Raw genomic sequence first — 52,694 nt, 5'->3', positions numbered from 1 at the left:
GACCAGTCGTCGGCGAACGGCGTGGCCCAGGCCACCAGGTCGTCGCCCCACAGCGCCAGGGCGACGAGTGCCGCGGCGTAGAGCAGGAACGTGATCAGGCCGGGAACCAGCCCGAAGCCGTAGCTCTTGCGGTGCCGGGCCATCCAGCGCTGGCCCTTGAGGAGATAGCGGAAACCCACCCCGAGATCGTGCATGGCCGAACTCTATCGGCCGCCCCGAAAGCGCCCCTCACCCCGCCGCCACCGACACCACCACCCCGGGCTCCGCCGACGGCGACACGGCCGCCGACACCCGTACCGCCGCCGCGCGGGCCACCCGTCCGGCCCGCGCCGCGCCGGACAGCAGCAGCGGCTGGAGCTGTTCCAGTCCCGCCACCACCAGCTCCTCCCCCGCGACCAGCACCGGCCGGGCCGCCCTGGTGGTCGCGGCGGCGGCCTCGGTGAGATCGGCGAGCGGCGGCAGGGCGGCGCGTACGACACCGGCGCCCGCGTGGGCGGCGCGCTCGGCGAGGGACACCTGGAGCGGGACCAGTGGGGCGACGGCGGCGGTCAACGCGTCGGCGATGCGGCGCAGTTCGGGCCCGCCGTCGTCCAGCACCTCCGCCGCCGCGCGCAGTACCGGGGTCAGAGCGAGGACGACGCCCGCGACCAGGCCCGCGCCCGCCGGGATCAGCGGGGAGGCGGCCTCGACCAGTTCGCAGAGGGCGGCGGTGAACTCCTCCACGGCCGGTTCCACCGCGTCCAGCACCGGCAGCAGGCTGTCGCCCAGCACCGCGAGCAGCGCCTGGGCCGGTTCGCTCACCGGGTGCACGGCGAGCGGGGCGCCGGTGGTGCCGAGTCGGGCGAGGGTGTCGACGACGCGCTGGAACGCCTGCTGGGCCTGCGGGGAGGCGCTGGCCTCGGCGAGTTCGGCGGTGGTCCGGCGCAGTACGCGCAGCATCTCCGGACCCGAACCGTCCCTGGGGTCGAAGGTGTTGAGGGCGATCCTGGTGAGGTTGCCGGCCGTGTCCAGGAGCTGGCCGGTCATGTCGGTGGTGTTGCGGGCCATGCGCAGTACGTCGTCCCTGCTGGGCAGTGGCGGGATGGTCGCCATCGGGTCTCCTCGACTCGGCACCGTCGCCCTCAGGATGCCCTCTTCCCCCGTGCCCTGTAGGCCATCCGGGGTATCGGTGACACCAACTCCTCACAGGTGCAGTTGAGTCGAACGGGTACACCTCGCCGTACGGACTTCTACGACGGCGCGGGCGGTCGTCGGACGGCGGCGGGGCAGCCGGTGGGGAACCGGCCCAGTGGGTCAGGGCATGGTTCACCATGGCACACACGCACAGCGGTCAGAGAAGAACGAGGAGAGCGGATGACGCCGGAGGTTCACGGCACCGTCGCGGACGGTTTTGAAGCGGTGCGCGAGGAGTTCGCCGCTTTCGTGGCGGAGGAACGGCCCGACTACGAGGGCCAGTTGTGCGCGTATGTGCACGGGCGCAGGGTCGTCGATCTGTGGGCGGGGGACGGTGCCGACGCCGGGTCGCTGTACGGCGTGTTCTCCTCGACCAAGGGCGCCGCGCATCTGGTGGTCGCCCTCCTCGTGCAGGACGGCACCCTCGAACTGGACCGCAAGGTCACCTACTACTGGCCGGAGTTCGGCGCGGAGGGCAAGGGCGGGCTCACGCTGCGTGACCTGCTGGCGCACCGGGCGGGGCTGGTGGGCCTGGACGCCGGGTTCTCCGCGGAGGAGCTGGCGGACGACCGGGTGATCGCCGAGCGGCTCGCCGACCAGCGGCCGTTCTGGCGCCCCGGCACCGCCTTCGGCTACCACGCGCTGGTCATCGGGGCGCTCACCGGCGAGGTGGTGCGGCGGGCCACCGGCCGCACGCTCCAGGAGGTGTACGAGGACCGGGTGCGCGCGCCCTACGGGCTGGACTTCTACCTCGGCCTGCCCGAGGCGCTCGAACCCCGCTTCCGTTCGGTGCAGCCGATGGCGCCGACGCCGAAGCAGCAGGCGCTGCTGGACGCCGAGGCGACCGGCCCGCACACGCTCTCCTCCATCGCCTTCAACACCCATGTGCCGGATCCGGGCGGGCTGGTGGACCACGCCAACTCCCGTCTGGTGCGCGCGAAGGGGCCCGCCTCGGCGGGCGGGGTGGCCGCGGCGCGCGGGATGGCCGGGATGTACGCGGCGGCGATCAGCGAGGTGGACGACCGGCCGCCGCTGCTGAAGCCGGACACCATCGCGGAGTTCGGGCAGATCCACTCCGTCGGCTACGACCTGGTGGCCCGGGCGCACAAGGCGTTCGGCCTGGGCTTCCAGGCCACGGCGGACAACTGGTACCCGTTCCTCGGCGCGGGCGCCTTCGGGCACAGCGGGGCGGGCGGCGCCCAGGCCTTCGCCGATCCGCGCAGCGGTCTGGCCTACGGGTACACCAGGCGCCGGTGCGCGTTCCCGGGCGGGGCGGCACCGGAGAACGTACGGCTGGTGCGGGCCGTGCACACGGCGGCGCTGGCCGTGTGACCAGCGCGCGCACGAAGGCCGCACCCTACGTCCAAGGGTGGGGCCTTCGCAGCTGTGCAACGAACGGGGTCAGACCAGGGTCACGGTGATGTTCCCGCGGGTCGCCTTCGAGTACGGGCACACCTCGTGGGCCTTCTTCAGCAGGGCGCGGGCCGATTCCCCGTCCACGTTCGGGATGTGCGCGGAGATCTCCACGATCAGGCCGAAGCCGTCGTCGTTGCGCCCGATGCCGACCTTGGCCGTGACCGTCGAGCCGGTGATGTCGGCGCCCTCCTGGCGGGCGACCACGCCGAGGGCGCCCTGGAAGCAGGCGCTGTAACCGGCGGCGAACAGCTGCTCCGGGTTGGTCCCGGCGCCGCTGCCGCCCATCTCCCTCGGCGGGTTCACCACCACGTCGAGCCTGCCGTCGTCGGTGGCGACCCGGCCGTCGCGGCCGTTCTCGGCGGTGGCCACGGCGGTGTACAGGACGTCCGTCTGCTGGATGGACATGCGGTGTCTTCTCCTCCTCGGTCCGCCGCGACTCGCGCCCACGATCGACGACGGTTTCGGAAAGAAGTTACCGCATGCCGAAATCCAGCAGTAGGGGTCAGAGCTTGACGATCATCTTGCCGATGTTGTCGCCGCGCAGGACCCCGAAGAACGCCTCCAGGTTGTTCTCGATGCCCTCGACGACCGTCTCGCGGTACTTCAGCGCACCCGAGGCGACCCAGGGGCCGACCTCCTTGACGAACTGCGGCTGGAGGTCGTAGTGGTCGCCCACCAGGAAGCCCTCGATCCGGCCGCGGGTCTGGATCAGACGGGCGAGGTTGCGCGGGCCGGGGGCGGGCTCGGTGTCGTTGTAGACCGAGATCATCCCGCAGACGGCTATCCGGCCGTCCCGGTTGAGCCGGCCGATGGCGGCCTCCAGGTGGTCGCCGCCGACGTTGTCGAAGTAGACGTCGATGCCGTCCGGGGCGGCCTGCTTCAACTGCTCGGCGACGGGGCCGTTCTTGTAGTTGAAGGCAGCGTCGAAGCCGTACTCCTCGACCAGCAGCTTCACCTTCTCGTCGGAGCCGGCCGAGCCGATGACCCGGGAGGCGCCCTTGAGCCGGGCGATCTGGCCGACCTGGCTGCCCACGGCACCGGCGGCGCCGGAGACGAAGACCGTGTCGCCCTCCTTGAAGGACGCGGTGCGCAGCAGGCCCGCGTAGGCGGTGAGGCCGGTCATGCCGAGCACGCCGAGGTAAGTGGACAGGGGCGCGGCGTTCGCGTCGACCTTGACGGTCTGGGCGGCGCCGACGGTGGCGTACTCGCGCCAGCCGCCGAAGTGCAGGACATGGTCACCGGGGGCGATGCCGTCGATGTTCGAGGCGAGGACCTCGCCGACGGCGCCGCCCTGCATGGGCTTGTTCAGCTCGAAGGGGGCGACGTAGGACTTGGCCGCGCTCATCCTGCCCCGCATGTACGGGTCCACCGAGAGGTACGTGTTCCGCACCAGCACCTCGTCCGGTCCCGGCTGCCGGATCTCCGCCTCCACCAGGGCGAAGTCCTCGGGCTTCGGCCAGCCGACGGGGCGGCTGAGCAGGTGCCACTCGCGGCTGACGGCGGGGAGCGTGGGGGTGTCGGACATGAGGGTGACCCTTCCTGATTACTTCAGAGCCTGAAACTTCAGAACCTGAAACAACCATGCGCCTGAATATTTCAGGATGTCAAGTAACGGGGTACCCTGGTAGCCATGGCCACACCGCAGACGTCCCACCGCCCCGACTCGCTGACCATGGAGGTCGTCGACCTGATCGGGTCCGTGGTGGCGCGGTATCACGAGGAGTACGAGGAAGCCGCCGCCGAGCACGCCCTGACCGGCGCGCAGGCGCGGCTGCTGGGGCTGCTCACGCTGGAGCCGCTGCCCATGCGGAAGCTGGCGCAGCGCCTGAAGTGCGAGCCGTCGAACGTGACCGGGATCGTGGACCGGCTGGAGGCCCGAGGACTGGTGGAGCGACGGCCCGACCCCGCCGACCGGCGGGTGAAGGTGGCCGCCGCCACGGACGAGGGCCGCGAGGTCGCGCGCAGCCTGCGCGAGTCCCTCCGGTTCGCCCGGGAGCCGCTCGCGGGGCTGGGCGAGGAGGAGCGGCTGGCACTGCGGGATCTGCTGCGGCGGATGTTGGAGTCGTAGGCGGGGCGTGCGGGCGTCGTAGGCGGGCGTACGCGTCGTAGGAGGAGCGCACGGGCGGGGCGCGCGGGCGTCGCTGGCGGGGCGTACGCGTCGCAGGAGGAGCGCACGGGCAGGGCGGGTGGGGCGCGCGGGAGCCGCTGGCGGGCTCGCCGGATTCCCGCTAGGTGCACCACCACAGGAAGCGGTCGCAGGTCTCCGTCGGTTCCGGTTCCGGTTCCGGATCGGGGTCCGGGCGGGTCGGCTTCGGCGTCGGGGTGGGGGTCGGGTCCGCCGGGGTCGGGTCGGGTGCCGTCGTCGGGGGCAGGCCGCCGTCCGCCTGGCCGGACTGCGCGTCCTTCGTCGCCTCGTCCTCCGGCTGCTCGGACTCCTTGTCGTCCTTGCCCTTCTTGTCCTTGTCCGACTCCGACGGCGAGGGGGACGCGGACGTGCTCGGGGACGCCTCGTCGGACACTGTGTCCGCCGTGTCGCGGACCGGCTCCGCCGACTCCTCGGCCTCCTCGCCCGCGCCACCGTCGGCCTTGGTGTCGCCCGCTGCGGCCGGGGCGGGGGACGAACCCGGCGCGTCCAGGCCCAGTTCGGCGAGGCTCAGACCACCGGCGGCCAGCAGGAACCCCGCCGTGACGAACAGGGCGCGACGGCGGCGACGGCGGTGGGCCGCCGCCTTGCGGTCACGGCGGCTGACACCGGCCGAATCCGCCTCGTCGTCGCCCTCGCCCTCGAACCCCTCGTCCTCGGGCCCCTCGGGCTCGTACTGCTCCTCGACGCGGCCACGTCGGCCCCGGGCCGCGCGGCGGGTTGCGGCTCTGCCTCCCGGTCGTACGGCCTCCTCGGCCGTCTCCCGCGCGGCCGGCTCCGGCGCGCTCGCGGTTTCCTCGTACCGCTCGTACGAGTCCGTACGCGGCGCCTCGTCGCTCGCGTACACGCGGAGTTCTTCGACCGGCGCGCCGCAGCCCGGGCAGGCGAGGGCGCCATTCAGGTGCCGTCGGCACGGGTGGCAGTAGTCCATGACGCGGGAAGACTAAGTTCCGCGCGGAGTGCGTTCCTAGGCCCACCTGTGAAAGTTGTGTGCGGAACTACCCCTTCCGGTGGGCCGGTTGAGGTATACGCCCGATCCGTCACCGATGCGGTACGGAATGGGCACCGAAAGCCGTGTCGAAAGCGCTGTCGAAACCGTTATCCGTACGACCCATTGACACTCCGACCACCGCGTCCCTACTGTCACGTCAGCATTTCGAACGTATGACGAAATATCGAACATGCGGAATGAAGCCGACGACGCAGCAAGGGACAACTGCCGTGCGCATCACCGGAATCAGCACACACGTGGTCGGAACGCCCTGGCGGAATCTGACCTACGTACAGGTGCACACCGACGAGGGGATCACGGGAGTCGGTGAGACCCGGATGCTGGGCCACACCGACGCGCTCATCGGCTATCTGCGGGAGGCCGAGACCAACCACATCCTCGGCTCGGACCCGTTCGCCCTGGAAGACCTGGTGCGCCGGATGAAGTACGGCGACTTCGGCCGCGCGGGCGAGATCGTGATGTCCGGTATCGCCGTCATCGAGATGGCCTGCTGGGACATCAAGGGCAAGGCGCTCGGCGTCCCGGTCTGGCAGCTGCTCGGCGGCAAGGTCACCGACAAGGTCAAGGCGTACGCCAACGGCTGGTACACCACCGAGCGCACGCCCGAGGCGTACCACAAGGCCGCCCAGGGGGTGATGGAGCGCGGGTACAAGGCGCTCAAGATCGACCCCTTCGGCACCGGCCACTACGAGCTGGACCACGAGCAGACCCTGTACGCCGTCTCCCTGATCGAGGCGGTCCGTGACGCCATCGGCCCGGACGCCGAGCTGATGCTGGAGATGCACGGCCGTTTCTCCCCCGCCACCGCCGTCCGCCTCGCCCGCGAGCTGGCCCCCTTCAAGCCCGCCTGGCTGGAGGAGCCGGTCCCGCCGGAGAACCTCAAGGCGCTGGAGAAGGTCGCCGCCAAGGTGGACATCCCGGTCGCCACCGGTGAGCGCATCCACGACCGGATCGAGTTCCGGGAGCTGTTCGAGAGCCAGGCCGTCGACATCATCCAACCCGACGTCGGCCACATCGGCGGCATCTGGGAGACCCGCAAGCTGGCGGCGACCGCCGAGACGCACTACATGCTGGTCGCCCCGCACAACGTGGGCGGCTCGGTACTGACCGCCGCCTCGCTCCAGGTCGGCTTCACCTCTCCCAACTTCAAGATCCTTGAGCACTTCAACGACTTCGCGGACGCCGAGATCAAGAAGGTCGTCAAGGGCGCCCCGCAGGTCGTGGACGGGTACTTCCAACTCTCCGAGGCCCCCGGACTCGGGGTCGAGTTCGACGCCGACGCCGCCGCGGAGTTCCCGCAGCAGCAGGCGCGGTTCGACCTGTGGGCCGAGGGCTGGGAGCAGCGCAAGCCGAAGGGCGGTGGGCAGTGAGCACCTCTGTCGTCATCGAGGCGCCGGGCGAGTACCGGCTGGTCCCGCACGAGCCGCGCGAGCCGGCGGCCGGGGAGGCGCTGGTGCGTGTCCACGCGGTCGGCATCTGCGGCAGTGACCGCGAGCTGTACCAGGGCAACCGGCCCGAGGGGTACGTCCGTTACCCGCTGGTACCGGGTCATGAGTGGTCCGGGACCGTGCAGTCGGTCGGCGCCGGGGTGCCCGGGTCGCTGGTCGGGCGGAAGGTCGTCGGGGAGGGGTTCCGCAGCTGCCAGGTCTGCGACCGCTGTCACGCGGGCGAGACCACGCTGTGCGGCGCCGGGTACGAGGAGACCGGGTTCACCCAGCCCGGCGCGATGGCGTCGACGCTGACCCTGCCGGCCCGGCTGCTGCACCCGCTGCCGGACGACTGCGACCTGACCGCCGCCGCCCTGCTGGAGCCCGCCGCCTGTATCGCCGCCGCGGCGATCAAGGCGAACGCCCGCCCCGGTGAACGGGTCGCGGTGGTCGGCACCGGGACGCTCGGCATGTTCGCCGTGCAGTTCCTGCGCGCCGGATCGCCGGGCGAGCTGCTGGTGGTCGGCACCCGGCGGGACCGGGAGGCGCTGTCCCGGGAGTTCGGGGCGAGCGACTTCCGTACCCGGGACCAGGAGCTGCCCGCCGGCTTCGACGTGGTGATCGAGACCGCCGGGTCCGCCTCCGCGGCGCGCACCGCCGCCTCGCTGCTCCGGCGCGGCGGACGCCTGGTGCTCACCGGCATCCCGGCGCCGGGCGCCGACGGTCTGGACCCGACGGACCTGGTCGTACGGCAGTTGGAGGTGCACACCGTGTTCGGGGCGCCCCCGGCCGCGTGGGCGCACGCCGTCCGGGTGTTCGCGGCGGGGCTGCTGGACCCGCTGCCGCTGGTCACGCACGAGCTGTCGCTGGAGGAGTTCCCGCAGGCCATCGAGCTTGTCGGGGCCGGCGATCCGAAGGTGGGCAAGGTCCTCCTCCGGCCGTAGGACGTATCCGTCGGGCGGCAGGCGTGACCTTACGGACACGACCTGGCCACCCGGCCCCCGGCCACCCCAGCCGTACGCCGGTACGGGGGCGACCTGACGGTCCCCGTACCGGCGTACACCCCGAGCCGTACCGGTGCTCCCGGCCCTTTGCCTACCCAGAGCCGCGAACTCCGTCCGAAATACCGAACCAGAAGGACAGCTTGTGACCGACGCTTCCGCCACGGCAGCCCGTCGACCCGGTGAGCAGGCGCTCGCCGCCCTCGGCCTGGGTGCGCCCGACCTCTCCCCCGCCGACGCCTCGCCCCACACCTTCCCGGGCGGCGGCCGCTGGCGCACCGAGATCCCCTCCTGTGAGGGCCCCGAAGCGCTGGCGGTCGTCCTGAAGGAGGCCTCGCGGCTCGACGTGCCGATCCACCGGATCAGCCAGGGCAGCGGCGTGTGGATGCTGACCGACTCGGAGATCACCGAGATGGTCGAGGCCACCGCCGAACGCGACATAGAACTCTGCCTGTTCACCGGCCCGCGCGGCACCTGGGACATCGGCGGCTCCACCCGCACCGACTCCCGGGGCGCCGGACTGCGCGCCCGCGGCCACGACGCGGTCGCCGGGTGCGTGGAGGACGCCGTACGCGCCACCGAACTGGGCGTGAAGTGCCTGCTCGTCGCCGACGAGGGGGTGCTGTGGACCCTGCACCGGGGGCGGGCCGCCGGAATCCTCCCGGCCGACACCACGCTCAAGGTCAGCGCCCTGATCGGCCCGGTCAACCCGGCCGCCTACGAGGTCTACGAGCGGCTCGGCGCCGACTCGGTCAATGTGCCCAGCGATCTGACCCTGGACCATCTCACCGAGATCCGCCGGGTCTCCGCCTGCCCCATGGACATGTACATCGAGGCCCCCGACGACCTCGGCGGTTACGTCCGGATGTACGAGGTCGCCGAGCTGATCCGGCGCGGCGCCCCGCTGTACCTCAAGTTCGGCCTGTCCAAGGCCCCCGGCATCTACCCCTACGGCCACCACATGCGGGAGCTGACGCTGGCCACCGCCAAGGAGCGGGTGCGCCGGGGCCGGTTGGCGCTCGATCTGCTCGCCCGGCACGGAGCCGACGGGGAGATGGCGCCGCTCGGTTCACGGCTTCCCGGCGCACTCCGACGTTTCGAAACATATTCATAAAGGTTTCGACGCCCCCTCTTCACAGAAGCCGACGTAGTCAAACAGAATCCCACACACCCCAGCCGTGCTGAGACATCGAGGAAGATGACCATGCGCAACCGCAGAGCCGCACTCGCCGCGATAGCCACCGCCGCCTCCCTGGCCCTGACCCTGACCGCCTGCGGCCAGGACAGCGAGGGCGGCAGCGAGGAGGGGAAGGGCAGCACCGAGGGCGCCACCATCGGCATCGCGATGCCCACCAAGTCCTCCGAGCGTTGGATCGCCGACGGCGACAACGTCGTCGCCCACCTGAAGGAGAAGGGCTACAAGACCAAGCTGGTCTTCGGTGAGGACGACCCCGACCAGCAGGTCTCGCAGATCGAGAACCTCATCACGCAGGGCGTGAAGGCGCTGATCGTGGCCGCCATCGACAACAAGTCGATGAACAACGTCCTGCAGCAGGCCAAGGACGCCGACATCCCGGTCATCTCCTACGACCGCCTGATCCTCGGCACCGAGAACGTCGACTACTACGCCTCCTTCGACAACGAGAAGGTCGGCGAGCTCCAGGCCACCTACATCGTGGAGAAGCTCGGCCTGAAGGACGGCTCCAAGAAGGGCCCGTTCAACATCGAGCTGTTCGCCGGCTCCAACGACGACAACAACACCCGCTACTTCTTCCAGGGCGCGATGAACGTCCTTCAGCCCTACATCGACAAGAAGCAGCTCGTCGTCCGCTCCGGCCAGACCGAGCTGACCCAGGTCACCACCCTGCGCTGGGACGGCGGTACCGCCCAGAAGCGCATGGACGACATCCTCACCTCGTCCTACAAGTCCGAGCGGGTCGACGCGGTGCTCTCGCCGTACGACGGCATCTCCATCGGCATCCTGTCGGCGCTGAAGTCCGACGACTACGGCTCCAAGTCCAAGCCGCTGCCGATCGTCACCGGCCAGGACGCCGAGGTCGCCTCGGTGAAGTCGATCATCGCCGACGAGCAGTCGATGACCGTCTACAAGGACACCCGCGAACTCGCCAAGGTCGCCTCGAACATGGTCGACGCGGTGCTCAACGACAAGAAGCCCGAGGTCAACGACGAGAAGACCTACGACAACGGCTCGAAGGTCGTCCCCGCGTACCTGCTGGAGCCGGTCAGCGTCGACAAGTCGAACTACCAGAAGGTGGTCGTCGACTCCGGCTACATCAAGGAAAGCGACCTCAAGTAAGCGCCGGCACTTACGGATTGGAAGGCACGACCATGGCGGGACCCGTCCTGGAAATGCGCTCGATCGTCAAGACCTTTCCCGGCGTCAAGGCGCTGTCGGACGTCACCCTGACCGTCCAGCAGGGCGAGGTCCACGCCATCTGCGGGGAGAACGGCGCCGGCAAGTCGACCCTGATGAAGGTCCTCTCCGGCGTCCACCCGCACGGCACCTACGAGGGCGAGATCCTCTTCGAGGGGGAGGTCTGCTCCTTCAAGGACATCAGGGCCAGTGAACAGCGTGGCATCGTTATCATCCACCAGGAACTGGCGCTGATCCCCTACCTCTCCATCGCCGAGAACATCTTCCTCGGCAACGAGCACGCCACCCGCGGGATCATCAGCTGGACCGAGACCCTCAGGCACGCCACCGAACTGCTGCGCCGGGTCGGTCTCAGCGACCACCCCGACACCCGCGTCGCCGACATCGGCGTGGGCAAGCAGCAGCTGGTGGAGATCGCCAAGGCGCTGTCGAAGAAGGTGAAGCTGCTCATCCTGGATGAGCCGACCGCCGCCCTCAACGACGAGGACAGCGGCAAACTCCTGGATCTGATCCTGGAGTTGAAGAAGCAGGGCATCACCTCGATCATCATCAGCCACAAGCTCAACGAGATCCGCAAGGTCGCCGACTCGGTGACGATCCTGCGCGACGGCCGGACCATCGAGACCCTCGATGTGAAGGCGGAGGAGACCACCGAGGACCGCATCATCAGCGGGATGGTCGGCCGGGACCTGGAGCACCGCTTCCCCGAACGCACCCCGCACCAGCCCGAGGAGGGCGCGGCCCCGGCCCTGGAGATCCGCGACTGGACCGTGCACCACCCGATCGACCAGCAGCGCAAGGTCGTCGACGAGGTGTCGCTCCAGGTGCGGCGCGGGGAGATCGTCGGCATCGCGGGCCTGATGGGGGCGGGCCGCACCGAACTGGCGATGAGCGTCTTCGGGCGCTCCTACGGCCGGTACGCGGGCGGCACGGTCCTGAAGGACGGCAAGGAGATCCGCACCCGGACGGTCCCCGAGGCGGTCCGCAACGGCATCGCCTACGTCACCGAGGACCGCAAGCACTACGGCCTCAACCTCATCGACACCATCAACCGCAATATCTCGCTCAGCGCGCTGGGCAAGGTCGCCAAACGCGGTGTGGTCGACGAGCACGAGGAGCGGCAGGTCGCCGAGAGCTTCCGCAAGTCCATGAACATCAAGGCGCCCACGGTCTTCGAACCGGTGGGCAAGCTGTCCGGCGGCAACCAGCAGAAGGTCGTCCTCAGCAAGTGGATCTTCGCGGGTCCCGATGTGCTGATCCTGGACGAGCCGACCCGCGGTATCGACGTCGGCGCCAAGTACGAGATCTACACCGTCATCGACCAGTTGGCCGCCGAGGGCAAGGCGGTGGTCTTCATCTCCTCCGAACTGCCCGAGCTGCTCGGCATGTGCGACCGCATCTACACGATGGCCGCCGGCCGGCTGACCGGCGAGTTCTCGCGGGCTGAGGCCTCGCAGGAATCGCTGATGCGACAGATGACCAAGGACAAAGAGGTAACCCGATGAGCACGGATGTGACCGCCAAGACGCCGGCTCCGGCGCCGCCCGGCAAGGGCGGTTCGGCCACGGGCGACGGACTGCTCCAGCTGGTGCTGGACGGCATGCGCCGCAACATGCGGCAGTACGGCATGCTGTTCGCGCTCGGCCTGATCGTGGTGCTGTTCGCCGTGTGGACCGACGGTGACCTGCTGCTGCCGCGCAATGTCTCCAACCTGGTGCTGCAGAACAGCTACATCCTGATCCTCGCGATCGGCATGATGCTGGTCATCATCGCGGGCCATATCGACCTGTCGGTGGGATCACTGACGGCGTTCATCGGCTCGATGGCCGCGGTGTTCATGGTGAAGAACGATCTGCCCTGGCCGGTCGCGGTCGTGCTGTGCCTGGCCATGGGCGCGCTCGCGGGCGCGGTGCAGGGGTTCTTCATCGCCTACGGCGGCATACCGTCGTTCATCGTCACCCTGGCGGGCATGCTGATCTTCCGCGGTCTGACGGAGATCTTCCTGGAGGGCCAGACCCTCGGCCCGTTCCCGGAGGGCCTGCAGAAGGTGTCCAACGGCTTCATGCCGGAGGTCGGCCCGGACACCAACTACCACAACCTCACCTTGCTGCTCGGGCTCGCACTGATCGCGTTCGTGGTCCTCCAGGAGTACCGCGACCGGCGCCGCCAGCAGGAGTTCGCGCTGGAGGTGCTGCCCCGCAACCTCTTCCTGCTCAAGCTGGTCGCGCTCGGCGCCGCCATCCTCACGGTGACCCTGCTGCTCGCCAGCTACAAGGGCGCCCCGTACGTCCTGCTGATCCTCGGGGCCCTGCTGGTCGGGTTCGGCTACGTCATGCGCAACGCGATCATCGGCCGCCACATCTACGCCATCGGCGGCAACCTGCCCGCGGCCAAGCTGTCGGGTGTGAAGGACAAGAAGGTCACCTTCCTGGTCTTCCTGAACATGGGCATGCTCGCGGCCCTGGCGGGTCTGGTCTTCGCCGCCCGCTTCAACGCGGCCTCGCCCAAGGCCGGCCTCAACTTCGAGCTGGAGGCCATCGCCGCCTCGTTCATCGGCGGCGCGTCGATGAGCGGCGGCGTCGGCACCGTGCTCGGCGCCATCATCGGCGGTCTGGTCCTGGGCGTGCTGAACAACGGTATGAACCTCGTCGGCATCGGCACCGACTGGCAGCAGGTCATCAAGGGACTGGTGCTGCTGGCCGCGGTCGGGTTCGACGTGTGGAACAAGCGCAAGGTCGGTTCGTAAAGTCACCGGGCCCCGCTCACCGAGCGGGGCCCCTCCTTTTCACAGGAGCCGCTGCATGGAACTGAACAGACGCACCCTCCTCGCCGGGGCGGCCGCCGCCGGTGTCACCGCAGCACTCAGCTCGACCGCACACGCCACAGGGGGCAACAGGCCGGTGAAGTCGCTCTTCGGCAAGCTCGCGGACGGGACCAAGGTCTACCGCTGGTCGCTGGAGAACGGCGGGACCCGCCTGAAGGTCCTCTCCTACGGCGGCATCGTCCAGTCCCTGGAGATCCCCGACCGGCGCGGCCGGTACACCAACGTCTCCCTGGGCTTCGACAACATCGAGGACTACGTCTCCTCCAGCCCCTACTTCGGCGCCCTCATCGGCCGCTACGGCAACCGCATCGGCAAGGGCCGCTTCACCCTCGACGGCGAGACCTACCAGCTCTCCGTCAACGACGGCGAGAACAGCCTGCACGGCGGGGCCAAGGGCTTCGACAAGGTGGTCTGGGACGTCGAGCCGTTCACCAGGGGCTCCGACGTCGGCCTGCACCTCCACTACACCTCCGTCGACGGCGAGATGGGCTACCCCGGCACGCTGCGCACGAAGGTCACGTACACCCTGACCCGCCACGGCGACTGGCGCATCGACTACGAGGCCACCACCGACAAGGCGACCGTCGTCAACCTCACCAACCACGTCTACTGGAACCTGGCGGGCGAGTCGAGCGGCACCATCTACGACCACGAGCTGTCCATCGCCGGCTCCCGCTACACGCCGGTCGACTCGGGACTGATCCCCACGGGCGAACTGGCGAAGGTGGCCGGCACCCCCTTCGACTTCCGCCGCACCAAGGCCGTCGGCGAGGACATCCGCGTCCCGCACCAGCAACTGCTCTACGGCAAGGGCATCGACCACAACTGGGTCCTCGACAAGGGCGGCACCGACAGGCCGCAGTGGGTGGCGACCCTGCGGGACCCCTCCTCCGGCCGCACCCTGAAGATCGCCACGACCGAGCCCGGGCTCCAGTTCTACTCGGGTAACTTCCTCGACGGCACCCTGGTCGGCACCGGCGGTTCGGTCTACCGCCAGGGCGACGGACTGTGCCTGGAGACACAGCACTTCCCGGACTCGCCGAACCACCCGTCGTTCCCGTCCACAACGCTGCGACCTGGGCAGACGTACCGGACGACGACCGTGCACTCGTTCAGTGCGTGACTGAGGGTCACAGCGCCTTCACAACTTCCCAACATTTTCACAGGGGTTGAACAGCGCCCCAGAGGCATCCGTACGTAAGGGCGGCCCGTGCTCCCCCGCGCGGGCCACCCACAGACGGAGGTTGCCTTGGCTGAGAACGTCACCTCGCTGTTCCGCAGCACGGCGGCGCACAGCCCTTCGATGGCCGCGCTGACCCGCGAAGGCGGTGACGGAGTCGGGCCGATCGACTTCTGCATTCCGTGCAACCCCTACTTCCCCACCCCGGCCATGTTCGACGACATGGCGAGCCGGTTGCGCGACATCATCACGTACTACCCCAGCAGCGCCGACACCATCACGGCCGAGCTGTGCAACCTCCTGCAACTCCCCCCGCAGGCCGTCGCGATGGGCAACGGCTCCACCGAGCTGATCACCTGGATCGACCACCTGCTGGTCCGCGAGTCCCTCGCCGTCCCCGTCCCCACCTTCGGCCGCTGGACCGACCAGCCCATGGAGACCGGCAAGCGGGTCGACATGTTCCCGCTCCAGGAGTCCAGCGGCTTCGCCCTCGACCTCGCGCAGTACGCCGAGTTCATCCGGGCCCGCGGCACCCGCGTCGCGGTCATCTGCAACCCCAACAACCCCGACGGCGGCTTTCTGCACCGGCACGCCATCGTGCAGTTCATGGACGCCATGGCCGACCTGGACCTGGTCGTCATCGACGAGAGCTTCCTCGAATTCGCCGACGCGGAGGCCGAACCGTCGGTCGTCCAGGAGGCGATGCTCCGCCCCAACGTCATCGTGCTGCGCAGCCTCGGCAAGAACTTCGGCCTGCACGGCATCCGCTTCGGCTACCTGGTCGCCAACCCGGCGCTCGCCGGGAAGGTCCGCTCCATGCTCCCCAAGTGGAACCTCAACGCCTTCGCCGAGCACGTGGTGTTCATGCTGAAGAACCACGGCCGGGAGTACGCGGACAGCCTCCAGCAGGTGCGCCGGGACCGGCTCGACATGGCGGGCCAGCTCGCCGCGCTGCCCGGCCTCACCGTCTACCCCTCCCAGGGCAACTTCCTGTTCGTGCGCCTTCCGGTGGGCGCCGAGGGCACGGTCGTCCGCGACCGGCTCCTCACCGAGCACCGGATCCTGGTCCGTGAATGCGGCAACAAGATCGGTTCGTCCAGCCGCTTCCTGAGACTCGTGGTGCGCCCCCAGACGGACGTGCGTCGCCTGGTGTCCGGTCTGGAACAGGTGCTCTACGGGACCAGGAGGGGAGCGGCCGCCGTGCCCGAGCTGGCTACTGGGACCAGCTACAGCTCGGGCACGGCGGCCGTGGACCGGCTCGTCAGCTCGACCAACGGGGCCGGGATGTCTCTCGGGGGCAGTATGTCCATGCCGGCCCAGATCCCGGCGCAGATACCGGCGGCGGCCGCACCGGCGCCGGCGCCCATAGCCGCTGCACCGGCACCGGAGCCGATGCCGGTCGCACCGGCGCCGGAACCGATGATGCCCGTCGCACCGGTACCGGAGCCGATGCCCGCCGCGCCCATGCCCACCCCGGCACCCATGCCGGCACCGGCCCCGGTCCCTGCCCCGGCGCCGGTGCCCACCCCGACCCCGGCCCCTGTTCCGACGCCCGCACCCATGCCCGCGGCCGCCTCGTACGGCCCCACCCCGCCCGGCGTACCGGCCCGAGGGGGGCTCACGGCGGCGCAGGTCCGGGGGACGACGGGGCCTGGGCTCGCACCCGCCCCGGCGACGGGGTGGCCGCAGGCTACGGCTTGGCCTAACGCGGCGGGGATGGGGTAGGGGGCCGCACCGGGACAGTCGCCATTCATAGCGAATCCGACCATGATGTTTCCATCCCGGGTCAATGACTGCGCCCCCGCACACAGTTCAGGAAAAAAGATGTCTCATCGTGGTATTTCGAGACTGCAACAAGTGCTGCCGCCCCCCACCGCAGGCGGGGACTCAGTGAATTGGGATGCGGTAGCACAAGCTACGTCACTCCACCTCCCTGAAGATTACCGGGAATTCGTTGAGGTTTATGGTGGCGGAGAGATGGATGAGTACTGCTCCATCAGCACGCCACCTGTCCCTGGGTCCGCATATGGAGACCTACTGGATGGACTGGACCCGGCGCTACCCTCGCGAGACCTGAACCAACTGGCTGAGCAGCTGGGCTCCAGCACAGTGCCACCACTCCTCCCCTTTGGCACGACGGCGCATGGGGACGTTTCCTTCTGGCTGCGAGAGGGCCCTGCTGACAACTGGCGCGTAGCTACCTTTCGTCGGCAGTCCCCTCCCGGAACCGCCCGATGGACGGTGTTCGACGGCGGTATGGTTGACTTCTGCCTTGCTTTCCTGACCGGAACTGCTGAGCCATTCACGGTCGGCTCCCTCGCGGGGCAGCAACACGAGTACGTCAATTGGCGGGATCTTTAGCAGAGACTGATTCCTTGGAGAGCTTGTTCGGGAAGCAAGCACGCTACCGCCCGGCATCGGCGCCGTCGTGGCAGGTCGTGGAAGAGTGGCTGGGGCAGGGTCTGCCGGAGGAGTACAAGAAGCCTCCCATCGGTGAAGTTGCAGAGGCCGCCGCCATGACGCGGGCCGAGTTGGCGGCGCCGGGAGCTCGTTGAGCCAGACTGTCTCGATGTCCATCCTGCGCATGGGGTGAACGTCCGAGAGAGGTGACCTTGAACTGGTTCGACGAGCTCAGGCGCGCTATGCCTTCCCACCCGGGAGCGGGTGACGTGGTGGACTGGGCTGCCGTGGAGGCTGGCTGGGAGACTTCGTTTCCCAGGGACTTCAAAGAGTTCATGGCCGAGTACGGTGCGGGGGCGATCGACGACTACTTGACTGTGCTGCTCGCCGAACCTCGGGGTGGCTTCGCCGATGGTCCCGCGTATATGGGGATGGCAGACGAGTCCCGGAACGCGGAGGATCTGTGGCCGCCTGGATATGGAAAGCCACGACTTATTGCCTGGGGGCTGGACTCCAGTGCTGACATCCTCTGTTGGCGGGCCGATGGTGATGACCCGGACCGGTGGCCTGTCGTGGTGTGGAGTCGGGGCGGTGGTCGCTGGGCCGAATACCCGGGGGGAATGGCCGAGTTCCTCTGCCGTGTCTTCCGCGCGGAGTTCGACCGCTGCCCCCTGGGTGACTCGGCACTTTGGGGTGCCGCTGCCCCGCGTTTCCTGCACAATGACGAGGAACGAAGGCTGTGGGATTCCGGGATCGACCCGTGGACCGGGGAGGCCGATCCGTTCGCCGGGATGTTCGGAGACTGAGCCTGGGTGCGCCCAGCGGTAACCAGGCGGTCCTGGGCCAGGCTCGGTCAGTACGCGACGGGCCAGCCGGTGCTCCAGTTCAGGAGGTTGATGCCGAGCTTGGGGGTGCCGTTGTCCTGGCCGTCGTAGTAGTGGTAGACGATCAGGTCGCCGTCGACGTCGTTCATGATCGACTGTCCGCCGGGGCCGATGTAGCGGCCGTGCGATTCGAGGACCGGTGTCCCGCCGTTGTTCATCATCGACACACCGTTCCGGTCGTAGTACGGCCCGGTGACGCTGGTGGCACGGCCCACCTTCACCTTGTACGTCGAGCTGGTGCCGGCGCAGCAGGTGTCGTACGAGGCGAACAGGTAGTAGTAGCCGTTGCGCTTGACGATGAACGGCGCCTCCACCGCCTTGGTGCCGGTCGGGCGGGAGGCGAGCGAGTAGCGGGTGGTGTTGGAGGAGAGCTGCTTCCCGGTCGACGGGTTGATCTGGATCATCTTGATCCCGGTCCACCAACTGCCGAAGGACAGCCACCACTTGCCGTCGCTGTCGACGAAGAGGTTGGGGTCGATGGCGTTGTAGTCGCTGGCCGAGTTGGACGTGTAGACGATGCCGTAGTCCGTCCAGCTCCCGGGCTGGCCGGTGGTGGAGCCGGCGAGGCCGATGGCGGAGGTGTTGGAGCCGAACTTGGAAACGGAGTAGTACATCAGGTACTTGCCGCCGTGGTGAGAGATGTCCGGCGCCCAGGCCTCCGGCACGGAGGAGTACGACGACCACCAGCCCGGCCGGGTGCCGAAGGCGTCGGCGCCCGCGCTGAACGCGATGCGGTTGTTGGAGCTCTTGCTGGAGATGCCCCCGCCGGTCGCGTAGAGCAGGTACTGGCCGGAAGAGATGCGGATCATCGTCGGGGCGTGCACGACCGTGGAACCGGTGACCGTACCGGGGTTGGGGTAGGCCGACGCGCTGGACGGCACGAGCGCCAGCAAGAGGGCTGCGGGCAGGGCGAGAAGGGGGGTTCTGATGCGGCTCATGTGAACGCTCCTGTTCTGTATATCGAACGGCGATCGTCACTTCGGACGGGAAGTTAGAATCGAAGCGCTTCCGCGTCAATGACCCGCGCGCCAACTCCCGCATCATGGGCGAGAGTTGGCCCGGAAGTAGGGGTTACGTCGAGGGGACGGTCTCCACCGGGTCGCCGGGCTGCCACTGGCCCGAACTCCACTCCGGGGTGGGGCTGGGACGGGGTGGGGCGGGGGGTGGCGTGGAGCCGCGGTTGGGGTTCTGCGGGACGGTGCCGCCGGAGCCGCCGGAACCACCTGTCCCGCCGCCAGCGGGCGGGGGTGTTGTCGTCGCCTGACGGACGGTCCGCGTCCGCGAAGGCGTCGGCTTGGCCGTCGGCTTCGGTGCCGCCGATGTCTTCTCGGCCGGACTGGGAGAGGCGGTGGCCGTCTCGCTCACCTCGGCCGTCGCCTTGGACGAGGAAGCGGTCGGGGAGACGGTGCTCTCCCGGGGCGCCTCCGCGTCCGGGCCCCCGCCGCCCGAGCAGCCGGTCGCGAACGCGACCACCAGGACCGTCGCCGCGCACAGCGTCACCGCTCGCGCGCCCGGTGACCACAAACGAGCCATCACCCGTCCCCCCGTCGAAAAAATGCCCCCGGAGCATAACCGGGGAACAGACCTCGCCGGTCACGAGGGGTGCCCGTGACCGGCGAGGTTGAGGGGGAGAGACGAAGGGGTGGGCGGGGCTACTTGCCGGGGCACTCCTTCCAGGCCAGGTGGTAGACCGTGCTGATGTCGCCGTCGGTCGAGTCCATGGTCATGAAGCTGACCTTGCGCGGGTCGGAGCTGCCGAGGTTGACCCGGAGTTCGGTGTTGATGTTGAAGTTGCGCTGGACTCCGCAGGGCGCCCAGACGAGTTGGGCCCAGTCCGTCTCGTCCGTGGCCTGCCAGTTGTCGTTGAGCGGCCCGTTGAAGGGATGGTTGCGGTACGCCGTCTGCGGCGAGCCCTGGAAGTAGTACGAGGCTCTCTGCGTGGCGGTCGCGCCGTGCTGGAGCGAGGCGAAGCCCCGGTAGTCGGCGCTTGCGATGGCGTACGTGAAGCCCGACGGGACGTGCACCACCAGGTTGAGCTGGCAGTTCTTACGGAACGCCGTCGGGGAGGAGTTGCCGCCGACCTGGGCGAGGTAGTCGCTGTAGGTCACCGTGAAGGCGGTGTTGTCCTCCGAGACAGCGACGGCGGTGGTGCCCGCGGGACAGCCGGAGCCGTTCACCGTGGCGACCTTGATGATGATCTTGTCCGGCGGCGGGTCGTCGAACGGGTCCGCCGCCTGGGCGGGCAGTGCGGCGGCGACGAGCGCGGTGAGCGCGGCAGCGCTCAGCAGAAGTCCACGCGCCATGGCTTCTCCTTGAATTGGGGGGTGGCTGTCGCCCTCGGCCCTCACTCCTTACTTGGTTGACTCTTGAAGAAACCGTGAGGTTTCTGTGAAGGCCGGAGGCGTACGCATCGTAGGGAGCCTGGCTTGGCATGGACAGGTCGAACTCCAGCCAATCAGAGCGACCCGAGGGACACCCGCCGGGAATCGATCATTTCGTACGCGGTCCGGTCGCCCGCCGCATACAGGCCGTGCACGTTGTCGTCACCGATCTGCACGAGATCCAAGTACTCGGCCTTACGATTGGACAGCGCCAGCGCCTTACCAAAGATCCGCCGCTCCTCATCCGCACTGGTCCACAGGGCCGTGGCGGCCCGGTCGTCGGCCAGGGAGACCCCAATGAACAGTGTCAACTCACTGCGCTTGCGACCTACGTAGTTGCAGCACACTGCCCTCGACCAGCGGGACATTATCGAGCGGGCGCTGCTCCGCAGACCGCCGGTCCAACAGACTGACACCCCGTCGCTGGAATAGACACCGAGCCGATTCCCACGACCGGACCCCTTCTCCATCCAGGCATTGAAATAGAGCCTTCCATAGGGCAGTTGAGCCGCCGTCGCCCTATTCGCATTGCGAACACCATCGTAGGAACATGACCCCTTCCGGGACGCCGGCTGCTTCGCGGCTCTCCTCGTCCGCAGCCCAGTCCCCGGGGAGGCACAGGGCACGGTCGATCACCACCCGCACCGACTCGGTGACCACGGTCAGGTGAACGGCGGCCCGGCACAGCCCGACACCTTTGATCGCGCCGGAGTACTGGCGGCCGGCGCCGACGCAGTCGGTAGAGGACTTCGCGTCCTCGGTCTCGTCCGCGACCAGCACCACGTCCTGACCTGCCAGTTCACGCACGACCAAGCGGGCAGTCTCGGCCCGGGCCCGATCACGGTCGAACCTCGCTCGTGACAGCAGGTGCCGCAGCCGGTACGGGCCTGGATGTTCCAGCACCTCAGCCGTGGCCCCAGGCAGCCTGGGCTATCGTGGCCTCCACGGCCACCTGGTTCTGAAACGTCGTCACAAACGTCCATGATCAAGGTGGCTGTAATTGTGCCCGCACCCGCCCATCCCCCCCAAGCCGCCGACCAGCGCAGGCGCCGGAACTACAGCTGCCGTGGCAGAAGACGTCATGATCCTTCCCGGGGGCAGGCCTTGCGTTCTGAAGAAGACGTGAGGCGGCGTCGTTTACTTCATCAAGAGTGGCCGTACGCCGAACTCGTCCACACTCGTCATTTCACCCCGCGGAATGGAGCAAAATACGATGGCGCATCAATCCACTCACGATCCGCATGCCAATCACACTGCGTGGCAATTACATAACCCGCTCCCGAATTCAAAATGAAGACCGTATGAGGGCTAGACGGTTCAGGGATGCCAGCCCCCTTCAATTCCTCCTTCGAATCCGCTCGATCAATCTCCAGGTGCGGCATGTCCGCCGAAATGTTCATATGCTTCACATTCGAGAAAAGGACCTCGATTCGCTCGTCAGAGTCGAACCTCGGCGCGCTGCGGATGAGCAGCCGGGAGTAACCAACCCCGTAAGCCCAGACCCTGAATTCGCGATCCCACTCAACCAGGCGCATGAGAAACCTACCAATCAGACGATTCTCAGATGTGCCACACTCTGCATGGCACAGGACCCGACACAAAGCGATTCGATACCTCCCCATGTCACAACTGCCCGACAAGCAGAGGAGCCACTGCCCTTGCCAGACCGCACGGCGGGGTCGGCCGGCCCCAGCCGTGCGGTTCAGCTCAGACCTACCTCACCCGCCCGCGCGGAGAGCATTGAAATCCGGCATATCCAGCTCGACTTTCTTATCGCCATGCCAGAAGGTAGTGGAATCCTAGGATCTATTTTCTAGCCGGACGGATTCACCGAGAATATTCATCTCGCACTGAGTCGTAATCCAGGACTTACCCACCATTCCTTCCTTATAGAAGTCCTCAAAAAGCTCCTGTGGCTCTCCGCGCTTGCCGTTGGGCATGATGAAACCGTCGAGGACGACATGAATTCGAATATTAGGCTGTTCGTGCGCCACGTGACGCACGTTTGCCATCGCATCCTCTAGCGAGTTGTCGAGAAAGTGCTTGTACCCGTTAGCCTCGGGCAGCATCGAACGCTTCCGCAAGAATGGGATTGCCCTACTCGGAAAAGAACTCCACTATGCGACGGGCTACTTGGTCGAGGGTGTCGAATTTGTACTCCCGGCGCTCCGGACAGGGCTCCTCCACATGGAACCCGGGGCCGTCCCTGCTAACGCGGAACACCCGATCTTCCTGCCGGGGCGGGGGCATGGTGAAGCGGAGTTCGCCGTAGCTGATCTCTGGGTAAAACCTGCGCAGTTCACCAAACGGAGCGAGACTGACAAGCAGCCGTTGACCACCCGTGTGGTACTCCGAATCCAAGAGGTCCTGCCACTGTGCCTCGGCAAGCCTCCCTGCGACGAATGCGTGCGCCAACCTACCCGGATTCATGAAGGGGAACTCCGACACGTAGTCGTCGAGAGGCAAGCCGTCCTGCCACGCGGTGGCCGCCCGAAGGGCTTTGCCGAGGTCTTCAGTAGCTCCCGAAGTCCATTCGACGCCAGACTCGTAGATGGCGATACCGAAGCCTCTCTCCTGGGCCGCGATACTGATCGAGACTGTACCGCGGTCGGTGACGAGCACTGCGCGGCCGAACCCCTCGACAAGCCCGTCAAGTGCCAGTCCGAGACCGGAAGCCCGGCGCTTGAGCGCCTCAGCCAAGCCATCGGACATGTCGAGGTCGGGGTAGTGCACAGTCGAATCCCAAGGGTCGTTCGGTGATCCTTCACTATTCATCCCAGCGAACCGCCCCTTCGCACGGGCAGAGAGTGAACAGGCTCTTGACCGGATCAAGCTTGCCGAAGGTGGACCAGTCAGGCTCGGGAATCCGGGGAAATTCGGTGATCGCTCCATCCTTGCCCGTGGCGTTGTAGAAGTGCACCGAATCCCAGGAGCGCTGACCGTTGGCCACCGCTCGGGCAATCCAGCTCATTTCGAGGTTTGTCGCTCCATCTCCTAGAAGCCCCCTCCTCACCGCTCCCTCGAAACCTTCCTCAAATCCCTTCATGTTGACGTGGAGAGTGACGTTGGGGTCGCCGATCATGCGCTCCGTGGGGGCCTTCCAGCCGTCATCAGGGTTGGCCATCATGTGGTCGAATTTCATGCCGCTCGCCCACTCCTCGGTTCCCGCGGTGCGCCGCCCAAGCGCGAGATTGCAGTTGTGGACCAGGACCGGCGCAGCCCCCGCCAGCACATAGTACGTGTGCGCGCCGGGCGGGCGGCACCTGCATTTTCGCTGGTCAGCGAATTCCGGCCTGTCCGTGGGTGTGCATGGAAGTGCCGTGCTGTGCGCCTCTGTTGCCGTCGGCGTTGCCGTCAGACGGCTACGCACGTGAGGGCGGTGGAGTGGGCTTTGGCCGGTGTCCTGCCCGCGTCGGGCATGGTCAGGGGGCCGTACGCTGGCCGGCAACTCGGGCAGGCTTTGGACCTGCCCGGAATTTGAACGAGTGGCCCCCTGGCCCTGCCCGACGCGGGCCCGGCCCGGGGAGGTGGGTACAGCCCACGGAGCCGACCGGCCCCACCCCCGGGCCTACGCCCCGGCCAACTCCCCGCCGTCGCTTCGCCGTCGGCCTGGCGTTCGCCCTCGGGGTGGCGTCGCATGTAGACGTTGCAGTCGCTGACGGTGGTCATGTCGCCGACCGTGCGGGCCCGGTCGCGTGCGTTGGCCAGCTCGGCGCAGCCCGCGCAGCCCTCGACGGGTGCCGCCCTCCCGGAGATCACCCGCTCCTACACGCCGGCGGTCACTGTCTCCACAGACGGTTCTTGAGCCGCCCGCTCCGCCCGATGCGCCCGGATCGAGTACGCCACCGCCGCCGTCCACAACGCGCACAGGACGACGTAGACGGGCGTGGTGGGCACGGATGCCCCGCCCACGCGCAGCAGCGTGCGGACGTTGGTGAGGACGATGACGCCGCCGACCGCCGAGCCGAGAACGCGCGGCGGCAGCAGCCGGACCAGCCAGGCCGCGACCGGTGCCGCGACCAGCCCCCCGAGCAGGAAGGCGAGCACCCACACCGCGTCCACCCCCTGCGAGCCCAGCGACACCAGGAACCCCAGGCTGGCGGCCACCGCCACCAGGAACTCACTGGTGTCGATGGAGCCGATCACCTTGCGCGGCTCCATCCGTCCGCTCGCCAGCAGGGCCGGCGTGCCCACCGGGCCCCAGCCGCCTCCGCCCGTCGCGTCCAGGAACCCGGCGACCAGGCCGAGGGGTGAGAGGAATCGCTTGCGCAGGGGCTTGCCGAGTTGGCCCTTGGGCAGTCCGCGGAATGTGAAGCGGGACATGACATACACCCCTAGCCCCAGCAGGATCGCGGACATCAGCGGCTCGGCGAGATCGGTGGACAGGTGGGACAGGGCCGTCGCGCCCAGGAAGGCGCCCACCGCCCCCGGCACCCCGATCCGGGCGACGACCCGCCAGTCGACGTTCCCGAACCGCCAGTGCGCGGCGCCGGACATCAGCGTGGTGCCGATCTCGGCGAGGTGGACGGTGGCCGAGGCGGCGGCCGGATTGGTGCCCATGGCCAGCAGCAGCGTGGTCGAGGTGACGCCGTAGGCCATGCCGAGGCTGCCGTCCACGAGCTGCGCGCCCAGGCCCGCGAGGGCGAGCAGTATCAGCGTGCGCATGGGCCGGGACGCTAGGGGACGGAACTGAGCGTGAGCTGAGAGAGGTTCTCAGGGTTTTCCCAGCTTGAAGGGGATTGCAGGAGGGCTTACGGGTTCTCCCAGGCCGCCGGTTCCGCCGCCAGCGCCTGCACGGTCTCCGGAAGCTTGTCCGCCGCGATGTCCGCGAGGGTGACGCCCTCCAGGATCCGCCGCACGTTCGCGCGCAGCGCGACCCAGAGGGGCAGTAGGGGCTCGGCGGAACCCGCGTAGGACAGGCCCGTCGGACGGACCCCGCGCACCGAGACGATCGGCCCGTCGACGGCCCGGATCACGTCGGCGACCGTGATCTCGGAGGCGTCCCGGGCCAGCCGGTACCCGCCGTTGCCGCCGCGCCGGCTGTCGACCAGTCCGGCGCGGCGGAGGTCGCCGAGGATGCTCTCCAGGAACTTGTGCGGAATGTCCTGCACGGTGGCGATGGCCTCCGCCTTCACCGGGCCGTCCTCATGCCGTACCGCGAGTTCCAGTGCAGCCCGTACCGCGTAGTCCGCCCGTGCCGAGATCCTCATGCGTCCATTGTCGCCGCTGTGGCGCCGCGGCGGGTGCCGGGTGTCACCCGAGCCGGATCATGTTCCAGGACAGCGGCTCCAGTACGGCGGTCAGCCGCCCGTCCGCCAGCCGTGCCCCCTCCCCCGGGTGCGGGGCGACCCGCTCGGGTTCGTCGAGGGTGTTGCGGGCGTCGGGGTCGGCGTCGGCGAGCACGCTGTGCTCGACGATCCGCGTCAGGTCCAGGCCGTTCAGCGCGACGTCGAGCGGGAGTGGCCGCGTGCGGTCGCGGTTCACCGCGAACACCGTGACCGTGCCGTCCTCGGCGCGTACGGCGGTGGCGTGCAGCAGGTCCGTCTCGCCGTACTTGCTCGTCTCGTACGTGGGCGAGTCCACCCGTACGTCGAGGACCCGGCCGCGCCCGTACCGCGAGGCCTGGGCGAACGGGAAGAACGTGGTCTGCCGCCAGGCCGGGCCGCCGGGCTCGGTCATGATCGGCGCGATGACGTTGACGAGCTGGGCGAGGCAGGCCACGGTGACGCGGTCGGCGTGGCGCAGCAGGGCGATCAGCAGCGAGCCGAAGACGACGGCGTCCGTGACGGAGTAGTTGTCCTCCAGCAGGCGCGGCGCCTCGGGCCAGTCGTCCTGCTCGAAGGTCGTCGCCTGCTCCTGCCAGCGGGTCATGTACCAGACGTTCCACTCGTCGAAGGAGAGGTTGATCCGCTTCTTCGACTTCAGCCGGGCGCCGATGTGGTCGCAGGTGGCGACCACGTTCTCGATGAAGGACTCCATGTCGACGGCGGAGGCGAGGAAGGAGTCGAGGTCCCCGTCGACGGGCTCGTAGTAGGCGTGCAGGGAGATGTAGTCGACGAGGTCGTACGTCTCTTTCAGGACCGTCGCCTCCCACTCGGCGAAGGTCTCCATCGACTGGCCGGAACTGCCGCACGCCACGAGTTCGACGGAAGGGTCCTGCTGGCGCATGGCACGTGCCGTCTCGGCGGCGATCCGGCCGTACTCCTCGGCCGTCTTGTGGCCGGTCTGCCAGGGGCCGTCCATCTCGTTGCCCAGGCACCACAGGCGGATGCCGTAGGGGTCCTTGTCGCCGTGGGCGCGGCGGCGGTCGGAGAGTTCGGTGCCGGAGGGGTGGTTGGCGTACTCCTGCAGTTCCAGTGCCTCGGCGACGCCGCGCGTGCCCAGGTTCACCGCCATCATCGGTTCCGCCTGTGGGCCGATCCTGCGCAGGAAGGCGATGTACTCGGAGAGGCCGAAGCGGTTGGTCTCCGTGGAGTGCCAGGCGAGGTCCAGGCGGCGGGGGCGGTCCTCGGCGGGGCCGACGGAGTCCTCCCACTTGTAGCCGGAGACGAAGTTGCCGCCGGGGTAGCGGATGGCGGTGACGCCGAGTTCGCGGACGAGGTCGAGGACGTCCTGGCGGATGCCGTCGGCGTCCGCGGCGGGGTGGCCGGGTTCGAAGATGCCGGTGTAGACGCAGCGGCCGAGGTGTTCCACGAAGCTGCCGAACAGACGGGGGTTGACTTCGCCGACGGTGAAGGCGGGGTCGAGGGTGAAACGGGCGGTGCGCATGGTCGCCTTTCGAAGGGGGTGGGTCGGGTGTGTGGGGGTCGGGCGCGCGGTGCCCCGCGCCCCTAACGGACTTCGGGCCAGCCGTCCTTGGACCAGTGCAGCTTGTTGATCCCCAGCTTCGGTGTGCCCCCGTCCTCCGCGTCGTAGTAGTGGTACGCCAGCCAGTCCTCGCCCTTGTCCTGGAAGACGGACTGGCCGCCGGTGCCGATGAAGCGGCCGTGGCCCTCCAGGAGGAGGTCGCCGCCGCCCTCAAGCATCGGCTTGCCGGTGCTGTCGAGGTACGGGCCCTTGATGTCCTTGGCGCGGCCCACCTTGATCTTGTAGGTGGAGTTCACTCCGGCGCAGCAGGCGTCGTAGGAGGCGAAGAGGTAGTAGTGGCGGCCGTGCCGGACGATGTACGGGCCCTCCACGGCGTACGGGGTGTCCGGGCGGGTGGCCAGGTGGTGGACCGGGGTGTCGGTGAGCGCCTTGCCGGTCCTCGGGTCGAGCTCGACCATGCGGATGCCCGTCCAGTACGAGCCGAAGGACATCCACAGCCTGCCGTCCGCCCTGATCAGGGCGGGGTCGATGGCGTTCCAGGAGTCGGTGGTCCCGGAGGTGAAGACCTTGCCGTGGTCGGTCCAGGTGCCGGGCAGTCCGGAGCGGGAGGTGGCCACGCCGATCGCGGAGTGGTTGCTGCCCCAGCTGGAGACCGCGTAGTAGAGCCAGTAGCGGCCCGCCCGGTAGGAGATGTCCGGGGCCCACGGGTCGCCGGTGTCGTTGTACTCGTACCACCAGCCCGGCGGCTCGGCGAACGCGTTGCCCGCGTCGGTCCAGTGCCTGCCGTCCTTCGAGAGGCGGGCGCCGATCACTCCGCCGGTCGAGTAGGCCACGTACTGGCCGGACTTGAGGCGGATGACGGTGGGGTCGTGGATGATCTGCTGGCCGGTAATGGGGCGTGGGTCGGGGTAAGTCGGCGCCGCCTGCGCGGTGTTGGGCAGGAGCGTCATCAGGGCCGCGGTCGCCGCGGCGGTGAGGGTGGTGCGCAGGGTCACTGTCCCGCCAATCCCGTGTGGGCGACGCCCGCCACGATCTGCCGCTGGAAGAAGACGAAGACGACGATGAGGGGCAGGCCCGCCATCAGGCCGCCGGCCATGAGCTGGGCCCACTGGATGCCGTAGGAGTTCATGACGGTCGCGATGCCGTTCGGCATGGTCATCAGGTCGGGGTTGTTGGTCACCATGTACGGCCACAGGAAGTTGTTCCAGCTGGCGATGAAGGTGAAGATGCCGACCGCGGCGAGCGAGGGCCGGGCGAGCGGGACCACGATGGTGAAGAAGACCCGCCAGCGGCCCGCGCCGTCGATGAACGCGGCCTCCTCCAGTTCGCGCGGGATGCCCTGGAAGAACTTGTAGAGGATGTAGACCATCGCGGCGGGCGCGCACTGCGGCAGGATCATGCCCCAGTAGGTGTCGACCATCCCGAGCTGCTGCACCGTGGTGAACAGCGGTACGCCGAGCACGGCCGGGGAGATCATCAGGCCCGCCATGACGACCCCGAGCAGGAGGTGCTTGCCGCGGAACTCGGTGCGGGCGAAGCCGTATCCGGCGAGCGCGCTGACGACCAGCACGATCGTGGTGACGCAGACCGAGACCACCAGGGAGTTCACGAACCAGTTGGTGATGTTGCCGGTGTCGAGCAGGGCCTTCCACGCCTGGCCCGTCCAGGCCTCCGGCAGCCAGTGCGGCGGGATCTCGGCGGCCTCCGCCTCGGACTTGAACGAGGTGAACAGGGCGGCGGCGATGGGCGCCACGAAGACCGCGGAGACCGCGGTGCCGATCAGGGTGAGGACGATCTGGCCGGGGGTCCAGCGGGACCTCGGGCGGGTCCGGGTGCTGCTGATGACGCTCATCGGGTGCCCTCCTCACGGGTGCGCAGCAGCCACATCCGCGCCAGCGCGACGACGGCGATGAGCACGAAGAAGATGATGGACATCGCGGAGGCGTAGCCCACGCGGTAGCTGGTGAAGCCCTGTTCGAGGGTGTACTGGACGAAGGAGCGGGTGCTGAGCTCCGGTCCGGGGCCGAAGTCCATCATCACCACGGCCTGGTCGAAGAGTTGCAGCGAGGCGAGGATCTGCAGCGCGATCACCAGGCCGGTGATGTTGCGCAGCAGCGGCAGGGTGATGTGGACGGTGCGGTGCCAGGCGTTGGCGCCGTCCAGCTTGGCCGCCTCGTACAGGTGGGCGGGGATGCCCTGGAGGGCGGCGAGGTAGAGCAGGAAGCTGAAGCCGACGGTCCACCACAGGGTCTGGATGACGATGGCGAGCATGGCGTACGACTTGTCCGTCAGCCACGGGGTGTCGATGCCCAGGGTGTGGTTGAACAGGCCGATGCCCTGGGTGAACAGCCACTGCCACATGTTGGCGGCGACCGTGGAGGGCAGCAGGAAGGGGGCGAAGAAGCACAGCCGCCACAGCCATTTGCCGTGCTCGATGTGGTGGGCGAGCATCGCCAGCAGGAAGGCGAGGACGGTGATGCAGGGGACGACAAGGAGCGTGAAGTAGGCGCTGTGGCCGAGCGCGTCCCACATCATCTCGTCCTGGAACGCCTCGCGGTAGTTGTCGAGGCCGATGAAGCTCGCGCCGTCCCCGGAGATGTTGGCGTCGGTGAAGCTGAGGTAGACACCGCGCAGCAGGGGCCAGATCACGAACAGGGCGAACAGCGCGAGGAACGGGGCGACGAACCAACCGCCGTGCTGGAAGCCCTGTTTGCGGCGGACGGTCGCGGTGGCCGTGGCGGTCCTGGCGCGGGCCGGTACGGCGACGGTCTGGGCGCTGGTGGTCATGCGGCCGCACCTCCCTGCGCGGCGGTCCTGCCGTCCATCGGGTTCTTCGCGGCGAGGAGGGTGCCGAGCCGGGACTTCATGCGCCGGGCGACGGCGTCCGGCTCGGCCGAGCCCATCGTGGAGGAGACCACGATGGGGCCGAGGTCCTGGGCGAGCACGCCGGTGGAGCCCGCGAACCACACCTTCGGCTCGGTGGCCTGGTGGTCCATGGCGGACACGTACTCGTTCTGCGGCTGAAGCTTCCGGTAGCCGGGGCTGGACAGGGTCGGGGTGTACGCCGGGATGTGGCCGCCCGCGGCCCACGCCTGGGCGTTGCGGACGATGTAGGCGGCGAGCCGGTGGGCGCCGTCGTTGGCGGCGCCGCCGCGGCCGGCCTGGTGGGGCAGGACGAAGGCGTGCGACTCGGCGTGGGTGGCCTGCCGGCCGAAGACGGGGGGCAGCGGGGTGGCGCCGTAGTCGAGCTTCGCGCCGGAGAACACCGGCACCGACCAGTTGCCCTCCCAGGTGAAGGGGGCGCCGTTGACGAACTGCTCGCCGGTCGGGGCGCCGGGGATGGTGTAGCCGTCGGTGACGTGCTGCCGCAGGAACTGAAGGACCTGGGTGGCCTTGTCGGTGTCGAAGGTGACCTCGGTGTTGGTGTCGTCGAACCAGGTGCCGCCGAGCTGGGTGTAGAAGGCGACGAAGAACCACCACTGGAAGTTCTGGTCGTTGGTCCACAGCCCGATGGTCTGCAGGCCCTTCTTGGTGGCCTTCCTGGCCTCCTTCAGCACGTCGAACCACTCGGCGGTGGAGGTGACGGGCACGAGCTTTCCGTCGTCGCCGATCAGGCCCGTCGGCTTGAGCACGTCCCTGCGGTAGAAGCAGAGCTGGACGTGGATGTCGAGCGGCAGGGCGTACAGCTCGCCGTCGATGACGCCGCGCCGCCACAGCGCGGGGTTGAAGTCGGCCTCCCTCACGCCGTACTCGGCGAGCAGGTCGACGTCCCAGGGGTCGAGGAGGCGGCCGGGTGAGAAGCCGGTGACCCGGCCCATGTGCATCACGCCGAGGTCGGGGGCGCGGTTGCCCGCGGCGGCCATGGCGAGCTTGGTGTAGAAGGGGTTGCCCCACTGGAGGGTGGAGTCCTTCACGTCCGTGCCGGGGTTCTCCGCGCGGAAGGCGTCCAGCATGGCGATCATGTTGTACCCGTCGCCGCCGCTGAAGAGGTTCCAGTAGCGCACCCGGGTGTCGGCTCCGGAGGCGAGTGCGTCGGCTCCCGTGCCGAGGGCCGCGAACCCGAAACTGCCGGCGACCGTCAACCCGCCGAGGGTGGCGAGGAGTTGCCTGCGATTCAGGCCAGGTTGTCCCATACCCTGCCCTTACTGTTCGATATTCCGAATGCTGCCCGTAACTTCGAACGGGACCGTAGGGTGGAAGCGCTTTCGCGTCAATGGGTCACGCGGGATTTCACAGACGCTCTCCGGCTTGCGCGGCCCGCCCGAGGTCGTCCCGGCTTGAACAACGGCCGACGGGCGCATGACGCGGGCAGCGCGGTCCGCGTAGTCTCGAACGGGCTGCCGTACGGCACCGGGACGGCGGTGACACCAAGGGGGTTGGATGGATATCGCGGGCGCGCGCAGCAGGGCGGCCCGGATCGCGGCGGCGCTGCGACGGCGCCCGCGCGGCGGCCCCACGATGCGCGCACTGACGGCCGAACTGGACTCCGCGCTGCGGGCGAGCGGCCGGCGCCCGGCCGATGTGCGCGAGCTGTGCGCCGACTTGTGCGCGCAGATGAGCGTCCGCCGCGGTGGACGCCCCGTGAAACTGCGCTTCGAACGGTTCCCCGACGAGATCGAAGTGACCGGGCTGTGCGTGGAGTTCCAGGACTTCGACCTGGTCATCGTGGAGGAGCGGGCCGAGGCCATGCAGCAACTGGTCATCCTGGGCCATGAGTTGTGGCATCTGCACGCCGGGCACCGGCACCCCCATCTGGCCGGAGCGGCCGCCGTGGACGCCCTCGCCGAGCGCCCCGACTGGCACGACGCCGCCCTCGGCATCGCCGCCCGCAACGGCTCCCGGGAGCGCGACGAGGCCGACGCCGACGACTTCGGGCACCGCCTCGCGGCGACCTTCCGGCACTATCTGACCGGCCCCGCAGAACCGCCCGCCCCGCTCGACCCGCTCCAGCGGTCCCTCGGCTACCGCGGCCGGGAAGGACACCGGCGATGACGTACGCGATGGACCCCTCCGCGCTGCTCAGCGAGTTCTACATCTCCTTCTGGATCCCCACCGCGGTGCTCGCCGCCGCGCTCGCGATCAAGCTGCCCACCATCATCCGGCTCTGGCGCGACCCCCTGCTGCGCGCCGTCGGCGGACTGCTGCTGCTCGCCTGCGCGGTGTTCGTCTTCGTCACGCCCTCCACCATCGCCCGGGTCAACCGCCTCACCGGAGTGCCCAACATCTCGGCGCCCTGGTGCTATTCGCTGCTCACCGCGTTCTGCGGCTCCTGTCTGCTGCTGATCATCGCCTGGCGCAACGGCCTGTCCGACCGCAGCGCCGCCACCCGGCGCGCGATGCGCTGGCTGATCTCCTGCTACTCCGGGGTGATCGTCGCCCTGTGGGTGCTGTTCGCCCTCGCCGACGCGCCCGAGGAGCGCCTGCGGGACCTGGACACCTACTACGCCACCACCCCGTTCATGCGCGAGGAGATCGTCCTCTACCTCCTCGCGCACACCGTGGCCGCGCTGATCACGTCCCGGCTGATCTGGAACTGGGTGCGCACCGACGGCCTCGACGCCTGGCTGCGCTGGGGGCTGAAGCTGCTGGGCGCGGGCTATGTGGTGAACCTCGGCTTCGACTGCGCCAAGATCACCGCCGTGGTGGCCCGTTGGACCGGCCACAACCTGGACTGGCTCTCCACCGACCTGGCGCCGCCGGTCGCCGCGGTCTCCGCCATCCTGATCGCGGTCGGCTTCATCCTCCCGCATGCCGGACAGTTCCTGCACGACCGGCTGCGGGTCCGGCTCGCCCACCGCGAACTGCGGCCCCTGTACCTGCTGATGCGCACCGTCAGCGGCAACCGGCTCCCCTTCGTGCTGCGCGCCACGCCCGAACTGCGCCTGATCCGGCGGGAGACGTTCATCCGCGACGTGCTGCTGCCGCTCTCCCGCCACATCGACGAAAGCACCCGGCGCGGCGCCTACGAACGGGCGGTCTCGCTCGGCTTCAACCCCGACCGGGCACGGGCGCTGGCCGCAGCGGTGGCCATCCAGGACGCCGTGGAGGCCAAGCGGCGGGCCCCGGACAGCGAGGGCACGGGCGAGGCGGACACCACCGAACTGCTCCGCGAGATCGGCGCGGTGTCCCGGGCACTGCGCCGCCCGGAACTGCTGGCCGCGGTGCGCGGCGGGGTGCCGGAGCCGAAGTCGGTGGCATCGACGTCACCGTAGTTCCGTGCTGTAGTTCGTGCAGGGGATGCGTGATTCACGCCGATTGGCGCGAACAGGCCGTCCATGGTGACCTTCAGGAGCAAGCCGTACATGACTGATCGCAGTGCCACCGCCGTCGTGCTCGGCGGGTCCGTAGCCGGGATGCTCGCCGCCCGCGCCCTGGCCTCGCTCGGCGTCCGGGTCACGCTGGTCGAGCGCGACGTCCTGCCCGCGGGCCCCGAGCCGCGCAGGTGCCTGCCGCAGGCCCGCCATGTGCACCAGCTGTGGTCCGGCGGCGCGCGGGCCATGGAGGAGCTGCTGCCGGGGGTCACCGCCCGGCTGCGGGAGGCGGGCGCGCACCGGCTGCCGATCACCACGGACATGGTGGGCCTGTCCCCGCGCGGCTGGTACCGCCGCTGGCCGGAGTCCCACTTCATGCTGCTGTGCAGCCGGGACCTGCTGGACGCGACGGTACGGGAGCAGGTCCTCGCCGACGGGCGGATCGAACTGGCCGAACGCACCGAGGTGCTCGGCCTGGAGGGCACCGCCACCGCGGTCACCGGCGTCCGGTTGCGCGGCCCCGACGACACCCGCCGCACCCTCGGGGCCGGCCTCGTCGTGGACGCCACCGGCCGCGCCTCGCGCACCCCGCGATGGCTGACCGAACTCGGCCTGCCCGGACCGAAGACACGCGAGGTCGACTCGGGCGTGGCGTACGCGAGCCGCGTCTACCGGGCGCCCGAGGCGGCCCGGGACGGCTTCCCGGTGGTCAACATCCAGCCCGAGCCGCGCACCGGCGGCCCCGGCGTGGGCGGGGTGCTGCTGCCGATCGAGGACGGCCGCTGGCTGGTCACCCTGTTCGGCACCCGCGGCGCCGAACCGTCCGCCGACCCGGCCGGGTTCGACGCGTACGCCCGCGGTCTGCGCCACCCGGTGCTGGCCGACCTGATCGACCGCGCCGAACCGCTGACCGACGTGGCCTTCACCCGTACGACGGCCAACCGGCGCCATTTCTACGAGCAGTTGTCGGCCTGGCCGGAGAACTTCGTCGTGCTCGGCGACGCGCTCGCCGCGTTCAACCCGATTTACGGGCACGGCATGTCGGTGGCCGCGCGGGCCGCGGTGGCCCTGCGCGACACCGTCGAGGGGCACGGCTGGGGCACGGCCGGTCTGTCCCGGCGCCTGCAAAAGGCGGTGGCCCGCCCGGCGCGGGCGGCCTGGGACCTGGCGGTCGGCGTGGACGTGTTCTATCCGGGGGCGACGGAGAGCGGGCCCACCCGGGCGGAACGGCTGGTGGCCGCGTACGTCGACCGGCTGACCTACACCGCGACGGGCAACGGCCGGGTGGCGCGGGCGCTGACCGATGTGATGTCCCTGGAGAAGGGCGCGCAGGTCCTGCTGACGCCCAGCATGCTGCTGGCGGCGGCGGTCGGTCCGCTCAAACCGGCGCTGAGCGGACCGCCGTTGACCGGCGACGAGATGAAACGGGCGGGGCTTCAGTAACGGCCCCGCCGGGCTCTGCCTGCGAAGGCGGACGGGCTTCAGGAGCAGCGGTTCCCGCCGAGCGGCGCGGCCCAGCCCGCGATGACGGGCGCGGCTTCAGGAGCAGCAGCTCGGAAGACGGGCGGGGGTTCAGAAGCGGCGGCCCCCGCCAGGCTCACCCGCGAAGACAGGCAGGGCTGCAGACGCAGCAGCCCCCCGGCCGGGCTCACCCCGCGAAGGCGGGCTGGGCGAGCCCCTTGCCCGCGCCGGGGACCACCAGGAGCGACCCGGCCACCGGGTGCGGGGCGTCCAGGCCGACCCGGGCGGTGGTGATGTACAGGTCGGTCAGGTCGGCGCCGCCGAAGGCGCAGGCCGTGATCCGCGGGGTGGGCAGCACGATCTCCCGGTCGAGCCTGCCGTCCGGGGTGTACCGACGTACGGCCCCGCCGTCCCACAGCGCCACCCACACACAGCCGTCGGCGTCGACGGTGAGCCCGTCCGGGAACCCGGCCCCGTCCTCGATCCCGGCGAGGGGCCGCCGGTTGGTGATCCGCCCGTCGGCGTGGTCGAAGACGTCGACGCGCCGGGTGGGCGAGTCGATGTAGTACATGAGACGGCCGTCCGGGCTCCACCCGGTGCCGTTGCTCACCGCCACGTCGTCGAGGACGACCTCCACGGACCCGTCGCCGCCGATCCGGGACAGCGTGCCGCCGCCCGGGGCCTCGTCGTAGCGCATGGTCCCCGCCCACAGGGCCCCGTCGGGCGCCACGGCGGCGTCATTGGCCCGCCGCCCCGGGACGACCTCGCGGTGCAGCCAGCGGAAGGAACCGTCGGGATCGAGCAGCCCCACCCCGTCCCGCAGATTCAGCACGAGCCCGCCGCCGACGCGCGGCTTCACGGCGCCGACGTGCTGCTCCGTGGTACGGACCGTGCGCCGCCCCGAGGCCGGGTCATAGGTGTGGACCCGGCCCCCGAGGATGTCGATCCACAGCAGCCGCCCGCCGACCGCGTCCCAGGTCGGCCCCTCCCCGAGGGTCGCCTCGGCCCGTACCGCCACTTCGTACGTCGTCATCAGGCCGCGCTCCGGTGGCCGAGCCGCTCGGAGAGTTCGGCGGCGCCCTTGGCGGCGAGCTGCTCCAGCTCGGCGCGGCGCTCCTCGCTCCAGCGGATCATGGGCACGGAGATGGAGAGCGCGGCGACGACCCGGCCGGTGCGGTCGCGCACCGGGGCGGCCACGCAGGAGACGTCCGGGTTGGACTCCCGGCTCTCCACGGCGATGCCGCGCTCCCGGATCTCGGACAGGGCCTCGCGCAGGACGGCCGGGTCGGTGATGCTGTTGGGGGTCATGGCGACCAGCTCGGTCCCGTCCGGGATCCGGGAGGCCAGCTCCTGCTCCGGCAGCGCGGCCAGCAGCATCTTGCCGACGGAGGTGCAGTGCGCGGGCAGCCGGCGACCGGCCGCGGAGACCATACGGACGGCGTGCGTGGAGTCGACCTTGGCGATGTAGATGACGTCGGTGCCCTCCAGGATCGCCACGTGCACGGTCTCGTCGCAGGTCTCGGCGACGGAGCGGGCCACCTGCTGGCCTTCGGCGGCGAGGTCGAGCTGCTCGGCGTACCGGCTGCCGAGCTGGTAGGGCCGCACCCCCAGCCGGTAGCGGCCCGGCTGCCCCTGCACCGGGACGATGTAGTTCCGGGCGGCCAGCGTGGTGACCAGTTCGTGGACGGTGGTGCGCGGGAGCTGTAGCTTGCGCACGATGTCGGGGGCGGAGAGCGTGCCGTCCCCGTCGAGGAAGAGCTCAAGGATGTCGAGAGCCCGGGTCACGGCAGGTACGAGGCGTCCCACGTCCGGCCCCCTCCCTTTGTTCTGGGTGTTCGAAATTTCAACAGCCGATCGGGATAACGAACACAGGCTACTCAAGTTCCGTTTACCCCGGCAATGGGCCCGCCCACCTGAAACACTGTCGCCCTGATGCCTCAGAGCCCTGCGCGGCACCATGCCCGCCGACAGCGCGCCTCCAGCCCCGGACGCCGCCCATGACCAATGACCTCGTAGTCGTCCTCCCCGGTATCACCGGCAGCACCCTCCGTACCGAGGACGGCACCTTGGTCTGGTCCCCCACCGCCGGGGCCCTCGTGAGCGCCATCAAGTCGTTCGGCCGGAACGTGAACGCCCTGCGCCTCCCCCAGGGCATCGGTGACGAGCACCCGGGTGACGGAGTCGAACCCGTGGCGCTCATGGACGACCTGCATCTGATCCCCGGCGTCTGGACCCCGGTCAAGGGCTACGACAGGCTCCTCGACCGGCTCCGTACCCTCGGCCACACCGAGACCAAGGGAAATCTCCTCCCCGTCCCCTACGACTGGCGCCTCTCCAACCGCTACAACGCAAACCGGCTGCGCACCATCGTCCAGCCCGCACTGGAGCGCTGGCGGGCCGCCCACCCCCGCAACGCCGACGCCCGGCTCACCTTCGTCTGCCACTCCATGGGCGGTCTCGTCGCCCGCTGGTACATCGAGAAGTGCGGCGGTGCCGACCACACCCGCAAGCTCATCACCCTCGGCACCCCCTACCGCGGCGCGGCCAAGGCGCTGGACCAGCTCGTCAACGGGGCCCACCAGCGCCTCGGCCCGCTCTCCTTCGACCTCACCGTCTTCGCCCGCACCCTCCCCTCCCTCCACCAGCTCCTCCCCGAGTACGCGTGCATCGAGAGCAGCTCGCATCCCGGAGGACTCGCCAAAACCGTCGAAGTGGAGGGCGGCGTACCGGAGTTGGACAGCGGCATGGCCCTCGACGCCATGCTCTTCCACACCGATCTCCGGGCCGCCGAGGCACGCCGCGCCCGCTCCCTCACCACCACCCACGCCATCGTCGGCACCAAGCAGAACACCCCCACCACCGCCCGCCTGCACAACCGCAGGCTCACCCTCCGCACCGACTACAGCGGGCAGGACCTCTACGGCGACGGCACCGTCCCCCTCGTCGCCGCCTGCCGTGCCGATGTGCCCATGAACAGCAACACCCTTCGCCGCGTCCCGGACCAGCACGGCAACCTCCAGCGCAACAAGGCCGCCCTCGACGAACTCGAAAGCGTCCTCACCACGCCCGACCTCGTCGTCCGCGCACCGGCACTCGCCACCCATCTGCGGCTCGACGTGCCCGAAGTCATCGGCCCCGGGGAGCCGTTGACCGTACGGCTCGCCGCCGCCTCCGGCATCCCGCGCGCCGTCCGGCTCACGGTCACCGATGAGGGAGGCCACCTCGAAGAGGCCCGGGTCGTCGTCGCCGGGGCAGAGCCGACGGAGGTGGTGTTCGAGGGGCTGAAGGCCGGGGCGTACGGCGTCGGAGCCGAGGGCACCGGGCCGGGGTCGCCGGTCGCCGGCGTCGGTACCGACATCCTTGTGTGGGGCTGACTTGTGTGGGACTGATACCAAACCCCCACAAACCGTCCACACAACGTCAGTAATGTGTGCGCTCGTCATTCGAAGATCGGCCACAGGGACATCAGTTGAGTACCTACGGCGACCCGGACCACCGGACCGTGCCCCCGCCACCGTCGACCCCGCCCACTCCTCCTCCCTCCGGTGGCCAGCCCGCCTGGGCCTGGTGGGTGGTCGGCATCGTCATTCCGGTGATCGGTATCGCGGTGACCCTGCTCACCGTCAACGACCGTGACTCCGACGACGATTCGGAGGCCCGCAACACCGCGAGGACTCCGACGGCTTCGACCGGTGCGCCGGGGCAGGAGGGTGCCGGCGACAGCGACAGCGACAGCGGTAGCGGTAGCGGTAGTGGTAGTGGTAGTGGTAGTACCGAGGAGGCCGAGCCCCTCGCGCCCGCCTTCGGGCCCGCCGACTGGTCCGCCCGGGGCGACTACGGCAATGGTCAGTACCTGGAGCTGGACTCCGCGCAGCTCCAGGCGTTCGACCAGATCACCGACGGCACCGACCTCGCCCTCGACGCCACCGCGATCGAACCCGTGGACGCCGAGGGCACCGTCGCACTGCTGCCCGCCGGTACCGCCGATCCCACCGAGGCCGAGTGCCGTACGCAGATCGAGAAGAACAAGCTCGACGAGGTCGACCTGACACCGGGGACCCGCTTCTGTGTGCAGACCGGTGAGGGCCGTACCGCCTTCCTGCGGGTGCTCAGCGCTCCCGTGGAAGGGGAGGGAACAGTTCGCTTCAAGGTGACCGTCTGGCCGCTGCCCCAGTAGGCAACGCAGGGAAAGCAGGCAGGGCAGGCAGAGCAGGCGTGGCTACTGCTCCCGGCGCGAGTCCTCTAACTGGCCCTTCAACCGCTGTGCCCTCAGCACCAGTTCGAGTTCGAAGCGGCGGTCCGGGTCGTCTATCTCGTCGCCCCACAGTTCGCGGATCTGGCGCAGGCGGTAGCGGACCGTCTGGGGGTGGACGCCCAGGCGGGCCGCCACCTCGGGGGCGCCGCCCCTGGTCTCCAGCCAGGCCAGGAGCGTCTCGGCGAGGCGGCGGCCGTGGGTGGGGCCGCAGTGCGCCAGGGGGGCCAGGCAGCGCAGGGCCAAGTCGTCGATCAGTTCCTCGGGTTGCAGGAGAACCAGGGCCTCCGTGTGTTCCGTGCAGTACAGCACCTCGCCCGAGGGGAGCAGGCCGCGCTGCATCAGGGCCACCGCCGCCTCCGCCCAGCGCAGTGACTTCGCCGCGTCGGCGAGTTCGACCGGGGGGCCGATCGCGCCGGACCAGCCGGTCAGGGCGCGGTGGAGGAGGTCGGAGCGGCCCGCGGCCTCCGGTTCGGGGACGACCATGCGGGGCTGTTCGTATTCGAGGTCCAACAGGACGCCCTGGCCCACCGCGGGGGCCACCGCTTCCCGGGCCGGGCGCAGGAGGACTCCCACCGCGACCTTCTTCGGCAGTGCCCAGCCGATGCGGGCCGCGCGTTCGGTGAGTGCCTCGGCGGGGTCGCCGCGGTGGTGCTCGGCGAGCAGGAGTTCCATCAGGCGGCGCTGGAGGCGCAGGCGTTCGCCGGCCTGGCGGGCGGCGGCCTCGGCGTAGCCGCGTACGGACTGGTCGACCAGGCCGTCGAGGTACTCGTAGCCCGCGTCCACCAGCTCGTACATCGCCGGGGGCGGGATCTCCACGCGCTGGCCGATGTCGGCGAAGCGGCGCCAGGCCAGCCGCACGCCCATACGGTAGATCGCCTGGAGCGAGTCGAGGCTGCGGCCGTTGAGGCCCTCGCCGCGGCCGAACTCCTGGAACACCCCGGGCGGCACCGTGGGGCGGCCCTCCGCGGTCTCCAGGTGCTGCACGAACACCTCGATCGCGCGGCGGATGCCGATCAGGGCCATGGGTTCGCCGGATTCGTCGAGGACGACGGGCAGGTGGGGGTACTCGCGGCGGATCTCGGTCATGATCTGCTCGGCGAGCTCCGGTGCCTCGGCCATCGCGATCTCGGCGAACCGGCGCACCTGGAAGCGGGGCACGTCGTGCCAGGCCGAACGGGTCGAGAGGGCCGAGCCTGCGTCGGTGCGGGCGGCGGGGGGCACGGGTCAACTCCCCTGACCGGCTTGCTCGTAGGTGATCAAGGGGTTGTTCGGCTGGTCTGGGGTGGCCTCCAGCAGGGCGACCACGCCCAGTGCGGCGCCGACCGCGAGGGCGGCGGCCAGCACGACGGTCAGCGTGGCGGCGAGCAGTCTGGACATCGCGGGGTCAGCCTCTCTGTACACCTCGGTACAACCGCTGTTTCGGTCGCCCCACCCGGGCTTTCCGTCCCTGTCTGTCCGGCCCCCAGTGTCAACATGACATTGACACCACGTCAAGAGGCGCCTACGGTTCCCGGCCCATACGGGTGCCGTGCGCCGAGCCGTGCCGCACCACCCTGTGGCACGCCTCTCGCACGCGCACCTTTCCCCTCGGCGCGGTCACCCCCCACGTCGCGTCGTCCCGAGCCCCTGGAGTGCCCGGAATGCGCCGTACTGCCTCACCGTTTTCGCTGATCATGCTGGGTCTCGGCACGTTTCTGCTGGTGCTGGCGCCGATGCTCGCCTGGTACGTCGAGCCGCGGGCCGCCGTGAACCCGATCGACATCGACACCACCGCCGTCTACAAGGGCACCGGTTCGGTCTTCGACCTGGAGAAGGTCGCCACCGTGCCGGACAAGACCATCACCGTCACCCAGCGGGTGCGCGGGAACGTCGCGGAGAGCGAGAAGAGCGGGAACGCCGTCTGGGACGTGATCACGACGGTGGACACCGACGAGTCGCTGCCCGCCGCCGACCCGCACGACGCGCTGGACTACCAGCCGCACCGCTGGGTGCTGGACCGGGAGACCACCCGGCCCGTGCACTGCTGCGAGGAGAAGCCGTACATCGAGGGCGAGGCGTATCTGAAGTTCCCCTTCGATGTGCAGAAGCGGGATTACCGCTGGTGGGACAACACCCTCGGCGGCGTCGTCACCATGCGTTACCAGGGGGAGAAGAAGATCCAGGGCTACACCGGCTACCGGTTCACGGCCTCGGTGCCGGCCGCCAAGACCGGGACCCGGCTGGTCCCGGGGCGGCTGGTGAACCTGCCGGACCGGCCGCAGGTGCTGGCCGAGGAGTGGTACGCCAACCACGGCATCGAGCTGGTGGTCGACCAGGCCACGGGCCGGGTGCTGTACGCACAGACCGGTCCGCGCCGCACGCTGCGGGCGCCGGGCGGCACGAAGGACGAGGCGGTACTGCTGGACAGCCGGAAGATCGCGTTCACCACCGCAACGCAGAAGGAAGCGGTGGAGCGCGCCGAGGAGGACAGCGGACGGCTGCGACTGGTGGGACAGACGTTGCCCATTGGGGCGGCTGTGACCGGGTTCGTCCTGGCTCTGGCCGGGATCGTTTTGGTGGTACGAGGGAGGCGGCATCCCGATTCGTCGGAATCCTCCGGATCTGCCGTCACGATGTGACATTACGTCAGCTCTAATAAAGCCCGAAATTGTCACGTCCGTGAGTAGCCGTGGCGAACGGCGGGGCGAAAACTGTCCACCCCACCCGAGCACAACCCGTCCACAGTCCGCACCCAGAAAGCCCCTGGTTCCCCCACGGACAGACCTCACACGCCACAGCCGTAACAGTCGGCTCGCTGTTCCCCCACGCTGAGTTCCGCACCCCGAGACATGTTGGAGCACCGATGCCCCAGCACGTGCCGTCACTGCGCGCCCCGGTCCCCACGGTGCCGCAGCACCCTCACCCTCCGGCGCTCCCCCCACAGCCGCGCCGAATCGTTTTCCTCGCCCATCGCGACCTGGGAAACCGGGCCGCCGGAGGCTCCGAACTGCTCGTCGACCGGCTCGCCGACGGACTGACCCGGCTCGGCCACCAGGTCACCCTGCTGTGCGGCGGGCCCGCGGCCTACCGCGACTACCGGGTCGTGTCCGCGGGCGGCGCCTACGGCCACTACCTGCGCGCCCGGTCCGCCTTCGCCCGCCAGGTCGGCGAGACCGACCTGCTGGTCGAGGTCTGCAACGGAATGCCGTACCTGGCGCCCCTGTGGCACCGCGGCCCCACGCTGTGCCTGGTCAACCACGTCCACACCGACCTGTGGCGGATGCGGTTCGGCGGACCGCTGGCGCCCGCCGCCCGGCTCGGCCGAAGACTGGAGCACTGGGCGCTGACCGGAGCCCAGCAGCGCGGTCTGCTGGTCGCCGTCTCCCCGTCCACCGCCCACGCGCTGCGCGCGCTCGGCGTCGAACGGGAGCGGATCAGGGTCGTCCACAACGGTGTGGAGGAACCGGGTCCGCGGGCGGACCGCTCCCCCGAGCCGCTGTTCCTGGCGGTCGGACGGCTCGTCGAGTACAAGCGCATCGACCTGCTGCTGCGGCTGTGGGAGCGGGTGCGGCCGGTCACCGGCGGCCGGCTGGTGATCGTCGGCGACGGCCCCGAACGCCGCCGGCTGGAGCAACTCGCCGGTCCCGGCGTGGAGTTCACCGGTCATGTCACCGAGGCCGAGAAGCACCGGCTGTTGTGCGCGGCCTGGCTGCTGCTGCATCCCTCTGCCGTGGAGGGGTGGGGCCTGGTGGTGACGGAGGCGGCGGCCCGGGAGACCCCGGCCATCGCCTTCGACGTACCGGGCCTGCGGGACTCGGTGATCGACGGGGAGACCGGGGTGCTCGCCTCGGGCGAGTCCTCCTTCGCCGCCGCCTGGTGCACGCTCGCCCTGTCCGGCCGCCGCCGGGAGCTGATGGGCAAGGCGGCCCGGGACCACGCGGCCGGATTCCGCTGGGACCGAACGGTCAGGCAGTTCCGGGCGGTTGCCGCCGAGGCCGTGCGGAGCTGGACGCCATGAGCCCGGTGAAGGACCCCTCCCTCAGACGCTCCGTGACCCTCTTCCGCGCCTTCATGCGCGAGCAGGAGGACCCGGAGAGCTGCTACGCGCTGCTCGCCCGGGACGCGGTCGACCAGGTCGAGCGCTACGACGGCCCGGTGCGCGGACGCACGGTCGTCGACGTCGGCGGGGGCAAGGGGTACTTCACCGAGGAGTTCCGGCGCCGCGGCGCGCAGGCCTACCTGTTCGAACCGGACCTCGGGGAGCTGGGACAGAAGCCACCCGACGGAAGTGTGGTCGCCGACGGGTATCTGCTCCCCCTGTACGACGGTGTCGCCGATGTGACGTTCTCCTCCAATGTGCTGGAGCACGTGGCCGACCCGCAGACCTTCCTCAGCGAACTGGTCCGGGTGACCCGGCCCGGCGGGCTGATCTATGTGTCGTTCACCAACTGGCTGTCGCCGTGGGGCGGGCACGAGTGGGCCCCGTGGCACTACCTGGGCGCCGAGCGGGCCCGCGCCCGCTACCGGCGCCGGACCGGGAAACCGGCCAAGCACACCCTCGGCGAGAACCTCTTCGCCGTGCACATCGGGCCGACGCTGCGGCAGGTCCGCGCCCGGGACGACGTCAGGGTCGTCTCGGCGCGCTCCCGCTACTGGCCCTTCCTCGCGGAGGCGGTCGTCAAGGCGCCCGGCGTCCGCGAGATAGCCACCTGGAATCTCCTCCTCATACTCCGGCGGTGTCCCCCATGACGAGCACGGTCCAGGCTCCTCCTCCAGCAGCCGTCCCAACCACCGCGACCATGGCGGGCCCGCCCGAGGGCCCCCGGTCGCGGCGCTGGTTGCTGGGGTTCTGGGCCGTGGTGTTCGTGCTGCTGCTCGCCGTGCAGCCGGGCAGGCAGACCTTCGACACCAAGCTCGGGGTGACCGTCGACCCGGGACGGTTCCTCTCCGACCTCGGCCAACTCTGGCAGGACCAGGGCTCCTTCGGCGGTATCTCCGACCAGTACGCCGGATACCTCTGGCCCATGCTGCCGTTCTACTGGCTGGCCGATCTGATCCGGCTGCCGGTGTGGCTGGCGGAGCGGCTGTGGCTGTCGCTGATCGTGTCCGTCGCCTTCTGGGGCGCCCTGCGCCTGGCCGAGCGGCTGCGCGTGGGCAGCAACGCCACCCGGCTGCTGGCCGGTGTGATGTACGCGCTGTGGCCGGTCTTCACCACCGTCGTCGGCTCCACCTCCGCCGCCGCGCTGCCCGGCGCGGTCCTGCCCTGGGTGCTGCTGCCGCTGGTCGACGAGCGCTACAGCGCCCGGGTCGCCGCCCTGCGCTCGGCGCTGGTCATCCCGTTCATGGGCGGCGTCAACGCGGCCTCCACCCTCGCCTCGCTGCTCCCGGTCGGCCTGTACCTGCTCTCCCGCCCACCGGGCCCCCGGCGCCGCAAGCTGATCACCTGGTGGGTGCCCGGCGTCGTCCTGGCGACCGCGTGGTGGTGGCTCCCGCTCCTCCTGCTCGGCTTCTACGGCGAGAACTTCCTTCCCTACGTGGAGAGTTCACAGACCACCACCGAGACCATGGCCGCCACGGAGGCGCTGCGCGGGGCCGGGAACTGGGTGGCCTATCTGCACTTCGGTGACGCCTGGCTGCCCGCCGGATGGGCGGTCGCCTCCTCGGCGGTCGTGGTCGTCTGCTCGGCGCTCGCGGCGGGCCTCGGTCTCGCGGGTCTGGCCCGCCGGGACATGCCCGAGCGGCGCTGGCTGGTGCTGACCGTGCTGACGATGGCGCTGATCCTGCTCTCCGGCTACGACGGCGCGTTCGGCGCGCCCTTCCACGGGGTGGTGCAGGACTGGCTGGACGGCGCGCTCGCCCCGTTCCGCAACATCTACAAGTTCCAGACCGGCCTCGCCCTCGCCCTGGTCCTGGGCCTGGCCCACCTGGTCGCGGTGGCCGCCCGCTCGCGCGGCGCCCGCCACATGCCGGGCCGCCGATTCCTGCCGCTGATCACGGCCGTGCTGGTACTGCCCGGTCTGATGTGGCCGTACCTCAACGGCTCGATCCTGAACCCGGGTTCGTTCAAGGAGATCCCCGCCTACTGGAAGGCCACCGCCGACTGGATGGAGGAGTACTCCCCGGACGCCCGGGTCCTGGTCGTCCCGGCGACCGCGCACGGCATCTACACCTGGGGCTCCACCATCGACCAGCCGCTGGACGTGACCGCCGACTCCCGCTGGGCGCAGCGCGACTACGTGCCCTTCGGCACCGCCGGCAACCGGCGCGCCATGGACGCCGTCCAGCAGGCGCTCACCAGCGGCGCCGAAGTCCCGGGCCTGGCCGACTACTTGAGCCGGGCGGGCATCTACTACATCGTCGTCCGCAACGACCTCGACCCCGACCAGATCGGCCAGGTGCCGACGACCATGGTCAAGCGGACGCTCGAACAGTCCGGCTACGAGCGGGTGAAGGGCTACGGCCCGGTCATGACCGGCGGCACGATCGCCCCCGGCACCCCGCTCCAGGTGGAGGGCCTGTACCCGAGGCAGCGCGCGGTGGAGATCTACCAGCCGCCGCAGGACGTGCCGCGGCCGGGGCAGGCCGGGGTGAGCGCGGTCGCCGACACCGCCGTGGTCTCCGGCGGACCCGAGGCGCTGCTGCCGGTCGCCGGTGAGCTGCGCGGCCGGGCGAGCGTGCTGACCGGCGACAACCACCCGGGGCTCGGCTCCCCGCCGGTCCAGGTGGTCGGCGACGGACTGCGGCGCGCGGACACCCGGTTCGGCCTGGTCAACGCCAACACCTCGTACACGTACACGCGCGACGAGCGCAACGCGGCGGACGCCACGCAGGACGCGGGCGAGAAGCCGCACCAGATCCTGCCGACCACCGGCCAGGACCATCAGACGGTCGCCGAACTGCGCGGCGCCCGCTCGGTGTCGGCGTCCTCCTACGGCAACTGGCTGTTCCACCTGCCGCAGTACGACCCGGTGAACGCCTTCGACGGCAACCTGGACACCGCCTGGACGGAGGGCTCGCTGGGCTCTTCCAACGGCGAGTGGCTGCGGATCGAGTTCACCGGGAAGTACGACATGCCCGGCTCCTTCAAGGTGACCCCGCTGCCCCAGGAGGGCGTGCGGTCAGCGCCGACGCGGGTGCGGGTGGAGACCGAGCGGGGCAGCAGGACCAGTTGGCTGGAGCCCAACGGCCGTACGCAAAGTATCAAGGCACCGACCGGTGAGACCGGCTGGATGAAGCTGACGATCGTGGAGTCGGTGGAGCGGCGCGCCGGGCTGACCGGGGCGGGATTCGCCGAGATCGCCCTGCCGGACGTGCAGGTCACCCGGCTGCTGCGGCTGCCCACGGACGCCGAAAAGTCCTCCGCCGACACCGAGCTGATCTCCCTGTCCCGCCCGGCCGACCCGACGGGCCTGTCCTCGACGGGCACCGAGGCGGGGCTGCACCGCCGCTTCACCACGGCGACGGCGGGCACGTACGAGATCGAGGCGAGCGCGGTGGCGGTGCCGGGTGAGGCGCTGGACCGGATGCTGTACGAGGTGGCGCCGGAGCAGGAGAGCCGGATCGTGGCCACCGCGGACTCCACCGCCCGCCTCGGCGCGGGGCTCTCGGCCCGCAACCTCACCGACGGCGACCTGACCACGGCGTGGATCGCGGGCGACAAGCCCACCATCCACCTCGGCTGGGAGGGCAAGCAGCCGATGGACGAGATCGTGCTCCCGTCGGCCGGCGGTCTGTCCAGCCGCCCCTCCGAGGTGCACATCAGCTCCCCGGACGGCGCGGCCGTCGCGGGCGTCGACGAGAACGGCAACGTCCGCTTCCCGCCGATCACCACGGACCGCCTCGACATCACCATCACCGAGACGGCGCCGCTGACCCTGTACAACCCCTTCGCCGACGAGGACATGCAGCTCCCGGTGGGCCTGACGGAGGCCTACATCCCGGCGCTGGACAGCTACCGCACCCCGAAGCCGGAGGACGACCGGTCCTTCTCCCTGCCCTGCGGCAAGGGCCCGGCGCTGGCGGTGGACGGCGAGCTGTACGAGACCAGCGTCCAGGGGACCGTCCGGGACCTGATGGAACGCCGCCCGGTGGACCTGACCCTGTGCCCGGAGAGCGGCCTCGAACTCTCCTCCGGCAAGCACAGCGTGGAGGCCGGTGACGCGGGCCCGCTGGTGGTGACGGCGGTGAAGCTGACCCGCGGTTCGCTCGCCGGGTCCCCGTCCTCCGGCCGTGAGCTGGGCGTACGGGACTGGCTGGGCGACCGCCGCGAGCTGACCGTGGGCTCGGGCGCTGCCTCGTACCTGACGACCTACGAGAACTTCAACGACGGCTGGCGCGCCGAACTCAACGGCGAGAAGCTGACGCCGGTACGTCTCGACGGCTGGCAGCAGGGCTGGCGGATCCCGGCCGGGGAGGGCGGCACGATCAAGCTCTCCTACGAGCCCGCGGTGACGTACGACGCCGGGCTGATCGGCAGCGGGGTGGCCCTCGCGGCCGTGGCGGGCCTGGCCCTGTGGCGGCGCCGCGAACCCAACCCGGACGAGCCGCAGCCGGTGCCGCCGGCGCCGGGGCTGTGGCTGGGCACGGTGGCGCTGACGCTGGTCGCCGCGGTGGTCGCGGGCTGGTTCGCGCTGTTGGTCCCGGCGTTCGCGCTGCTGGCCCGGCGCCGGCACGAACTCCTGGTACCGGTGGCGTTGTTGGCGCTGGCGGCGGCCGGGATCGTGGCGGCGTTCGGCGCCGGAGAGCCGGTACGGGAGGCGACGGGCGCGTTCGGGCACACGGCCCAACTGCTGGCGCTGATCGGCCTGTTCGCGGCACTGGTGAGCGTGGGGGAACCGGCGGCGGCAGCGGACGGGGGTGACGGCGATGACGACCCTGCACCGGCCAAGGACTAACCCCGGGCCGCCCCGCGTCCCCTTCCCGGTGGTGGACGAGATAGCCCGCCACTGCCTCCAGGAGGAGGAACCGGAAACGGTCCACATCGAGGTCCACCTCCCGGGCCCGGTGGACCCGCCCCGCCTCCGCGAGGCGTTCATCGAGGCCCTGCGCCACCACCCCCGCATCCTGATGCGCGAGGCCCCGGGGGCCTGGTACCGCCGCCGCTACGAATGGGAACTGACCGAGTCCCCGGACGTAGAGGTGGTCACCTTCCCGCCCCCGGGCCCGGACGCCCTACGAGACGCCCGCACCCGCGCCCTGACGACGGCACCTCCCCTGTCGGCCTCACCCCCGGTCCGCCTGGAGGTGGTGATGGACGCGGGCCCGGCGGAAGGCAGCGAAGCCACCGCCCACCCAGCTGCGGGCAGTCGTGCCGCTGGGGCGGCCCCCGCGACCAAGGAAGCGGCACCCCGCGAGCGCGGGCAGGCGGACCCACCCGCCCACCACAACACCGTCCTGTTCCTCACCATCAACCACACGGCACTGGACGGCCCGGCGTGCCTCCGAGTCCTCGCCACCGCCGCCGAGTTGTACGGCGGCCGCGACAACTCCCCCACCGCACCCCCCGTCCGACAGCCCGACGCACCACCCCCCGCCCCCGACACCCCCTCCAACTGGTCCCGCCCCGCCCGCGTGGCCCAGGGCACCCCCGAACCGAGCCCCGGCAACGGCATGCTCGTCACCGAACTCCCCCTCCCCCACCGCCCCAAGGGCTCCCCGTACACGGTCAACGACCAGCTCATGATCGCCACCGCGCTCACCCTCACGCACTGGAACCGCGAGCACGGCGAACCACCCCGCCCCCTGCGCATCACGATGCCGGTCGACGACCGCCCCAGGGACCGCGGCATGCCCATCGGCAACGGCACAAGACTCGTCGAAGTCCCCTTCACCCCAGAGGAGTTGCGCACCGACGACCTCCCCGCGCTCCTCCGCCGCACGGCCGAGAGAACCCGCGCCCTGAAGTCCCTCCCCCGCCCCCAACTGGGCAGGGGCGCCGCCCTTCTCACCGCCCCGGTCACCCCCGTGGCCTGGCGCGCCGCGCTCACCCGCGGCCTGCGCAGGGCGGCGGCGCCCTGGACCTCGACCACACTCCTCAGCAACATCGGCCGTATCCCGTACCCCCTGGACTTCGGCGAGGAGGCCGGCCGCGCGCACGCGGTGTGGTTCTCGGCCCCGGCCAGGATGCCCCGCGGGCTGACGGTGACCACGGCCTCCACGACGGGCCGTCTGCACCTGGCCCTGCGCTGGTCGCGCACGCTGCTCAGCCACGGCGACGGCGCCCATCTGCGGGACCTGTTCGAGCACTACCTGCACACCACGGAGGCCCCGGAGTGACCACCAGCGCCCCGCCGGAAAAGCCCAGGGAACTGCGGGACTTCTACGAGGACCCGGCCGTCCCGGTCGCCTCCGGCACCCCGCGCAGCCTCCGCCAGGCCCGCATGCTCGCGGCAGCCATAGGCACCGGCGCCGAGAAGACACCCCGCACCATCCTGGACATCGGCTGCGGCGACGGCAGCGCGGCAGCGGTCGCCGCCCCCCTCCTCAAGGGCCATCGCATCATCGGCGTGGACTGGTCCCAGGACGCCCTGCGCCGGGCCCGCGCCACGCTCGCCCTCACCCCCGTCCGCGGTGAACTCACCGGCGGGGGGCTGCCGTTCAAGGACGAGTCGGCCGACGCGGTCCTGTTCAGCGAGGTGGTCGAGCACCTCGTCGACCCGGACGCCGCGCTCGACGAGATCCGCCGCGTGCTGCGCCCCGGCGGCCATCTGATGCTGTCCACCCCGAACCTGGCCGCCTGGTACAACCGGGCCCTGCTGCTGGCCGGGGTCCAGCCCGTGTTCTCCGAGGTGAGCCTGCGCGCGATCCACGGCCGCCCCGGCAAGGAGGTCGTGGGACACCTGCGCCTGTACACCGCCCGCGCCCTGAAGGAGTTCGTCGCCGCCTCCGGTTTCGAGGTCGTACGCCTCGCGGGCGCCCCCTTCCACGGCGTACCGCGTCCGCTGCGTCCGCTGGACCGGCTGGCCTGCTCCAGACCCTCGCTCGCCTCGATCCTCCTGCTGCACGCCCAGAAGCCGCCCGCGCGCAAGACCTAGGAAGAGGACGCAGACCATGTGGTGGGGAGTGGCCGCGGCCCTGTTGGCGAACGTGCTGTACAGCACCGGATTCGTCCTGGAGAAGAGGGCGCTGGCCGCCCTGCCGGAGGTGTCGGTCCGACGGCCCGCCCGGCTGCTGCGGCTGGTGCTGGGCAGCCCGCTGTGGATCGGCGGCTCGCTGGCGCTGGCGGCCGGGTTCGGCGCCCAGCTCGCCGTCTACCGCACCCTGCCGATCGCCGCCGCCCAGGGCCTGTTCGTCTCCGGACTGGTCCTGCTGGTGCTGCTGTCGGCCCGATTGCTGGGCGAGGAGACCAGCGGCCGGGAGCGGTACGCCCTGGTCGCGATCCTCGCCGCGCTGCTGATGGTGGTGCTGTCCCTGCGCGAGGGGCCCGGTGAGACGGTGGGCGCGGAGGCCCCGTACCCGCTGATCCTGCTGGTGTGCGTGCCGTCGCTGGCGGCCGGGGTGTGGCTGTACACCTCCGCCGAGCGGCGCGCCCGGCACCGGCACCGGCTGCCCACCACGGGCGTGGAGTACGGGGTGGCCGTGGGCCTGCTGTACGGCGTCAGCTCGCTGGCCATCAAGGGCGTCTCCAGCCGGCTCTCCGCCGACGGCTGGGGCGGCGCCCTGCTCGGGCTGCTGCGCTCGCCGTACCCGTATCTGCTGCTGTTCACCGGCGCGTTCGGCCTGGTGATGTCGCAGGCGGCGCTGCAGCGCTGCCGGGCCTCGCTGATCGTGCCGGTGTGCACGACCGTGACCTGTCTGTACACGGCGGTGCTCGGCACGCTCTCGTTCGGCGAGGCGCTTCCGGAGGACCCGCTGCGGCTCGCGCTGCGCGTCGCGGGCATCGCGCTCGCCATCGCCGTCCTGCTGTCCATGCCCCGGCACGACCAGCCGGCGCGCACCCCACGACCTCTCGGTGCCAAGGAGTTGACCCCACCGTGAACCCCGACGACCCGCTGCTGCGCATCCTGGCCTGCCCGCTCGACAAGGGCCGGCTGCACCTGCTCCCGCCGGACGCCCCGGCCGACCCGGACGAGGCGCTGTACAACCCGCGCCTGCGCCGCCGCTATCCGATCGTCGACGGCATCCCGCAACTGCTGCCGTCCTCCGGTGAGCAGGTCGACGAGGACGAGCACGAGGCGCTCCTCAAACGGATGGTGCCATGACCAGGACACTCGCGGCCCGGGTGGCGCCGCATCTGCCGCTCCGGCTGGTCGCCGCGACCGCCCGCGCGGTGTACCCGCGGTTCGAACCGGAGCTGGCCCGCCTCGGCGAGCTGTGCCCGCCGTCGTGCGGTACGGCGGTGGACGTCGGCGGCTGGTACGGGCCCTGGACGCACCGGCTGTCCCGGCGGGCCCGCCGGGTGGTGACCGTGGAACCGGTGCCGCGGCTGGCCCGGCTGCTGGCCTCCGGTGCCCCGCCCAACGTACGGGTCGTACAGGCCGCCGCCTCCGACCGCCCCGGACTGGCCCGGCTCTGGCTGCCCTCCGACGACGGCGGCGACCGGGGCGTGTCCTCGCTGGTGCGGCGGGACATCCACGGGCGCGCCCTGAACGTGGGCTGTGTGACGCTCGACGAACTCGGCCTGCGTGACGTCGGTTTCATCAAGATCGACGTGGACGGCAGCGAACTGGCCGTGCTGCGCGGCGCGACCGGCGTCATCGCCCGCGACCGGCCCGCCCTCTTCGTCGAGCTGGAGACCCGCATCCAGCCGATCGCGCCGGTCGTCACCTACCTCTCCCTGCTGGGCTACGCCGGCTGGGTGCTGCCGGGCACGCACTGGGTGCCGTTGGACCGCTTCCCGCTCCGGGACCACCAGCGCGGGGCCCAGCACGTCGTCAGCCGGGGCCTGCTGCGCCGGGTCCTGCCGGGCGGCGGTCCCCGGTACGTCAATTCGGTGCTGTTCCTGCCGGACGGGCGCCGCCCCGGTGGCGCGGTGCGCGACGATGGGACCCATGCCCGCCGCACCGGCCCCCTTCGGCCCGCTCCAGTTCCAGCTCGTCCTGCTGCGCCGGATGGCCGACCACAACCCGGACCTGGTCGAGACGGCCCGTCATGAACTCGGCGTCTCGATCGCCGAGATGCGCGAGGCCAACAAGAAGTGGCAGGCGATGGTCCGCTCCCCGCGCGCCCGCGCCGCCGCCTCCCGGTACCGTTCGGTCCTCGGCGCCCCCGAGTCGGTGCTGACCCGGAAGGTGGGCGACCTGGAGTGCGAGGCGCTGCTGTGGCCGGTGCCGCTGTGGCCCACCCTGCGCTTCGAGGTGCTGCTCGCCCCGACCGGCGCCGTCTGGAACGAGTGGCTGATCCGCGCCCCCGGCGCCGCCGCCCCTTCCCTGCGCACCCTGGCCGACCTGACCCCGTGGTCCTGCACGGTCGACGAGGCGGCCCGCGCCTTCGCCCCGGCCCGCCCCCTGGAGGGCTCGGCGCCCACCCGCTGGGGCCTGGCCTTCACCGCCCCGGACACCGAGGGCAAGCGGCACGCGTGCGCGGCGGAGTTCACGTGGGGGCTGTTGCAGCGGGTGGCGGTGGAACCGTAGGGCTGTCTGTCCCCGCAGGGACCGTAGGGCGGTCTGTCCCCGCAGGGACCGATCAATCACCGCCGCGACAGCCCGCTCGATCAATCAGCGCAGCCGTGCGAGCCGAGACGGTCACTCACCACCCCCTTTCTCTC

At 70.2% G+C, this 52,694-nt stretch carries 50 protein-coding genes and 1 pseudogene; 26 read left to right on the top strand and 25 right to left on the bottom strand.

From position 1 onward, the window contains the following. Positions 1-194: pseudogene (locus GA0115233_RS02105) on the bottom strand (hypothetical protein); the annotation flags it as partial. Between the two features lie 34 nt (positions 195-228). Next, positions 229-1,092, bottom strand: a complete 864-nt coding sequence (locus GA0115233_RS02100; RefSeq protein ID WP_093718283.1) for a hypothetical protein — start codon at positions 1,090-1,092, stop codon at positions 229-231. 261 nt (positions 1,093-1,353) lie between these two features. Here GA0115233_RS02100 and GA0115233_RS02095 point away from each other — a divergent pair, with 261 nt between their 5' ends. Further along, complete coding sequence (locus tag GA0115233_RS02095; protein ID WP_093718282.1) at positions 1,354-2,505, top strand: serine hydrolase domain-containing protein; 1,152 nt, start codon at positions 1,354-1,356, stop codon at positions 2,503-2,505. Positions 2,506-2,574: 69 nt separating this feature from the next. On the opposite strand, the gene GA0115233_RS02090 is transcribed toward GA0115233_RS02095, so the two are convergent. After that, complete coding sequence (locus tag GA0115233_RS02090; protein WP_093718281.1) at positions 2,575-2,994, bottom strand: organic hydroperoxide resistance protein; 420 nt, start codon at positions 2,992-2,994, stop codon at positions 2,575-2,577. Between the two features lie 97 nt (positions 2,995-3,091). Continuing rightward, positions 3,092-4,114 (bottom strand): NADP-dependent oxidoreductase, encoded by a 1,023-nt coding sequence (locus GA0115233_RS02085; protein ID WP_093718280.1) that lies wholly within the window; start codon positions 4,112-4,114, stop codon positions 3,092-3,094. 105 nt (positions 4,115-4,219) lie between these two features. Between GA0115233_RS02085 and GA0115233_RS02080 the strand changes: the two genes are divergently transcribed. Next, positions 4,220-4,657, top strand: a complete 438-nt coding sequence (locus GA0115233_RS02080) for a MarR family winged helix-turn-helix transcriptional regulator (RefSeq protein ID WP_093718279.1) — start codon at positions 4,220-4,222, stop codon at positions 4,655-4,657. Positions 4,658-4,817: 160 nt separating this feature from the next. On the opposite strand, the gene GA0115233_RS40830 is transcribed toward GA0115233_RS02080, so the two are convergent. Continuing rightward, positions 4,818-5,663: an SCO2400 family protein gene (locus GA0115233_RS40830; protein ID WP_176711605.1), complete on the bottom strand. Its 846-nt coding sequence runs from the start codon at positions 5,661-5,663 to the stop codon at positions 4,818-4,820. A gap of 290 nt (positions 5,664-5,953) precedes the next feature. On the opposite strand from GA0115233_RS40830, the gene GA0115233_RS02070 reads away from it, so the two are divergent. The 9 genes from GA0115233_RS02070 to GA0115233_RS02025 all read left to right on the top strand — a co-directional run bounded on the left by GA0115233_RS02070 (position 5,954) and on the right by GA0115233_RS02025 (position 17,777). Then, positions 5,954-7,114 (top strand): mandelate racemase/muconate lactonizing enzyme family protein, encoded by a 1,161-nt coding sequence (locus tag GA0115233_RS02070; RefSeq protein ID WP_093718278.1) that lies wholly within the window; start codon positions 5,954-5,956, stop codon positions 7,112-7,114. Then, positions 7,111-8,115: a zinc-dependent alcohol dehydrogenase gene (locus GA0115233_RS02065; RefSeq protein ID WP_093718277.1), complete on the top strand. Its 1,005-nt coding sequence runs from the start codon at positions 7,111-7,113 to the stop codon at positions 8,113-8,115. The genes GA0115233_RS02070 and GA0115233_RS02065 overlap by 4 nt, the downstream gene beginning before the upstream one ends. Before the next feature lie 202 nt (positions 8,116-8,317). Continuing rightward, positions 8,318-9,286 carry a hypothetical protein gene (locus tag GA0115233_RS02060; RefSeq protein WP_093718276.1) on the top strand — a complete coding sequence of 323 codons (969 nt, stop codon included), beginning with the start codon at positions 8,318-8,320 and terminating at the stop codon, positions 9,284-9,286. Positions 9,287-9,376: 90 nt separating this feature from the next. Next, on the top strand, positions 9,377-10,489 hold the full coding sequence (gene chvE / locus GA0115233_RS02055; protein WP_093718275.1) for a multiple monosaccharide ABC transporter substrate-binding protein: 1,113 nt from the start codon (positions 9,377-9,379) through the stop codon (positions 10,487-10,489). A 32-nt stretch (positions 10,490-10,521) separates the two neighbouring features. After that, a complete protein-coding gene (mmsA, locus tag GA0115233_RS02050; protein ID WP_093718274.1) occupies positions 10,522-12,072 on the top strand; it encodes a multiple monosaccharide ABC transporter ATP-binding protein in 1,551 nt (516 codons plus the stop codon). Further along, positions 12,069-13,313: a multiple monosaccharide ABC transporter permease gene (gene mmsB / locus GA0115233_RS02045; protein ID WP_093718273.1), complete on the top strand. Its 1,245-nt coding sequence runs from the start codon at positions 12,069-12,071 to the stop codon at positions 13,311-13,313. Before mmsA ends, mmsB begins: the two co-directional genes overlap by 4 nt. 55 nt (positions 13,314-13,368) lie before the next feature. Beyond that, entirely contained in the window at positions 13,369-14,514 is a 1,146-nt protein-coding gene (locus tag GA0115233_RS02040; RefSeq protein WP_093718272.1) for an aldose epimerase family protein, read from the top strand. A 126-nt stretch (positions 14,515-14,640) separates the two neighbouring features. Next, positions 14,641-16,296, top strand: coding sequence for a pyridoxal phosphate-dependent aminotransferase (locus GA0115233_RS02035; RefSeq protein ID WP_093718271.1), 1,656 nt, complete (start codon positions 14,641-14,643; stop codon positions 16,294-16,296). Positions 16,297-17,183: 887 nt separating this feature from the next. Further along, the gene (locus GA0115233_RS02025; RefSeq protein WP_141689468.1) at positions 17,184-17,777 is read left to right on the top strand and encodes an SMI1/KNR4 family protein; all 594 of its coding nucleotides are present in this window, start codon (positions 17,184-17,186) and stop codon (positions 17,775-17,777) included. A gap of 47 nt (positions 17,778-17,824) precedes the next feature. Here GA0115233_RS02025 and GA0115233_RS02020 read toward each other — a convergent pair whose 3' ends face one another. From GA0115233_RS02020 to GA0115233_RS01950, 16 genes are all read right to left on the bottom strand, one after another. After that, positions 17,825-18,793 carry an arabinan endo-1,5-alpha-L-arabinosidase gene (locus tag GA0115233_RS02020; RefSeq protein WP_093718268.1) on the bottom strand — a complete coding sequence of 323 codons (969 nt, stop codon included), beginning with the start codon at positions 18,791-18,793 and terminating at the stop codon, positions 17,825-17,827. Between the two features lie 133 nt (positions 18,794-18,926). Further along, the gene (locus GA0115233_RS40540; protein ID WP_141689467.1) at positions 18,927-19,388 is read right to left on the bottom strand and encodes a hypothetical protein; all 462 of its coding nucleotides are present in this window, start codon (positions 19,386-19,388) and stop codon (positions 18,927-18,929) included. A gap of 119 nt (positions 19,389-19,507) precedes the next feature. Next, positions 19,508-20,158, bottom strand: coding sequence for a DUF4360 domain-containing protein (locus GA0115233_RS02010; protein ID WP_093718266.1), 651 nt, complete (start codon positions 20,156-20,158; stop codon positions 19,508-19,510). 152 nt (positions 20,159-20,310) lie between these two features. Beyond that, a complete protein-coding gene (locus GA0115233_RS02005; RefSeq protein WP_141689466.1) occupies positions 20,311-20,547 on the bottom strand; it encodes a hypothetical protein in 237 nt (78 codons plus the stop codon). A 208-nt stretch (positions 20,548-20,755) separates the two neighbouring features. Then, entirely contained in the window at positions 20,756-21,139 is a 384-nt protein-coding gene (locus GA0115233_RS02000; protein WP_176711604.1) for a transposase, read from the bottom strand. A gap of 278 nt (positions 21,140-21,417) precedes the next feature. Next, complete coding sequence (locus GA0115233_RS40535) at positions 21,418-21,771, bottom strand: hypothetical protein (RefSeq protein WP_141689465.1); 354 nt, start codon at positions 21,769-21,771, stop codon at positions 21,418-21,420. Positions 21,772-22,035: 264 nt separating this feature from the next. Beyond that, positions 22,036-22,305: a hypothetical protein gene (locus tag GA0115233_RS40530; RefSeq protein WP_141689464.1), complete on the bottom strand. Its 270-nt coding sequence runs from the start codon at positions 22,303-22,305 to the stop codon at positions 22,036-22,038. A 28-nt stretch (positions 22,306-22,333) separates the two neighbouring features. Further along, positions 22,334-22,969: a hypothetical protein gene (locus GA0115233_RS01995; protein WP_093718263.1), complete on the bottom strand. Its 636-nt coding sequence runs from the start codon at positions 22,967-22,969 to the stop codon at positions 22,334-22,336. A 34-nt stretch (positions 22,970-23,003) separates the two neighbouring features. Then, positions 23,004-23,378 (bottom strand): hypothetical protein, encoded by a 375-nt coding sequence (locus tag GA0115233_RS01990; protein WP_093718262.1) that lies wholly within the window; start codon positions 23,376-23,378, stop codon positions 23,004-23,006. 623 nt (positions 23,379-24,001) lie between these two features. Next, complete coding sequence (locus GA0115233_RS01980) at positions 24,002-24,901, bottom strand: sulfite exporter TauE/SafE family protein (RefSeq protein ID WP_093718260.1); 900 nt, start codon at positions 24,899-24,901, stop codon at positions 24,002-24,004. Between the two features lie 86 nt (positions 24,902-24,987). After that, positions 24,988-25,446 (bottom strand): RrF2 family transcriptional regulator, encoded by a 459-nt coding sequence (locus tag GA0115233_RS01975; RefSeq protein WP_093718259.1) that lies wholly within the window; start codon positions 25,444-25,446, stop codon positions 24,988-24,990. A 43-nt stretch (positions 25,447-25,489) separates the two neighbouring features. Next, entirely contained in the window at positions 25,490-27,004 is a 1,515-nt protein-coding gene (locus tag GA0115233_RS01970) for an arabinosylfuranosidase ArfA (protein WP_093718258.1), read from the bottom strand. Positions 27,005-27,066: 62 nt separating this feature from the next. Next, on the bottom strand, positions 27,067-27,993 hold the full coding sequence (locus GA0115233_RS01965) for an arabinan endo-1,5-alpha-L-arabinosidase (protein WP_093718300.1): 927 nt from the start codon (positions 27,991-27,993) through the stop codon (positions 27,067-27,069). Positions 27,994-28,034: 41 nt separating this feature from the next. Next, complete coding sequence (locus GA0115233_RS01960; protein ID WP_093718257.1) at positions 28,035-28,895, bottom strand: carbohydrate ABC transporter permease; 861 nt, start codon at positions 28,893-28,895, stop codon at positions 28,035-28,037. Next, a complete protein-coding gene (locus GA0115233_RS01955) occupies positions 28,892-29,830 on the bottom strand; it encodes a carbohydrate ABC transporter permease (RefSeq protein WP_093718256.1) in 939 nt (312 codons plus the stop codon). Before GA0115233_RS01955 ends, GA0115233_RS01960 begins: the two co-directional genes overlap by 4 nt. After that, entirely contained in the window at positions 29,827-31,176 is a 1,350-nt protein-coding gene (locus GA0115233_RS01950; RefSeq protein ID WP_093718255.1) for an extracellular solute-binding protein, read from the bottom strand. The genes GA0115233_RS01955 and GA0115233_RS01950 overlap by 4 nt, the downstream gene beginning before the upstream one ends. Positions 31,177-31,423: 247 nt before the next feature. On the opposite strand from GA0115233_RS01950, the gene GA0115233_RS01945 reads away from it, so the two are divergent. The 3 genes from GA0115233_RS01945 (at position 31,424) to GA0115233_RS01935 (ending at position 34,737) form a co-directional block, all read left to right on the top strand. Continuing rightward, entirely contained in the window at positions 31,424-32,035 is a 612-nt protein-coding gene (locus GA0115233_RS01945) for a toxin-antitoxin system, toxin component family protein (RefSeq protein ID WP_093718254.1), read from the top strand. Then, positions 32,032-33,255, top strand: coding sequence for an MAB_1171c family putative transporter (locus GA0115233_RS01940; RefSeq protein ID WP_093718253.1), 1,224 nt, complete (start codon positions 32,032-32,034; stop codon positions 33,253-33,255). The genes GA0115233_RS01945 and GA0115233_RS01940 overlap by 4 nt, the downstream gene beginning before the upstream one ends. A gap of 90 nt (positions 33,256-33,345) precedes the next feature. Further along, positions 33,346-34,737 carry an FAD-dependent oxidoreductase gene (locus GA0115233_RS01935; RefSeq protein ID WP_093718299.1) on the top strand — a complete coding sequence of 464 codons (1,392 nt, stop codon included), beginning with the start codon at positions 33,346-33,348 and terminating at the stop codon, positions 34,735-34,737. Between the two features lie 205 nt (positions 34,738-34,942). Here the strand turns inward: GA0115233_RS01935 and GA0115233_RS01930 are convergent, their stop codons facing one another. After that, on the bottom strand, positions 34,943-35,788 hold the full coding sequence (locus tag GA0115233_RS01930) for an SMP-30/gluconolactonase/LRE family protein (RefSeq protein ID WP_093718252.1): 846 nt from the start codon (positions 35,786-35,788) through the stop codon (positions 34,943-34,945). Continuing rightward, on the bottom strand, positions 35,788-36,561 hold the full coding sequence (locus tag GA0115233_RS01925) for an IclR family transcriptional regulator (RefSeq protein ID WP_093718251.1): 774 nt from the start codon (positions 36,559-36,561) through the stop codon (positions 35,788-35,790). The genes GA0115233_RS01930 and GA0115233_RS01925 overlap by 1 nt, the downstream gene beginning before the upstream one ends. 191 nt (positions 36,562-36,752) lie before the next feature. Between GA0115233_RS01925 and GA0115233_RS01920 the strand changes: the two genes are divergently transcribed. Both GA0115233_RS01920 and GA0115233_RS01915 read left to right on the top strand, forming a co-directional pair. Beyond that, positions 36,753-38,129: an esterase/lipase family protein gene (locus tag GA0115233_RS01920; RefSeq protein WP_093718250.1), complete on the top strand. Its 1,377-nt coding sequence runs from the start codon at positions 36,753-36,755 to the stop codon at positions 38,127-38,129. 95 nt (positions 38,130-38,224) lie between these two features. Further along, positions 38,225-38,932: a hypothetical protein gene (locus tag GA0115233_RS01915; RefSeq protein WP_141689463.1), complete on the top strand. Its 708-nt coding sequence runs from the start codon at positions 38,225-38,227 to the stop codon at positions 38,930-38,932. Positions 38,933-38,974: 42 nt separating this feature from the next. Here GA0115233_RS01915 and GA0115233_RS01910 read toward each other — a convergent pair whose 3' ends face one another. Continuing rightward, the gene (locus GA0115233_RS01910) at positions 38,975-40,231 is read right to left on the bottom strand and encodes a PucR family transcriptional regulator (protein WP_093718248.1); all 1,257 of its coding nucleotides are present in this window, start codon (positions 40,229-40,231) and stop codon (positions 38,975-38,977) included. 3 nt (positions 40,232-40,234) lie between these two features. After that, entirely contained in the window at positions 40,235-40,387 is a 153-nt protein-coding gene (locus tag GA0115233_RS40825; protein WP_176711603.1) for a hypothetical protein, read from the bottom strand. A gap of 263 nt (positions 40,388-40,650) precedes the next feature. Here GA0115233_RS40825 and GA0115233_RS01905 point away from each other — a divergent pair, with 263 nt between their 5' ends. The 10 genes from GA0115233_RS01905 to GA0115233_RS01860 all read left to right on the top strand — a co-directional run bounded on the left by GA0115233_RS01905 (position 40,651) and on the right by GA0115233_RS01860 (position 52,560). Beyond that, complete coding sequence (locus tag GA0115233_RS01905; RefSeq protein ID WP_093718247.1) at positions 40,651-41,628, top strand: DUF3068 domain-containing protein; 978 nt, start codon at positions 40,651-40,653, stop codon at positions 41,626-41,628. 224 nt (positions 41,629-41,852) lie between these two features. Beyond that, positions 41,853-43,007, top strand: coding sequence for a glycosyltransferase family 4 protein (locus GA0115233_RS01900; protein ID WP_093718246.1), 1,155 nt, complete (start codon positions 41,853-41,855; stop codon positions 43,005-43,007). Next, the gene (locus tag GA0115233_RS01895; RefSeq protein ID WP_093718245.1) at positions 43,004-43,738 is read left to right on the top strand and encodes a class I SAM-dependent methyltransferase; all 735 of its coding nucleotides are present in this window, start codon (positions 43,004-43,006) and stop codon (positions 43,736-43,738) included. Before GA0115233_RS01900 ends, GA0115233_RS01895 begins: the two co-directional genes overlap by 4 nt. Next, positions 43,735-47,883, top strand: coding sequence for an alpha-(1->3)-arabinofuranosyltransferase domain-containing protein (locus GA0115233_RS01890; protein WP_093718244.1), 4,149 nt, complete (start codon positions 43,735-43,737; stop codon positions 47,881-47,883). The genes GA0115233_RS01895 and GA0115233_RS01890 overlap by 4 nt, the downstream gene beginning before the upstream one ends. Continuing rightward, positions 47,855-49,264, top strand: coding sequence for a condensation protein (locus tag GA0115233_RS01885; RefSeq protein ID WP_093718243.1), 1,410 nt, complete (start codon positions 47,855-47,857; stop codon positions 49,262-49,264). The genes GA0115233_RS01890 and GA0115233_RS01885 overlap by 29 nt, the downstream gene beginning before the upstream one ends. Next, positions 49,261-50,022, top strand: a complete 762-nt coding sequence (locus tag GA0115233_RS01880) for a class I SAM-dependent methyltransferase (protein ID WP_093718242.1) — start codon at positions 49,261-49,263, stop codon at positions 50,020-50,022. Before GA0115233_RS01885 ends, GA0115233_RS01880 begins: the two co-directional genes overlap by 4 nt. A 28-nt stretch (positions 50,023-50,050) precedes the next feature. Next, the gene (locus GA0115233_RS01875; protein WP_093718241.1) at positions 50,051-50,965 is read left to right on the top strand and encodes a hypothetical protein; all 915 of its coding nucleotides are present in this window, start codon (positions 50,051-50,053) and stop codon (positions 50,963-50,965) included. After that, positions 50,962-51,189: a Trm112 family protein gene (locus GA0115233_RS01870; RefSeq protein WP_093718240.1), complete on the top strand. Its 228-nt coding sequence runs from the start codon at positions 50,962-50,964 to the stop codon at positions 51,187-51,189. The genes GA0115233_RS01875 and GA0115233_RS01870 overlap by 4 nt, the downstream gene beginning before the upstream one ends. Continuing rightward, positions 51,186-52,082: an FkbM family methyltransferase gene (locus GA0115233_RS01865; protein WP_093718239.1), complete on the top strand. Its 897-nt coding sequence runs from the start codon at positions 51,186-51,188 to the stop codon at positions 52,080-52,082. Before GA0115233_RS01870 ends, GA0115233_RS01865 begins: the two co-directional genes overlap by 4 nt. Further along, positions 51,970-52,560 carry a hypothetical protein gene (locus GA0115233_RS01860; protein ID WP_093718238.1) on the top strand — a complete coding sequence of 197 codons (591 nt, stop codon included), beginning with the start codon at positions 51,970-51,972 and terminating at the stop codon, positions 52,558-52,560. Before GA0115233_RS01865 ends, GA0115233_RS01860 begins: the two co-directional genes overlap by 113 nt. The last annotated feature ends 134 nt before the right edge of the window (positions 52,561-52,694 follow it).

Source organism: Streptomyces sp. DI166 (assembly GCF_900091315.1).
Lineage (GTDB): Bacteria > Actinomycetota > Actinomycetes > Streptomycetales > Streptomycetaceae > Streptomyces > Streptomyces fuscus.
This window is presented reverse-complemented; position numbering and strand designations above follow the sequence as displayed.

Bases quoted from the DNA above. Each gene is read 5' to 3' on its own strand.
- chvE (WP_093718275.1), top strand. From the start codon at position 9,377: ATGCGCAACCGCAGAGCCGCACTCGCCGCGATAGCCACCGCCGCCTCC.
- GA0115233_RS02010 (WP_093718266.1), bottom strand. From the start codon at position 20,158: ATGGCGCGTGGACTTCTGCTGAGCGCTGCCGCGCTCACCGCGCTCGTC.
- GA0115233_RS01905 (WP_093718247.1), top strand. From the start codon at position 40,651: ATGCGCCGTACTGCCTCACCGTTTTCGCTGATCATGCTGGGTCTCGGC.
- GA0115233_RS01980 (WP_093718260.1), bottom strand. From the start codon at position 24,901: ATGCGCACGCTGATACTGCTCGCCCTCGCGGGCCTGGGCGCGCAGCTC.
- GA0115233_RS01860 (WP_093718238.1), top strand. From the start codon at position 51,970: ATGGGACCCATGCCCGCCGCACCGGCCCCCTTCGGCCCGCTCCAGTTC.
- GA0115233_RS01955 (WP_093718256.1), bottom strand. From the start codon at position 29,830: ATGACCACCAGCGCCCAGACCGTCGCCGTACCGGCCCGCGCCAGGACC.
- GA0115233_RS40825 (WP_176711603.1), bottom strand. From the start codon at position 40,387: ATGTCCAGACTGCTCGCCGCCACGCTGACCGTCGTGCTGGCCGCCGCC.
- GA0115233_RS02095 (WP_093718282.1), top strand. From the start codon at position 1,354: ATGACGCCGGAGGTTCACGGCACCGTCGCGGACGGTTTTGAAGCGGTG.
- GA0115233_RS02100 (WP_093718283.1), bottom strand. From the start codon at position 1,092: ATGGCGACCATCCCGCCACTGCCCAGCAGGGACGACGTACTGCGCATG.
- GA0115233_RS01940 (WP_093718253.1), top strand. From the start codon at position 32,032: ATGACGTACGCGATGGACCCCTCCGCGCTGCTCAGCGAGTTCTACATC.
- GA0115233_RS01935 (WP_093718299.1), top strand. From the start codon at position 33,346: ATGACTGATCGCAGTGCCACCGCCGTCGTGCTCGGCGGGTCCGTAGCC.
- GA0115233_RS01945 (WP_093718254.1), top strand. From the start codon at position 31,424: ATGGATATCGCGGGCGCGCGCAGCAGGGCGGCCCGGATCGCGGCGGCG.
- GA0115233_RS01970 (WP_093718258.1), bottom strand. From the start codon at position 27,004: ATGCGCACCGCCCGTTTCACCCTCGACCCCGCCTTCACCGTCGGCGAA.
- GA0115233_RS02040 (WP_093718272.1), top strand. From the start codon at position 13,369: ATGGAACTGAACAGACGCACCCTCCTCGCCGGGGCGGCCGCCGCCGGT.
- GA0115233_RS02085 (WP_093718280.1), bottom strand. From the start codon at position 4,114: ATGTCCGACACCCCCACGCTCCCCGCCGTCAGCCGCGAGTGGCACCTG.
- GA0115233_RS02020 (WP_093718268.1), bottom strand. From the start codon at position 18,793: ATGAGCCGCATCAGAACCCCCCTTCTCGCCCTGCCCGCAGCCCTCTTG.
- GA0115233_RS01965 (WP_093718300.1), bottom strand. From the start codon at position 27,993: ATGACGCTCCTGCCCAACACCGCGCAGGCGGCGCCGACTTACCCCGAC.
- GA0115233_RS01975 (WP_093718259.1), bottom strand. From the start codon at position 25,446: ATGAGGATCTCGGCACGGGCGGACTACGCGGTACGGGCTGCACTGGAA.
- GA0115233_RS01885 (WP_093718243.1), top strand. From the start codon at position 47,855: ATGACGACCCTGCACCGGCCAAGGACTAACCCCGGGCCGCCCCGCGTC.
- GA0115233_RS40830 (WP_176711605.1), bottom strand. From the start codon at position 5,663: ATGGACTACTGCCACCCGTGCCGACGGCACCTGAATGGCGCCCTCGCC.
- GA0115233_RS02080 (WP_093718279.1), top strand. From the start codon at position 4,220: ATGGCCACACCGCAGACGTCCCACCGCCCCGACTCGCTGACCATGGAG.
- GA0115233_RS01895 (WP_093718245.1), top strand. From the start codon at position 43,004: ATGAGCCCGGTGAAGGACCCCTCCCTCAGACGCTCCGTGACCCTCTTC.
- GA0115233_RS01865 (WP_093718239.1), top strand. From the start codon at position 51,186: ATGACCAGGACACTCGCGGCCCGGGTGGCGCCGCATCTGCCGCTCCGG.
- GA0115233_RS02090 (WP_093718281.1), bottom strand. From the start codon at position 2,994: ATGTCCATCCAGCAGACGGACGTCCTGTACACCGCCGTGGCCACCGCC.
- GA0115233_RS01900 (WP_093718246.1), top strand. From the start codon at position 41,853: ATGCCCCAGCACGTGCCGTCACTGCGCGCCCCGGTCCCCACGGTGCCG.
- GA0115233_RS01960 (WP_093718257.1), bottom strand. From the start codon at position 28,895: ATGAGCGTCATCAGCAGCACCCGGACCCGCCCGAGGTCCCGCTGGACC.
- GA0115233_RS40530 (WP_141689464.1), bottom strand. From the start codon at position 22,305: ATGCTGCCCGAGGCTAACGGGTACAAGCACTTTCTCGACAACTCGCTA.
- GA0115233_RS01930 (WP_093718252.1), bottom strand. From the start codon at position 35,788: ATGACGACGTACGAAGTGGCGGTACGGGCCGAGGCGACCCTCGGGGAG.
- GA0115233_RS01950 (WP_093718255.1), bottom strand. From the start codon at position 31,176: ATGGGACAACCTGGCCTGAATCGCAGGCAACTCCTCGCCACCCTCGGC.
- GA0115233_RS01990 (WP_093718262.1), bottom strand. From the start codon at position 23,378: ATGAAATTCGACCACATGATGGCCAACCCTGATGACGGCTGGAAGGCC.
- GA0115233_RS01890 (WP_093718244.1), top strand. From the start codon at position 43,735: ATGACGAGCACGGTCCAGGCTCCTCCTCCAGCAGCCGTCCCAACCACC.
- GA0115233_RS40540 (WP_141689467.1), bottom strand. From the start codon at position 19,388: ATGGCTCGTTTGTGGTCACCGGGCGCGCGAGCGGTGACGCTGTGCGCG.
- mmsB (WP_093718273.1), top strand. From the start codon at position 12,069: ATGAGCACGGATGTGACCGCCAAGACGCCGGCTCCGGCGCCGCCCGGC.
- GA0115233_RS01920 (WP_093718250.1), top strand. From the start codon at position 36,753: ATGACCAATGACCTCGTAGTCGTCCTCCCCGGTATCACCGGCAGCACC.
- GA0115233_RS40535 (WP_141689465.1), bottom strand. From the start codon at position 21,771: ATGCGCCTGGTTGAGTGGGATCGCGAATTCAGGGTCTGGGCTTACGGG.
- mmsA (WP_093718274.1), top strand. From the start codon at position 10,522: ATGGCGGGACCCGTCCTGGAAATGCGCTCGATCGTCAAGACCTTTCCC.